This is a genomic window from Rhizobium sp. KNZ2-6A (assembly GCF_056755475.1).
Map to the genome: position 1 here is coordinate 55,163 of NZ_JBNDIC010000005.1, position 57,671 is coordinate 112,833.

At 60.2% G+C, this 57,671-nt stretch carries 46 protein-coding genes (2 of these 46 running past the window's edge); 25 read left to right on the forward strand and 21 right to left on the reverse strand.

Annotated elements, in window-relative coordinates; translation table 11 throughout:
• Positions 1-157, forward strand: the 3' portion of a protein-coding gene (locus ACPYOP_RS05480) for a DUF2934 domain-containing protein (RefSeq protein WP_481409380.1). The gene continues 59 nt to the left of window position 1, outside the view; the window shows 157 of its 216 coding nt (coding positions 60-216); its start codon lies beyond the left edge, outside the window; the stop codon is at positions 155-157.
• A 204-nt stretch (positions 158-361) separates the two neighbouring features.
• Positions 362-583, forward strand: a complete 222-nt coding sequence (locus tag ACPYOP_RS05485; protein WP_481409381.1) for a hypothetical protein — start codon at positions 362-364, stop codon at positions 581-583.
• Positions 584-606: 23 nt separating this feature from the next.
• On the opposite strand, the gene ACPYOP_RS05490 is transcribed toward ACPYOP_RS05485, so the two are convergent.
• On the reverse strand, positions 607-1,212 hold the full coding sequence (locus ACPYOP_RS05490) for a hypothetical protein (RefSeq protein ID WP_481409382.1): 606 nt from the start codon (positions 1,210-1,212) through the stop codon (positions 607-609).
• A 186-nt stretch (positions 1,213-1,398) separates the two neighbouring features.
• Between ACPYOP_RS05490 and ACPYOP_RS05495 the strand changes: the two genes are divergently transcribed.
• Complete coding sequence (locus ACPYOP_RS05495; RefSeq protein ID WP_481409383.1) at positions 1,399-1,728, forward strand: four-helix bundle copper-binding protein; 330 nt, start codon at positions 1,399-1,401, stop codon at positions 1,726-1,728.
• Between the two features lie 23 nt (positions 1,729-1,751).
• Here ACPYOP_RS05495 and ACPYOP_RS05500 read toward each other — a convergent pair whose 3' ends face one another.
• The gene (locus tag ACPYOP_RS05500; protein ID WP_481409384.1) at positions 1,752-2,897 is read right to left on the reverse strand and encodes a DNA topoisomerase IB; all 1,146 of its coding nucleotides are present in this window, start codon (positions 2,895-2,897) and stop codon (positions 1,752-1,754) included.
• 13 nt (positions 2,898-2,910) lie between these two features.
• Complete coding sequence (locus ACPYOP_RS05505) at positions 2,911-3,114, reverse strand: hypothetical protein (protein WP_481409385.1); 204 nt, start codon at positions 3,112-3,114, stop codon at positions 2,911-2,913.
• 360 nt (positions 3,115-3,474) lie between these two features.
• Between ACPYOP_RS05505 and ACPYOP_RS05510 the strand changes: the two genes are divergently transcribed.
• The gene (locus tag ACPYOP_RS05510; protein WP_481409386.1) at positions 3,475-3,657 is read left to right on the forward strand and encodes a hypothetical protein; all 183 of its coding nucleotides are present in this window, start codon (positions 3,475-3,477) and stop codon (positions 3,655-3,657) included.
• Between the two features lie 10 nt (positions 3,658-3,667).
• Positions 3,668-3,865: a hypothetical protein gene (locus ACPYOP_RS05515; RefSeq protein WP_481409387.1), complete on the forward strand. Its 198-nt coding sequence runs from the start codon at positions 3,668-3,670 to the stop codon at positions 3,863-3,865.
• Between the two features lie 277 nt (positions 3,866-4,142).
• On the opposite strand, the gene ACPYOP_RS05520 is transcribed toward ACPYOP_RS05515, so the two are convergent.
• Together ACPYOP_RS05520 and ACPYOP_RS05525 are read right to left on the reverse strand one after the other, a co-directional pair.
• A complete protein-coding gene (locus tag ACPYOP_RS05520; protein ID WP_481409388.1) occupies positions 4,143-4,580 on the reverse strand; it encodes a CBS domain-containing protein in 438 nt (145 codons plus the stop codon).
• Positions 4,581-4,751: 171 nt separating this feature from the next.
• Positions 4,752-5,024: a hypothetical protein gene (locus ACPYOP_RS05525; RefSeq protein WP_481409389.1), complete on the reverse strand. Its 273-nt coding sequence runs from the start codon at positions 5,022-5,024 to the stop codon at positions 4,752-4,754.
• A gap of 224 nt (positions 5,025-5,248) precedes the next feature.
• Between ACPYOP_RS05525 and ACPYOP_RS05530 the strand changes: the two genes are divergently transcribed.
• The 7 genes from ACPYOP_RS05530 to ACPYOP_RS05560 all read left to right on the forward strand — a co-directional run bounded on the left by ACPYOP_RS05530 (position 5,249) and on the right by ACPYOP_RS05560 (position 12,835).
• Positions 5,249-5,623 carry a hypothetical protein gene (locus tag ACPYOP_RS05530; RefSeq protein WP_481409390.1) on the forward strand — a complete coding sequence of 125 codons (375 nt, stop codon included), beginning with the start codon at positions 5,249-5,251 and terminating at the stop codon, positions 5,621-5,623.
• Between the two features lie 41 nt (positions 5,624-5,664).
• The gene (locus ACPYOP_RS05535; protein WP_481409391.1) at positions 5,665-5,880 is read left to right on the forward strand and encodes a hypothetical protein; all 216 of its coding nucleotides are present in this window, start codon (positions 5,665-5,667) and stop codon (positions 5,878-5,880) included.
• 247 nt (positions 5,881-6,127) lie between these two features.
• On the forward strand, positions 6,128-7,609 hold the full coding sequence (locus ACPYOP_RS05540) for a M81 family metallopeptidase (protein WP_481409392.1): 1,482 nt from the start codon (positions 6,128-6,130) through the stop codon (positions 7,607-7,609).
• Between the two features lie 83 nt (positions 7,610-7,692).
• Complete coding sequence (locus tag ACPYOP_RS05545; protein ID WP_481409393.1) at positions 7,693-9,210, forward strand: ABC transporter substrate-binding protein; 1,518 nt, start codon at positions 7,693-7,695, stop codon at positions 9,208-9,210.
• 21 nt (positions 9,211-9,231) lie between these two features.
• Complete coding sequence (locus ACPYOP_RS05550; protein WP_481409503.1) at positions 9,232-10,173, forward strand: ABC transporter permease; 942 nt, start codon at positions 9,232-9,234, stop codon at positions 10,171-10,173.
• Entirely contained in the window at positions 10,170-11,030 is an 861-nt protein-coding gene (locus ACPYOP_RS05555) for an ABC transporter permease (protein ID WP_481409394.1), read from the forward strand. Before ACPYOP_RS05550 ends, ACPYOP_RS05555 begins: the two co-directional genes overlap by 4 nt.
• Positions 11,031-11,041: 11 nt before the next feature.
• Positions 11,042-12,835, forward strand: a complete 1,794-nt coding sequence (locus ACPYOP_RS05560; protein ID WP_481409504.1) for an ABC transporter ATP-binding protein — start codon at positions 11,042-11,044, stop codon at positions 12,833-12,835.
• Positions 12,836-12,954: 119 nt separating this feature from the next.
• Here ACPYOP_RS05560 and ACPYOP_RS05565 read toward each other — a convergent pair whose 3' ends face one another.
• Positions 12,955-13,923, reverse strand: coding sequence for a GlxA family transcriptional regulator (locus tag ACPYOP_RS05565; RefSeq protein WP_481409395.1), 969 nt, complete (start codon positions 13,921-13,923; stop codon positions 12,955-12,957).
• A 136-nt stretch (positions 13,924-14,059) separates the two neighbouring features.
• Between ACPYOP_RS05565 and ACPYOP_RS05570 the strand changes: the two genes are divergently transcribed.
• From ACPYOP_RS05570 to ACPYOP_RS05580, 3 genes are all read left to right on the forward strand, one after another.
• Positions 14,060-14,473 (forward strand): organic hydroperoxide resistance protein, encoded by a 414-nt coding sequence (locus ACPYOP_RS05570; protein ID WP_481409396.1) that lies wholly within the window; start codon positions 14,060-14,062, stop codon positions 14,471-14,473.
• Between the two features lie 13 nt (positions 14,474-14,486).
• Entirely contained in the window at positions 14,487-15,776 is a 1,290-nt protein-coding gene (locus tag ACPYOP_RS05575; protein ID WP_481409397.1) for an epoxide hydrolase family protein, read from the forward strand.
• 579 nt (positions 15,777-16,355) lie between these two features.
• The gene (locus ACPYOP_RS05580; RefSeq protein ID WP_481409398.1) at positions 16,356-16,667 is read left to right on the forward strand and encodes a hypothetical protein; all 312 of its coding nucleotides are present in this window, start codon (positions 16,356-16,358) and stop codon (positions 16,665-16,667) included.
• 112 nt (positions 16,668-16,779) lie between these two features.
• Here the strand turns inward: ACPYOP_RS05580 and ACPYOP_RS05585 are convergent, their stop codons facing one another.
• Positions 16,780-17,661, reverse strand: a complete 882-nt coding sequence (locus tag ACPYOP_RS05585) for an NmrA family NAD(P)-binding protein (protein ID WP_481409399.1) — start codon at positions 17,659-17,661, stop codon at positions 16,780-16,782.
• Positions 17,662-17,876: 215 nt separating this feature from the next.
• Between ACPYOP_RS05585 and ACPYOP_RS05590 the strand changes: the two genes are divergently transcribed.
• The gene (locus ACPYOP_RS05590; RefSeq protein WP_481409400.1) at positions 17,877-18,779 is read left to right on the forward strand and encodes a LysR family transcriptional regulator; all 903 of its coding nucleotides are present in this window, start codon (positions 17,877-17,879) and stop codon (positions 18,777-18,779) included.
• A 77-nt stretch (positions 18,780-18,856) separates the two neighbouring features.
• Here the strand turns inward: ACPYOP_RS05590 and ACPYOP_RS05595 are convergent, their stop codons facing one another.
• From ACPYOP_RS05595 to ACPYOP_RS05620, 6 genes are all read right to left on the reverse strand, one after another.
• A complete protein-coding gene (locus ACPYOP_RS05595; protein WP_481409401.1) occupies positions 18,857-20,494 on the reverse strand; it encodes a GMC oxidoreductase in 1,638 nt (545 codons plus the stop codon).
• An 18-nt stretch (positions 20,495-20,512) separates the two neighbouring features.
• Positions 20,513-21,595: an ABC transporter ATP-binding protein gene (locus ACPYOP_RS05600; protein WP_481409402.1), complete on the reverse strand. Its 1,083-nt coding sequence runs from the start codon at positions 21,593-21,595 to the stop codon at positions 20,513-20,515.
• Positions 21,596-21,599: 4 nt separating this feature from the next.
• Positions 21,600-22,481, reverse strand: a complete 882-nt coding sequence (locus ACPYOP_RS05605; RefSeq protein WP_481409403.1) for a carbohydrate ABC transporter permease — start codon at positions 22,479-22,481, stop codon at positions 21,600-21,602.
• Entirely contained in the window at positions 22,481-23,368 is an 888-nt protein-coding gene (locus ACPYOP_RS05610) for a carbohydrate ABC transporter permease (RefSeq protein ID WP_481409404.1), read from the reverse strand. Before ACPYOP_RS05610 ends, ACPYOP_RS05605 begins: the two co-directional genes overlap by 1 nt.
• 70 nt (positions 23,369-23,438) lie before the next feature.
• A complete protein-coding gene (locus tag ACPYOP_RS05615) occupies positions 23,439-24,671 on the reverse strand; it encodes an ABC transporter substrate-binding protein (RefSeq protein ID WP_481409405.1) in 1,233 nt (410 codons plus the stop codon).
• Positions 24,672-24,730: 59 nt separating this feature from the next.
• Entirely contained in the window at positions 24,731-25,684 is a 954-nt protein-coding gene (locus tag ACPYOP_RS05620) for a sugar phosphate isomerase/epimerase family protein (protein WP_481409406.1), read from the reverse strand.
• A 221-nt stretch (positions 25,685-25,905) separates the two neighbouring features.
• On the opposite strand from ACPYOP_RS05620, the gene ACPYOP_RS05625 reads away from it, so the two are divergent.
• A complete protein-coding gene (locus tag ACPYOP_RS05625) occupies positions 25,906-26,976 on the forward strand; it encodes a LacI family DNA-binding transcriptional regulator (RefSeq protein ID WP_481409407.1) in 1,071 nt (356 codons plus the stop codon).
• A gap of 144 nt (positions 26,977-27,120) precedes the next feature.
• On the opposite strand, the gene ACPYOP_RS05630 is transcribed toward ACPYOP_RS05625, so the two are convergent.
• Together ACPYOP_RS05630 and ACPYOP_RS05635 are read right to left on the reverse strand one after the other, a co-directional pair.
• Entirely contained in the window at positions 27,121-27,249 is a 129-nt protein-coding gene (locus ACPYOP_RS05630; protein ID WP_481409408.1) for a hypothetical protein, read from the reverse strand.
• Positions 27,250-27,478: 229 nt separating this feature from the next.
• The gene (locus ACPYOP_RS05635) at positions 27,479-28,675 is read right to left on the reverse strand and encodes a glycosyltransferase (protein WP_481409409.1); all 1,197 of its coding nucleotides are present in this window, start codon (positions 28,673-28,675) and stop codon (positions 27,479-27,481) included.
• Between the two features lie 310 nt (positions 28,676-28,985).
• Between ACPYOP_RS05635 and ACPYOP_RS05640 the strand changes: the two genes are divergently transcribed.
• From ACPYOP_RS05640 to ACPYOP_RS05665, 6 genes are all read left to right on the forward strand, one after another.
• Positions 28,986-30,326 (forward strand): polysaccharide biosynthesis/export family protein, encoded by a 1,341-nt coding sequence (locus ACPYOP_RS05640; RefSeq protein WP_481409410.1) that lies wholly within the window; start codon positions 28,986-28,988, stop codon positions 30,324-30,326.
• Between the two features lie 28 nt (positions 30,327-30,354).
• Positions 30,355-33,609 carry a nucleotide-binding protein gene (locus tag ACPYOP_RS05645; protein WP_481409411.1) on the forward strand — a complete coding sequence of 1,085 codons (3,255 nt, stop codon included), beginning with the start codon at positions 30,355-30,357 and terminating at the stop codon, positions 33,607-33,609.
• Positions 33,610-33,613: 4 nt separating this feature from the next.
• Positions 33,614-34,921, forward strand: a complete 1,308-nt coding sequence (locus ACPYOP_RS05650) for a glycosyltransferase family 4 protein (RefSeq protein ID WP_481409412.1) — start codon at positions 33,614-33,616, stop codon at positions 34,919-34,921.
• 131 nt (positions 34,922-35,052) lie between these two features.
• The gene (locus ACPYOP_RS05655) at positions 35,053-35,745 is read left to right on the forward strand and encodes a sugar transferase (RefSeq protein WP_481409413.1); all 693 of its coding nucleotides are present in this window, start codon (positions 35,053-35,055) and stop codon (positions 35,743-35,745) included.
• Positions 35,746-36,178: 433 nt separating this feature from the next.
• Positions 36,179-37,696: an oligosaccharide flippase family protein gene (locus ACPYOP_RS05660; RefSeq protein ID WP_481409414.1), complete on the forward strand. Its 1,518-nt coding sequence runs from the start codon at positions 36,179-36,181 to the stop codon at positions 37,694-37,696.
• Positions 37,697-37,733: 37 nt separating this feature from the next.
• A complete protein-coding gene (locus tag ACPYOP_RS05665) occupies positions 37,734-38,570 on the forward strand; it encodes a methyltransferase, TIGR04325 family (RefSeq protein ID WP_481409415.1) in 837 nt (278 codons plus the stop codon).
• Here the strand turns inward: ACPYOP_RS05665 and ACPYOP_RS05670 are convergent.
• Positions 38,552-40,282: a GMC oxidoreductase gene (locus ACPYOP_RS05670; RefSeq protein WP_481409416.1), complete on the reverse strand. Its 1,731-nt coding sequence runs from the start codon at positions 40,280-40,282 to the stop codon at positions 38,552-38,554. The two genes, ACPYOP_RS05665 and ACPYOP_RS05670, sit on opposite strands and share 19 nt — an antisense overlap.
• A 213-nt stretch (positions 40,283-40,495) precedes the next feature.
• Here ACPYOP_RS05670 and ACPYOP_RS05675 point away from each other — a divergent pair, with 213 nt between their 5' ends.
• Together ACPYOP_RS05675 and ACPYOP_RS05680 are read left to right on the forward strand one after the other, a co-directional pair.
• A complete protein-coding gene (locus ACPYOP_RS05675) occupies positions 40,496-41,680 on the forward strand; it encodes a DegT/DnrJ/EryC1/StrS family aminotransferase (protein WP_481409417.1) in 1,185 nt (394 codons plus the stop codon).
• A gap of 1 nt (position 41,681) precedes the next feature.
• On the forward strand, positions 41,682-42,419 hold the full coding sequence (locus ACPYOP_RS05680; RefSeq protein WP_481409418.1) for a 4'-phosphopantetheinyl transferase family protein: 738 nt from the start codon (positions 41,682-41,684) through the stop codon (positions 42,417-42,419).
• On the opposite strand, the gene ACPYOP_RS05685 is transcribed toward ACPYOP_RS05680, so the two are convergent.
• The 5 genes from ACPYOP_RS05685 to ACPYOP_RS05705 form a co-directional block, all read right to left on the reverse strand.
• Complete coding sequence (locus ACPYOP_RS05685; RefSeq protein WP_481409419.1) at positions 42,389-43,990, reverse strand: glucosamine inositolphosphorylceramide transferase family protein; 1,602 nt, start codon at positions 43,988-43,990, stop codon at positions 42,389-42,391. The two genes, ACPYOP_RS05680 and ACPYOP_RS05685, sit on opposite strands and share 31 nt — an antisense overlap.
• Before the next feature lie 47 nt (positions 43,991-44,037).
• Positions 44,038-46,521, reverse strand: a complete 2,484-nt coding sequence (locus tag ACPYOP_RS05690; RefSeq protein ID WP_481409420.1) for a condensation domain-containing protein — start codon at positions 46,519-46,521, stop codon at positions 44,038-44,040.
• A complete protein-coding gene (locus ACPYOP_RS05695; RefSeq protein ID WP_481409421.1) occupies positions 46,518-54,596 on the reverse strand; it encodes an amino acid adenylation domain-containing protein in 8,079 nt (2,692 codons plus the stop codon). The genes ACPYOP_RS05690 and ACPYOP_RS05695 overlap by 4 nt, the downstream gene beginning before the upstream one ends.
• Positions 54,593-56,506: a non-ribosomal peptide synthetase gene (locus ACPYOP_RS05700; protein WP_481409422.1), complete on the reverse strand. Its 1,914-nt coding sequence runs from the start codon at positions 56,504-56,506 to the stop codon at positions 54,593-54,595. The genes ACPYOP_RS05695 and ACPYOP_RS05700 overlap by 4 nt, the downstream gene beginning before the upstream one ends.
• A gap of 330 nt (positions 56,507-56,836) precedes the next feature.
• Positions 56,837-57,671 carry the 3' portion of a glycoside hydrolase family 16 protein gene (locus tag ACPYOP_RS05705; protein ID WP_481409423.1) on the reverse strand. It continues 113 nt past the right edge of the window, so only the last 835 of its 948 coding nucleotides appear in the window; its start codon lies beyond the right edge, outside the window; its stop codon occupies positions 56,837-56,839.

A 57,671-nucleotide genomic window follows, 5' to 3' on the forward strand; every position in this document is an offset into this window, starting at 1 on the left:
CGAGGGCCAGCCGGATGGACAGGATCTTGTCCATTGGCATCGTGCAGCCCAAGAGATCCTTGGCGACGGGCAGCAACCGACTGACACGGATGAGACCGAGGCCGTGACGCAGGCCACGACGCCGCCGCAAGCGCCGCCGGTGCTTTCGGCCGAGTAGAGATCGCGCCCTTAGAGCATTTCTGGGAAAGTGCGTAGCGGTATTCCGTCCGCTCCAGGCATTCTCCCGGACGTGAATGTCTCGTCCCGCCAAGGCGAGCGAAAGATGGCGGGACTAAGCTCTCGCGCAGCCGACGTCAACGCCGGTCGCTTTTGACTGCGCTCCTGCGATGTCTCATTGGCTTTTTGATAGAAAGAGAACGCAATGATCGGAAAATCTCTGCAAAATCGAACCTATCCGTTGGCTCCGGCCGAACTCAAGCTTTGCCAGCGCGCCTTCGACGCCTTCCTTGTCGAGCGGGATGCCAGGCGCGACAGCGAGGAAGCGGAAGCTGCGGCGGCATTGATCATCGAGCTGTATCAAAAGGGCATCCGCGATGAGAAGCAGCTCCTGCTTCTGGCGAAGGCAGCTGACGTACGAGCCTGATCCCTTACTAGCTACGCCTGGCCTCATACGCGCGGCGGCGGCGCATAATGTATGGGATCACGATCCGGCGGATCATAAAGGCCGCGCTTCTCGTCAAATTGCTCCCAGCCGCTTTGAGCGTAGAATGCCCGGCGCGCCGCAATATCGATCCGCGGCACCCGGTCGAGAATTTCATTTGCAAGCGGAACCTGTGCCTGTCCGACACGGGCGATAACCAGCGCACCACCCCGGCGCACGCTTTCGGCGTAAACATTGGCATCGTCTTTTGAAATGCCTGAACCGGTCAATGCTCCTATGATACCTCCCGTCGCGCCGCCGAGAACGGCACCGCCCGCAGCGCCTATCAGCATTGCGATAAGCCAGCCTGCGGCGACGACGGGACCGATACCGGGAAGCACGATGACGCCGAGGCCAGCCAAAAGACCGCCTGCGGCACCCGCCACGGCTCCAACGCCGGAACCCGCGGTCGCATCCGCCGCCGTTTGATTTTCTCTTTCGTCTATCCTGCGGCCATCAAGCGTGCGCGAAATGATCGAGATGTCCTTCGGGGCAATCCCGGCATCTTCCAGCAGCTCGACGGCAAGCTTTGCCTCGCAATATTCATCGAAAAGTCCGGCGATCATCGGCATGAGCCACCTCCTTTCGTTGGCGGGAACGAGCATCTGTAGATTTAACTATCTGAAAGACCACATGTTCCGCACTCACGTCTACAATTGAAGGCTCATCGAGTTCCCGGCGGCCTCGAGGAACAATCGGCTCAGCCGCCGGTTTGGCGGCATTCCCGAGCGGCGAAGAAAAAATCGAGAAGAATGACGATGCAATCGGATCCCAGCGTACAGCAATGTGTCGAGGCTTGTCTGCGCTGTTACAGCCGCTGTCTTTCGACAGCCATGCTTCATTGCCTGGAGGCCGGCGGCAAGCACACGGAACCTGCCCACTTCCGCTTAATGATGTCCCGCGCGGAGATCTGTCAGGCCGCCGCATATTTTATGCTGATCGGCTCAAGCCATCATCCACACTTGTGCCACGAATGCGCGGAGATCTGCCTTGAATGCGCCGATGATTGCGAGCGCATCGGCGACATGGCGGATTGCGTCGATAGTTGCCGTCAATGTGCCGAGAGCTGCCGACAAATGGCGGGGTGAGAAATCCAAATCGCGGCGGCCGATCAACCTATTGCTTCCAGCCAGCGCAGCACAACCAATTCGTCTTCATCCATCCATTTGAGAATGGCGGCTCCTCTTCGCACGCGCATTTTGGCGATCGCGCCGAGGCGGCCGTTGTCGAAATCCTCGAATACGCGGGGATGGATATAGGAGCTGCGACAGACAGCGCGTGTGTTCACCAACTTCGCCGCGACGCCGTCGATGACGTCATTGATCTGTCTTGCTCTTCCTCTTGCGGTGTCCGCCGGCTCGAGTAGCGAAAGCGCTGTTGCTGCCATGCATGTGGCGCCCCATATGCGAAATTGGCGCGAGCTGAAGTCACAGCTCGTTGCTTCGCGAATATAGGCATTGACGTCCTGCGAGCGGATCGGATGGGTCAGTCCGTTTTCGTCGGCATATTGAAACAGATGCTGGCCGGGCAGTTCCTGAAGCATGCGAATGGCGCGGATGATCCGCCTGTCCGTGACGTTGAGGCGCCATTCCTTGCCGGACTTGCCCTTGAAGCGGAACTGCAGGCGTGATCCGATTGCTTTGACATGGCGGCCGCGCAGCGTCGTCAGGCCATAGGAGCCATTTTCCAGCGCATAGGCCTCGTTGCCGATACGGATAAAGAGATTGTCCATCAACGAAACCACGATTGCGAGCCCCTTCGCCAGGCCCGGCTTGCGTCGCCTGAGATCGGCATCGGCGCGCTTGCGGATGGCAGGCAGTGATCGTCCAAACTCCGCCAGTTGCGCAAATTTCTCGTTCTCGCGCATGGCGGTCCAGCTTGGATGGTAACGGTATTGCTTGCGCCCCCTGGCGTCACGGCCGACCGCCTGCAGGTGGCTGTTCGCATCCGGCGATATGATCACATCCGTATAGGCGGGGGGAATTGCCAGAGCGGAGAGCCGATCGAGTTCTCCCGGCTCAGTTATTTTTTGTCCTTGTCGATCAAAATAGGCAAAGCCTGCGCCGCTTCCTCTGCGGGTTATGCCTGTTTCAAGACCTGCAAGATAAACGATCTCTTCGTTTGCCGAGGCGGGCCGATCGCCAGTCTCCGTGCCTGATCGCCCTGCTTCCCCAAGGTCAACCGAATCCCGCACGAGACGGCTCTCGGCCGTCGATCCATCGCCGCGCTCATCGGGTATAGTGACCTCCGTTTTCACCTGCGCACCGCCGTTACTTGTCGCCCTTCTGTTTCAATGCGTCGGACACTCGGCGCTTGCGGGGATGGTCGATATTCTCGCCGTGCGCATCGCGCGCTTTCTCCCCGCCGTCCTTGGCGGGAAGATATCCGGCTGGTTTTGACCCCGCTGGCCCTTCCCATCGCGGTGATTGGTCCGTAGTCCCGGGTGCGCCGTCGCGTGGTTGCTGATGTTTCATTGCAGTCTCCTTCTGAACGTTCGATATGCCAGACCGTGGTGTCGTCTCGCTTTTGCCAATGAAACCGCCCGCACGCCGCATTGTTCCTTCGGCTTTGGCAAGGGCGGGCCGTTGGGCAATCGCACTGGGAGCGTTCAGGCGAGGGTGGAACTTTCAACCCCAGTTTTCGTTTGGCCTCATTGCCAGAGCGAATTCAGGGGAATTCGATGACGCAGGTTTTTACGACATCTGCCGATACGAGGCAGCGCGCGTCGCCGCCTCAAGTCCCTTGACACGAACCAGCGCTGCCAATGCTCCAGGCACACCAGCTTCGCGATTTCCCGCGGCAGGTTTCGACGAGAGCAGCGATAGGAGGACATGATGAGTAGCAGACCACCACCGGTTCCCTCAGCAAACCGAAGCGATAAGGGCGTCGGCGATCACGCCAGACCGTCCGTATCCGACCCCCGCAAGCCCGACATGTCGGTCGATCCCGAGAAGAAGGGCCAGCAGGGAAACAGCAGGATCAACACCAGCCATCAAGGTAATCTACAGGATCGATAGGGAGGTGCCAATGTCCACTTCGACCAAGACGCCGGCCAGCATCCGCCAGGGCGGTCCCGGCGCATCGCATGAAAATGCCAAGGCGCCATTGAATATTCCGAAGCCGCCCGCGGAGCCAGACCGGCGCGACCGCAGCAAGGTCTCCGGCGGCGGCGGAGAACGCGATCGTCATCATGGCCACGATCCCAAGCGGAAGGGCGGCAAGTAGAACAGCCTTTCAGGAATTTCCGCTGGCGGTCGACAACGCCGGCGGTCTTTTGATCGCCGACGATGTTGGCAATACGGTTTGGCGCGTTAGCGCCGCAGGGGTGTGATCCCTCGCATCTTTAGGAGAAGGGAATGTCTGAGAATACGAGGAGTGGGCATCCAATCTTGAATGCTGGCCTGTCTTTCCGGACGGCGATTTGCACTTCAGCAACAATCAGTCGCCCGTCTCGTTATCGGAGACGGGCGATCGACAAAGTCAGAAAATGCCGGCTTGTCTGCTAGACGCCGGTTTGCGTGTGCCTGCCGCCGGGTCTCGAAATGCCTGAAAGCGCTGATCCGGCCGCTCCATCGCGGGCCTTTACGGCGATATCCGCCAAAGACAGAATGCCGACGAGGCGCTTGTCACGGCTGACCACGGGAAGGCGGCGAAGTTGCTGGTCGCCGAGATTTTGCATGACCTGATCGATGTCTTCGTCCTCGAAGCAATATTTGATATCAGAACTCATCACATCGGCAATCTTGGCGTCCGGTCCCTTGCCTCGGGCAATGGCGCGGATGGCGATATCTCGATCCGTGATGACGCCGACGAGGCGATCATTATCGCCAATCGGAACCACGCCGGCATCGATATCCGCCATGATCAAAGCGGCATCCCGGATCGATTGGTCGGGACGGGCAATGCGCACGTCCCGTGTCATAGCTTCACTGACTTGCATGATGGACCTCCATTCTCCGTTAGCGCCATCGGACCCAACGTCCGATGGACACGAGCCGGTTCCCACATTTATTTATCCGTTCCGCCGGCCGGATCAGGATCGATCCGGCTTCAGGTGTGGCGTCGTTGAGTACGGAACCTGCTTTGGCATGTTTCGAGGGGCGCATTCGGCTTACTTGCTCGCCGCGCGGCTGACGAACTTATTGAAGCGGCTTTCCGCACCTGCTTCAGTCTTGTCCTGATAGAGAAATGCCAAGTCGTTTCGATCGAAGATCTTGAAAAACCGATCCCAGGAGATTTCTTCGAGAGTTTCTTCGGGCTTGCCGAAATCGATCCGCAACAATCCGCCGTCTCCAGTTTCCTTGACGCGAGACGGATGTCCATTGCGGGCTTCCGCCCAGCGGCGTATTTCCTCATGGTCCGTCGTTGTCTTCGATGCGGTCATGATGACGCTCCTCCATGAGTTTCAGCTGTGGCGTTGACACTTGTTTCCACGTGCACGCCGAACAAGCGCGGAATGCGAATGTTCCCGGTGTGATCGAATGCTCGAAAAATTTTGGCAGCTAAGGCGGCCACCGGTGCGCTGATCGTGGAAGACGACGCTGTCGCTACTTGTCTTTGTCAGCCAAGCTCTTAAGTGAATCTATAGCGTATCCAATGGAGGTTCCGGTGTTCAAACATCTGGTTTTGCTTACCCTTACGCTGATCCCGACGGCCGCATTCGCGCAATCGACCGATCTTGAGGCAACCTGCAAAACGGTGGCCAAGAATTTCTTCCTGTCCGATGGGCTCTCGATCGGCGCGATCCAATCCTTTCCCGAGCTGAAACCGCCGGGCGTGCGCATGGCTTATTCCACCCGGCAGGGAACGGCGCCCTCGGAGATGAGCGACACGTTCGAATGCGAGTTCGACAAGGCGGACAAGCCTCATAACCTTGCCAAATTCTGCGTATCGAGCACCTGTTATACGGCCAATGACCAGGATGCCGACCGGAAACGACGGTTCGAGGAAATGCGCATTCTTTTGCAGAGAGCCGAAAAGTAAGTGAAATCTTACTTATTAGCTGCGCGGCAGGTGCTTCGCCAATGGTTGAGGCGTGGCCAATTCATGCCCGTCGCCAGGGCGATGAATATTGCAAACGGCGATCAGCAGACTGTTTCGCCATGCATCTGCCGATGCACGAAGGTGCGCTTTTCATTCCGCAAAGCAGTCCCCCACACGACTATGAAAGCTCGGCGAGAGTTCTTGTCGGCGAAGAAAAAAAATTACAAATTTTCTTGAAAATATTCATGCGGCGTTGACTTTCCGCGTATTTGACGCATTATGATGAAAATAAATTACATAAGAAGCGATGAGCGGTGAACTTACGAACGGGAGCTAAATCTGTCGACGATGTCGATGGCGGCTGCGGTCGGCCTTTGATTTCACGGACGGTCATCCAATACGGCGGCTTTGGCAGTCCCGGGCATCGCTCGAACGCAATGGGCGAGGATGGTCCGGTGCTGGTCGGTTTCCGGCTCCGAAACTCTGTTTATTCGGGTAACGCATATGCGCATTTTCACCGCCTCATTGGCGACTGAAACCAACACATTTTCTCCCGTTCCGACCGATATGAACGCCTTCAAGGCCGCATTTTATGCCGGACCCGGCGAGCATCCGGAAACGCCGACCCTTTGCTCCTCGGTCGTGCCGATCCTGCGCCGCCGTGCCAAAGCGGAAGGGTTCGTCGCTATCGAGGGTACCTCCTGCTGGGCGGAACCGGCAGGGCTCATCCAGCGTCAGACCTATGAGACGCTTCGTGACCAAATCCTTGCCGAGCTGACCGCGGCGATGCCGGTCGATGCCGTCGTTCTCGGCCTCCATGGTGCGATGGCAGCTCAAGGATACGACGATCCCGAGGGTGATCTTCTGTCGCGGGTGCGCGATATTGTTGGCCCGAATGTGCTGGTCGCCGCGGAGTTCGATCCACATAGCCATCTGACCGCGCTGCGTGTCGCCAATCTCGATATCATGGCGACCTTTCTTGAGTTTCCGCATGTCGATTTCGAGGAGCGCGGCGAGCACGTCGTCGAGCTGGCACTTCGCACGCTCCGGGGCGACATCAAACCGGTCATCTCGTCGTTCGATTGCCGCATGATCACCATCTTTCCCACCAGCCAGGAGCCGATGAGATCTTTTGTCGACCGGCTGAAGGCGATGGAGGGTAAGGACGGCGTGCTTTCCATCTCCGTTATCCATGGCTTCATGGCTGGCGACCTGCCCGATATGGGCACGCGCATCGTCGTCTTGACCGACAATGACAAGGCCAGGGGCGATGCCTTGGCCGTTTCGCTCGGCCGCGAGCTCTACGGCCTGCGCAAGGAAGCAGCCATGCCGATGTTCGATACGGAGGCCGGCCTCGATCGGGCGATAGCAATCCGTGCCGCGCACCCGGGGATGCCGGTAACGATCGCCGACGTCTGGGACAATCCCGGCGGCGGCGTTGCGGGTGATGCCACGCATATTCTGCGGCGGATGATGCAGCGCGGCCTGGATGATTTCGCCGTTGCGACGATCTGGGATCCGATCGCGGTGACCTTTTGCCATGCGGCGGGCGAAGGGGCGGTGCTCAACCTGCGCGTCGGCGGCAAGTCGGGTCCGGAAGGCGGCGAGCCGCTTGATCTTCGGGTCACGGTGCAGCAGCTCTTCCATGCTGGGTGGCAGAGCTTCCGCAATAGCCGCGTCGTGCTTGGCAGCACCGCCGTCGTCCGTCCGGTCGGGACCAATATCGACATCGTGCTGATTACCAGCCGCACACAGACCTACGAGCCGGATATCTTCTCCAATCAAGGCATCGATTTTACGGAAAAGGCCTACCTACTGGTCAAATCGACCAATCACTTCCATGCTGGTTTCCTGCCGGTTTCCTCTGAAATCGTCTATGTCGCCGCGCCGACCTCCTATCCCACGGATCCAGCAACGACACCCTATCGCAAGGCGCGCCTCGATTTGTGGCCGCGCATCGCCGATCCGTTGGGATTGGACGCATGAACAGTCAGCCGGGAGGAGCCGGGCTGACCACCTCAAGAGAAACGAACTCGACCAAACGCTAACAAAAATAGAAGGGGAATGAGATGAAGAAGAGCGCATTCGTTTTGATCACGCTGGCCATGCTTGCCGGCACGAGCAGCTTGGCGGCCGCCCAATCCTCGGATGGCATCCTGACCGTCGCCACGATCGGTGAGCTGCCGACGCTCGATGCAATGCAGACGCCGACCGACATCGTGCTGACCGTCGATCAGCATATTTTCGAGACGCTTTATACCTACGATGCCCAGTGGAAATCCGTGCCGCTGCTGGCAGCCGCCATGCCGACGATTTCGGACGATGGCCTTACCTATCGCATCCCGCTGCGTGAAGGCGTCAAGTTCCATGATGGCAGCGACTTTGACTCCAAAGACGTCGTCGCCTCGCTGAAGCGCTGGATGAATGTCAATTCCAAGGGCAAGCAGGTCGCCGGCATCGTCGACAGCCTGGCGGCCGATGGCGATCATGCCGTCATCATCAAGCTGAAGTCGCGTTATGCGCCGCTGCTGGCAACGCTGTCGCAGTCTTCAATCATCCTTCCCTCGGAAAAGGTCAGTGATACGCTTGCCGATTTCATCGGTACCGGCCCCTATATGCTGAAGGAGCGCAAGCCGGACCAGTACACCCAGCTTGTCCGCTTCGATGGGTACAAGTCGCCGGAGGGCGAACCGAACAATTATGCCGGCAAACGCGAAGCTATCGCCAAGGAAATCCGCTTCGTGCCCGTGCCGGATGCCAATACCCGCGTCGAGGGTCTGATTTCCGGACAGTTCGATTTCGCCGACTCCCTGCCTGTCAGCGCCTATGAGCGCATAGAGAAGAGCGGCAACGCCAAGCCTGTGATCTTCGAAAATACCGGGTGGGTTTCGCTGAACATGAATATGAAGCAGGGTCTGCTGGCGAAGAAGCCCTTGCGCCAGGCCGTGCAGGCCGCGCTCAACTCCTCCGACATGATGCTTGCCGCCTTCAACGACCAGCGCTTCTTCAGCGTCGATGGCTCCATCTTCCCGAAGGGATCGTTCTGGCACACCGAGGCCGGCGTCGTTCGCTATGGTGAAGGCGATCCCGAAGCGGCGGCAAAGCTTCTGAAGGATGCCGGCTATGACGGTACGCCATTGCGCATTCTGACGAGCCGCCAATACGAATTCCACTACAAGATCGGCGAGGTCGCCAAGGCCTATCTGGAGGCCGCCGGCTTCAAGGTGGACATGCAGGTGGTCGATTGGGCGACGCTGACCACCCGCCGGGCCGACCCGAAGGAATGGGATATCTTCATCACCCATTCCAACTTCCCCGGCGATCCCACGACGATCAACACGATCACGGACAGCTATCCCGGCTGGTATGTGTCCGACCAGAAGGCCAAGGTCGTCTCGGCCTATATGGACGCCACCAGCGACGATGCCAAGCAGAAGGCCTGGGAAGGCATCCAGACCGTGATCTACGACGATGCGCCGCTTTACAAGGTCGGCAACTTCAATGCCCTTTCGGGGCTCTCCGCGTCGGTCACCGGTTATACGCCGACCTATTGGCCGCATTTCTGGAACGTCGCTCCTAAGAAATAAGGCTTGAAGTATATGGCAAAGATCGCCCAGGCGCTTTTGAGACGTCTCGGAGGCATGGTGATTGTGCTCGCGCTCGTCGTCACGGTCGTCTTCATCATCGTCCGGGTTACCCCGGGCGATCCGGCGGCCGTGATGCTGGGAGCCGACGCCACGCCGCAGGACATTGCGCAGCTGCGTGCCAAGATGGGGCTCGATGCGCCATTGCTGGTTCAATACGTCCAGTTCGTTCTGGGATTGTTGAAGGGAGACCTCGGACAGTCGATCTTTCTCAACCAGCCGGTCACGCAAGCACTCGCCGCCCGCGCCGAACCGACCTTTTTCCTGACACTGTTCTCTATTCTGATCGCCACGGCGATCGCGCTTCCCGTCGGAATCATCTCGGCGGTCAAGCGCGGAACGCTCTTCGATCAGATCGTCGTCGTGCTTACCATGGTGGCCGCGAGTGTGCCGAGTTTCTGGCTCGGCCTGATGCTGATCCAGATCCTGGCCGTCGGCCAGGGCTGGTTTCCGGCCTCCGGATATGGCGGCCCGGACACCAACTTCCTCGAACGCCTGCACCATCTGATCCTGCCGGCAATCACCCTGGGTATCGTCAACTCCGCCATGATCACGCGCTTCACACGGGCCGCAATGCTCGATGTACTCGGCGACGACTATGTGCGCACCGCCCGTGCCAAGGGCGCGAGCGAACGCCGCGTCATCCTGAAGCATGCGCTGAAGAATGCGCTGATCCCGATCATCACCGTCATCGGCCTCTCCGTCGCGATGCTCGTCGCCGGCGCCGTCGTCACGGAAACCGTCTTCGGATTGCCCGGCGTCGGCAATCTCGTCGTGTCCGCTGTCCTGCGGCGCGATTATCCGGTGATCCAAGGCGCGCTTCTGGTGGTCGCCGCCATCTACGTCCTCATCAATTTCATCGTCGACACGCTCTATATTTTCGTCGATCCGAGGGTGCGCCTATGACGGCCGCTTCTTTCACTCTGCCGTTCGCCACTGGCCTGCGACGCCTCTTCGGCAATCGCGCCATGCTGCTGGGCGCCATCATTCTGCTTGTCGTCGTCCTCGCCGCCATCCTGGCGCCGTGGATCGCCCCTTACGCGCCGAACAAGCTGTCGATCGTCAACAAGCTGAAAGGGCCATCGGGCGCTCATATCTTCGGTACCGACGAGTTTGGGCGTGACATCTTCTCGCGCGCGATCTTCGCAGGCCGCGTTTCACTGCTGGTTAGTCTCGGCGTGGTGTGTATTTCGACGCTGCTCGGTGTGTTTCTTGGCGTCATTGCGGGCTATTTCCGCAAACTCGACGCCCCGATCTCGCGCCTGCTCGATGCAATGATGTCGTTTCCCGATATTCTGCTCGCCATCGCCTTGGTCGCGGCGCTCGGGCCGTCGCTGGTGACCGTGATTCTGGCGCTTGGCATTACCTACGCGCCACGACTTGCCCGCATCGTCCGGGGCTCGACCTTGGTTTTGAGGGAGCTGCCCTATATCGAAGCGGCGATCGCCATGGGTCTGCCCACCTGGCAGATCCTGTGCCGCCATGTCCTGCTCAATCTGGCGTCACCCATTCTGGTGCAGGCGACCTTCGTCTTCGCCTCCGCCATGTTGGCCGAGGCAAGCCTTTCGTTCCTCGGCGTCGGCGTGTCCTCCGATACGCCGACCTGGGGCACCATGCTCGCCTCCGGCCGAGAATTCATGAACAACGCGCCCTGGCTCATGGTCTTTCCCGGCCTTGCCATCGTCTGCTCGGTCCTGTCGTTGCAATTGCTCGGCGATGGCCTGCGCGATCTGGTCGATCCGCGCCTTGTGAAGGAGAGCTGATCATGACGGACATGACCTCCGCTATTCAACCCGTCCTCGCCATCGAGAACCTGACGACATCGTTCAGGACGAGCGAGGGCTGGCGCGCCGTCATCCGCAATATCAATCTGCAGGTCAGTGCCGGGGAAACCGTTGCCATCGTCGGCGAATCCGGTTCCGGCAAGAGCGTGACGGCGCTCTCGACAATGCGTCTTCTGCCCCCCGACAGGGCGCGATGCGAAGGCAGGATCCTGCTTACGGGCAAGGATCTCCTCAAGGTTTCCGAAGCCGAGATGCGCTCGGTTCGCGGTGGCTCGATCGGCATGATCTTCCAGGAGCCGATGACATCGCTCAATCCGGTGTTCACGATCGGCAACCAGATCGCAGAGGCGCTTGTGCTGCACCAGAGCCTTTCCTGGCAGGCGGCCGAGGCCGAGGCTGTGCGGCTGATGGAGCGCGTGCGCATTCCCGCCGCCAAAACCCGGCTGAACGAATATCCGCACAAATTCTCAGGCGGCATGCGCCAGCGCGTGATGATCGCCATGGCGCTTGCCTGCCGGCCCAAGCTGCTGATCGCCGACGAGCCGACGACGGCGCTTGACGTTACGATCCAGGCGGAAATCCTTCATCTCATTCGTGAGTTGCAACGCGAAGAGAACATGGCTGTGCTCTTCATCACGCATGACATGGGCGTCGTCGCCGAAATCGCCGATCGCACAGTCGTCATGTTTCGCGGCGAGATGATCGAGACCGGCCCGACGCGCGAGATTTTCGCCGCGCCTAAGGCCATCTACACGAAATCGCTGCTTGCCTCCATTCCACGGCTCGGCACGATGGGCAATGCCGTGGCTCCCCGCCGCTTTCCGGAGGTCGATCCGGGGACCGGCGAGGCGTTGGACGGCCGCGAAATGCGCGGCGTTTCCGAGACGGTCGCACCAATTCTCAAGGTCAATGATCTTTCGGTCCGGTTCGACCTGCCAAATGGCCGCATCCATGCGGTTGAGGGAGTTTCCTTCGATCTGCGCCCCGGCGAAACCCTTTCACTGGTCGGCGAATCCGGCTGTGGTAAATCGACGACCGGGCGTGCGATCATCCGGCTGATCAATCCAACCGCCGGATCGGTCGTGATCGACGGTCGCGAGGTTACGGAGGCGAATACACGCGAATTGCGTGCGATGCGTCGCACGTCGCAGATGATTTTTCAGGATCCGTTCGCATCGCTCAATCCGCGCATCACCATCGGTTCGGCAATCGCGGAGCCGATGCTTGCCCACGGCGTGATAGGCAAGCGCGAAGCGAAGGGGCGGGTCAGCGAATTGCTCGAACAGGTCGGTCTGTCGGCGAAGATGGCCGACCGCCATCCGCACGAATTTTCCGGCGGACAGCGTCAACGTATCTCGATCGCCCGGGCGCTGGCGCTCGATCCGAAGTTTATCATTGCGGACGAGGCCGTCTCGGCGCTCGACGTCTCGGTCAAGGCGCAGGTTTCCAACCTATTGCTGGAGCTGCAGGAGGAACGCCAACTCGCCTACCTCTTCATCAGTCATGACATGGCGGTCGTGGAGCGGGTAAGCCATCGGGTCGCGGTCATGTTTCTTGGAGAAATCGTCGAAATAGGCCCGCGTGCGGCGATCTTCGATAACCCGCAGCATCCTTACACGCAGCGGCTGATCTCGGCTGTGCCGATCCCGGATCCGTCGCGCCGCGGTCAGCCGGTGCCGCAGCCTTCGGATGAGATCAAGAGTGCGATAAGGCCGCTCGATTACAAGCCGCCGAAACGGATCCACCGGGAGGTTTCTCCGGGGCATTTCGTACAGGAAGCATAGCGACCGGCTCGCGAGATGAATTGAAAAGGCGCTGCTGCCTGCGGCAATCGGCATTCCGAATGCGGTCCAACGCGGCCGCCAGCCGCTGATTATGGTCGGTGTCGGCGCTCCGGAGGCGTCTAAGCCTCGACAGCGCTCTCGGCGACATCGATGGGATCGCCTCTCCCGCTTCGTCTGATGGCTTGCGGCGGCTGTCCGAAGGCGCGCAGGAAGGCTCGCCGCATGCGATCCCGATCGGCGAAGCCTGTTTGGCGCGCGACAACATCGATCGGGTGGCGGCTCTGTTCCATCAATAGGCGTGCCGCCTCGACCCGCAGGCGCTCGACGACTTTGGCGGGCGGCTGTCCGGTCTCGGCTAGAAATGACCGGCTGAATTGGCGCGGACTGAGGCTTGCCACTTTGGCCAATTGGGTGACTGAGAGTTCCGTTTGAAGGTTGCGCCGCGCATAGGTCAGTGCGCGCTGAATACGATCGGACTTCGGCGTGAGGTCGAGAAGCTCGGAGAACTGCGACTGGCCTCCAGGTCTCCGGTGGTAGACGACCAGCTTGCGTGCAACCGCGCGTGCGATTTCCACGCCGTGATCCTGCTCCACCAGAGCGATCGCCAGATCGATCGCGGCGCTCGCGCCCGCAGATGTCCATATCGGGCCGTCCACAATGAAGATGCGGTCTTCCTCAACCTTGATCGCCGGAAAGCGAGCGGCCAGCTCGCGTGCATAGAGCCAGTGCGTCGTCGCCCGCTTACCATCGAGAAGCCCGGCCTCGGCAAGGACAAAAGCACCGGTGCAGGTCGAAACCACGCGGCGGTGGCGACTGGCCGCATCTCGCAGGTGCTCGATGAGTTCAGGCGGTGGCGGAACGATCGTCGGACCTCCAGCGATCATCAGCGTATCGAAGCGCTGCTCGCGCAGCTCGACCGTGTCGATGCCCACTCCGATTGAGCTTCGGACCAATCCACCGGTCATCGATACCGTTACGACCTCATAGGCCGGATCCGGCAACGTGCGATTGGCGAATTCGAACGCCGACAGGGCACCCAGAGAGAGCATGTGAAAGCTCGGATAGACCAGGAAGCCGATGGTTTGCATCGTTCTCACCATGAATGTCTTAAATCGCCGTATATATGACATTTGTGTCGTGACATCGCAACCCCACATCCTTTCTGCAAACGTGCAGGTCAATCGAAATCGAGCCGGCACGTCCTCGTAGGAAAGGATTAAAACCATGTCCATGAAGACCCTTTATACCGCTCAGGTTCACACCGTTGGCGGCCGCGAAGGCGCGGCACGCAGTTCGGACGGCCGGATCGACATCCAGCTCGCGACGCCAGGTTCCAAGCGCCCTGGCACCAATCCCGAGCAATTGTTTGCCGCCGGATGGTCGGCCTGCTTCGAAGGAGCACTCGCCCGCGCTGCGGGAGAGGCTGGCGTGGCCCTGCCAGTCGATACGGCCGTTGATGCTGAGGTCGATCTCAATATCGACGAGACCGAAGGTTTCTCGATCAGCGCCCGGCTCGCCGTCAGCCTGCCTGGGCTAGGGCGGGAAACTGCCCAGTCGCTGATCGATCGCGCACATGCGATCTGCCCCTATTCAAAGATGGTTCGCGGCGGCATCGAGGCCGCCGTCAACTTGGCCTGATCGGAGACAGACAATGTCCATTATCGAAACCAACATCGCTCGCCGCAACTTTCTTGCTTCGTCCCTGGTGGGCGCAGTCGCCTTCAGCGTCCCGTTCACCATGCGTGTGCAGCAGGGCATCGCGGCAGGCGACCCGAAAATTCGCCCCTTCATGTTCCGGACGTCGAAGGAGTCGCTTTCCGACCTGCGTTCGCGTATTCGTGCGACCAGATGGCCGGAGCGCGAGACCGTTCCAGACGCGACGCAAGGCGTGAATCTCGCCACGATGCAAAAGCTCGCCGACTATTGGGCCAATCATCACGACTGGCACAGGGTTGAGAAGGCAATCAATGCCCTGCCGAACTTCATTACCGAAATCGACGGGCTCGACATCCATTTCATCCATGTGAAGTCGAAACATCAGAGCGCTCTTCCGATCATCATCACTCACGGCTGGCCGGGCTCCATCATCGAGCAGCTCAAGATCATCGACCCGCTCACCAATCCGACCGCCCATGGCGGTACCGAGGCGGATGCGTTCGATGTCGTCATACCGTCGCTTCCCGGTTATGGCTTTTCCGGCAAGCCAACCGTGCCCGGCTGGGATCCGCAACATGTCGCGCGGGCATGGGTCGAACTGATGCGGCGCCTCGGCTATACCCGCTATGTCGCTCAGGGCGGCGATTGGGGAAATGCGGTCACCGAGCAGATGGCGCTCCTGAAGCCGGCAGGACTGATCGGCGTTCATACCAATATGCCGGCCACCATCCCGGATGAAATCGCCAAGTTTCTGCCCGATGGCCCTATGCCGGCGGGTCTCTCGACCGACGAACGCTACGCATGGGACCAGCTCGCGTTTTTCTACAAGCACGGGCTTGGCTATGCCCAGGAAATGGCAAATCGGCCGCAGACCCTTTATGCACTGGCGGATTCTCCCGTCGGACTGGCGGCCTGGATGCTCGACCATGATGATCGTAGCCGCGATCTGATCACGCGCGTCTTCGACGGCTCCCAAGAAGGGCTGACACGGGATGACGTCCTCGACAACATCACCCTTTACTGGCTGACCAATACCGCCGTCTCCTCGGCCCGCCTCTACTGGGAGAGCAAGCTCGCCTTCTTCCACCCAAAGGGCGTCGAGCTGCCGATGGGTGTCAGCGCATTTCCCGACGAGATCTACACCGCGCCGGAAAGCTGGACCCGCAAGGCCTATCCGAATCTCGTTCACTACAATCGCTTGCCAAAAGGCGGTCACTTTGCCGCCTGGGAGCAGCCACAGCTCCTCACCGCAGAGCTGCGTGCGACCTTTCAGTCGCTGCGCTGAACGGGAAACGATTCTTCCGGCTTCCAAGCCGACGCCATCTCACCCATCCAATTCGCCCTTCCGACTGATATCGGTAGCTGCTCACGCAGCTACCGACCATTTTAAGATAAAGAAGCACGAGCTCTCCGGCGGGTAGGTGGCGGGCGAATGCAGCAACCCATTCGGGTAGGTACGTCAAACTTACGCTTGATGCTAATATTCTAATTGTCGGCCCGGATGCCACCCGCGAGCCGAAGAGTGCAGCGTCCGGCGGCAATCAATATGCCCCTTTCATTGTCGTCGGACGCACACTGACTTGATCGAGCGGCTCGCTCCTCAGCACCATCAAAAGGCGTCCAAATGCCCATGCTGATGCTTGTTGTACCCGTCGCTCGTCAACAATGGACGTAGGAACCGGGTAGGGATCTGCCTAATGTCCCAAGCCATGAAGGCAGGGTGATCGCGATGTGAGAGTGGACCATCGGCAAGCGTCGATTGGAGGAAGGTGGCCCAAGGGCCTCCAAGCCAATAAGGCAAATTCCCTTCGAAGATGCAGCCGTTCGCGAAACGACATGGGCGATAGCGTTTGGAGAGTGCGTAATGGAGCGTTTTCGCCGTGTTATGAGTGGCCGTCTGTCGCCGAAGCAGACCGATACACTCCTAAAAGTATTGACCAGTATCACCAAACAGCCATGGTTCGATGACAGCGAGCGCTCTTGCGACATCTTAGCCGAGCGACTGACGATCTTGATCAAAATGGGAATAGAAAACGCCGCGCATCTGCAAACTATCGGCGTTTCCTGGGCGGTGAACGACTTCATTCGCAAGGGCGCAAAAATGGATCGGGTAAATCCGAGGTATAATGCGCCCGGGATCGAGCGGCTTTCGATTACAGCGCCGCGCGTCCTTTAAGACGCGTCAAGGACGCTGTAACGCTTTGAAATGCTAGCAGAAACCTCCGCCGGTGGCGGGAGTTTCGATGTTTGTAGAAAGACCAGATGCGCTCCGAAGCGTCTCGTTTATATTAGCTCTGCTCTTCGATGCGGCTCCCTCGAACGAGTTCACGGATAACGGTTTCGAATGGCGTTGTCCCCTTCATGGCCGATCGGCCCTCGTCGCGAAATTCGATCCAACCCTCGTTGAAACCATCCAGCATGCGGATACGCGGGAGGGGATTTCGCGCACCCTCAGCCCGAAAGATTTCTTCCCAGCTCTCACGTGAGACGATCTCGACACGAACAGGACGTCCGAGCGCTGTGGCGAAGGCGCGGGCCAGATCATTCGGCGATACCCGAACCGGTCCTTCGAGCTCGACAATCCGGGTGCCACTCCAGTTCTCAGTCAGCAGGGCCGCGGCACATTTTCCGACGTCCCGCGTCGCGACCATCGGAAATGCCTTGTCAGCGGGTTGAAGGAAGCTACTTAAAATGCCTTCGTCCCGCGCGGAGGGCACATCCCACAAGGCGTTTTCGACGAACCAGCCGGGCCGCAGGAAGGTGAGCGGAAGATCGAGATCGCTCAATGCCTGCTCCATCAATGTGCGCTGGCTTAGCAGATTTTCATATGGTGCATCCGCTCCGATGGTCGATAGACATACGACCTTGCCGGGGCGGGCCTGGGACAGCGCGGTGCTTATAGCTTCGATCATGCGCCTGGCCTCGGGAAAGCCCGGCTCGGGATCGAATTCCGACGGTGGCAGAATGAAAACGCCGTCGGCCCCACTGAAGGCCGCGGCGAGGCTCTTCTCGTCGTCCATCTCGGCCAGGGCGATGTCGCAGCCACGTTCCAGCCATTCCGCCGCCTTTGCTTCATTTCGAAGGATGGCGCGGACCGGCTGCTGATTGGCGATGAGTTCTCGCGCCAGCGCGCCGCCTACCTTTCCGGTGATTCCTGTAATTGCGTACATGATAGTTCTCCAAGGACTCGCTTTGGTCGACAGCGCGCAAGCTCAGACGGGCTTCGCAAGGAGCCGTGCTCGGGGGGAGGCCGGCTGCGCTGGATACGTCTCGCTTGTAAGCCTGAGAGAGCAGTGATTCACGCGCATTAATATCAATATTGGGATGACTGAAAATCACTATTTGGCTATGGGAGTGCTATGTCCCATGGCAACGGAGATCCAATATGTTCGATGCGCGTCTTTTGACCGGTGTTGGCGTCATGGCCGCTGTCATCGAAGCGGGAAACTTTGCCCGGGCGGCCGAAATGTTGGGGCTAACCCCGTCGGGTGTCAGCCGGGCGATAGCACGGTTGGAAGCACGGGTCGGCGTGCGGCTGTTTGACCGAAATCCTCGGCAAGTCAGCCTCACCGAGGAAGGTCGCCGGTTTCATTCGCAGGTAATTCCGCTCCTCACCGGCCTGGAAGAGGCGGCCGCCGAGGTCTCGGGGGCGGCGTCTGCCGTGCGGGGACGATTGCGCGTTTCGGTCGACCCATGGTTCGCGCGAACCGTTCTTGCCTCCGAGCTGCAGCAATTCCTGGCTCGTCATCCGCAGCTATCGCTCGATCTTTCCACCAGCAACTACCGTGAGGAGATGATGACCGGGATCGATGTGGCGGTGCGCTTCGGCCCTCCGGACGCGTCTTCCTTCATTGCCCGCAAGCTTTTGGAAAGCCGGGTGGTGACAGTCGCTGCCCCATCCTATCTCAAGCGATACGGCGAACCGCGCTCGCCACATGATCTTGCGCATCATGAAGCGCTTCTCTTTCGCGATCCCCAAAGCGGCTTGCCATTCCCATGGGAGTTTCAACGCCGGGGCGAGAGCATCGAGCTTAAAATCTCGAGCCGCCTTATGCTGGACGATCCGTCAGTCGCGATCTCCGCCTGCGTCGCGGGACAGGGAATCTTTCAGAGCCTGTCGATCGGCCTTGCGCCGTTCCTTGCGCGGGGCGAACTCGTGCCCATCCTTTCCGATTGGTCGGACGAGCACTATCCGCTCTACGCCTACCATCCTTCCCGCCATCTGCCGCCTGCGAAGGTCAGGGCCTTTCTCGCATTCGTCGAAGAGGTTGCGAAAGCAGCAATGTGAAAGGCTTTGCCCCGAGGTTCCGATCATCTGAGAGTGGTTCAAGTCAGCGCAAGGCGGTTGCGGCTCCCGTTATTTTCCTAGTGCTGGCCGATGAGATTTCGGCATGCGCGAATCGTCAAGGCCATGACGGTGAGGGTCGTGCCCGCGATGCCACTGCCGGGAAATGCACTGGCATCCGTGACGATGACGTTGGGTAGGTCCCAGAGCTGGTTATAGGGGTTGAGCACGGAATTGCTGGGGTCATCCCCCATCCGCGCGCCGCCCGTCTCGTGAATTGCCGCGCCCATGCACATGGTCTTGCGGAACCATTTGCGGAACATGAAGCGGCTGAACGGATCGGCGTCCGGGAAGGCGCCGCGCCCCATTTCCCTGAGGCCGGTGGGAGAGCCGATGAACTCCAGGTCTCCGCCGACGCCGCGCACCATCTCGATCAGTACCTCCTCCTGCCGGCGGAGAAGCGTGTGTTCCTCCTCGCCCATGACGCAGCGAATATGCGGCACGGGAATCCCCCAGGCGTCCTTTCGCCGCGCATTGAGGCTTATGCGGTTATCCGCATGGGGCAGCATGCGGCCGAAGCCGAAGAATGCCAGTCGCGCCGGTTCGTGATCCGGCGTGGGTGCCCGGCCGATGCTGCCCTGATAGTCGAAATCCCCGCGTCTGGCATCGCCGGTTCCAAAACGCGGCACGAAGATGCCGCCGGAGGGGTTATAGAACGGATCGATAGGCGCGGAATCGTCCACTGCCCATCCCTTCGCCTTGGAGAAGGAGCCGAAGGCAAGGCAGGGCAGCTGATCCATGAAATAACGCCCGAGCGCACCGGAACTGTTACCCAACCCCTCTGGATGCTTGGCAGATGCCGAATTCAGAAGCAGCCGCACGCTTTCGATCGGCGACGCCGACAGCACGACGAGGCTAGCGCGCGCGGTCTCGACCTTGCCGGTAACACGATCGATGAATTCTGCGCCCGTGGCGCGAACCCCTTGCTCGTCCGTTACGACGCGGCGGACAATGGCATCGTGACGGATGGTTAGCCGTCCGGTCGCAAGCGCCTCTCTGAGGGGTTTCGGCGTGCGTTCGGCGTCCGGTGCGATATAGCGCCAGGACACGACATGCCGCTCTGGCCAGCGGCCCTCCACTTCGTTCTTGAAGACCTGTTCGGCCGGCGTCAGCTTGGCCGGATGGGCATAGATGCCATCTGGCAGCGTCTCCACGCCATCGGGATTGCCGTAGAGGCCGAGAGAGGTTTCGACCTCCTCGTAGTAAGGCACGAGATCGTCATAGCCGACCGGCCAATCCACGCCCTTGCCGGTTCGCGACTGGATCTTGAAGTCGTCGTCCGTCCAGCGCAGCAGCACGCGGCCGAAACTATGCAGGCGGCCGCCGCCCTGCCGGCCGCGGATCCACAGGAATGGCGCATCCTTCGGGGTCGTGTAGGGATTTTTCCGGTCATTGACGAAGAAATGGCTGAAGCGCTCGGTAAAGAAGGCCGCACGCGCCTGAATGGGCTGTCCCTTCAGCGTCGCGCGTGCACGCTCCCAGATGTTGATGCTGCTGGTCGGCAGCCTCTTGCGCGCTGGATCGAAATCCCTCTGGCTGACAGCCGGACCGGCTTCGAGCAAAAGCACGGAAAGCCCCTGGGCGGTCAATTCCCTGGCGGCAAAGGAGCCGGCGGCGCCGGAGCCGATGACCAGCGCGTCATAAACAGTCTGAGACATAGATATTTTCCGTATATTTCAGAGACGGACGCCGTCGGCGTCGAAGAAGGAGGCCTTGGCGATATCGATGCTGGGTGCGATTGCCGCACCGGGCTGGAGCACCGCGTCGCCCATGATGCGATAGGAGAGGCTTTGTTCGGCCCAGTCGAACCAGACAATGGTGTCGGCGCCCATCGGCTCGACCACGGAGACGATGCCTGCGATGGTCGGGAGGGACCCCATTCCTCCTTCCGAAGCGATATGTTCCGGCCGGATGCCCAGTGTCACGGGACTCGGTTTGATGGGCGCCAAAAAGGGATAGTCAATCAGATCGATGGTCAGGCTGCCGCTCTCGAAGACCGGGGCAGCAGCCTTGATCGCGATCTCGCCCTTGATGAAGTTCATCGCCGGTGCGCCGATGAAGCCGGCGACGAAGAGATTGGCGGGCCGGTGATAGATTTCCGAGGGGCTTGCAAGCTGCTGGATCACGCCATCCCTCATGATGGCGATGCGGTCGGCAAGGGTCAGCGCCTCGACCTGATCATGGGTCACATAGATCATCGTATTGCCGAGGCTCTGATGCAGCTTCTTGATCTCGACGCGCAGCTCGTTGCGAAGCTTGGCATCGAGATTGGAGAGCGGTTCATCGAACAGGAAGACATCCACCTCGCGAACCAGCGCCCGGCCGATCGCGACGCGCTGGCGCTGTCCGCCAGACAATTCCGAGGGTCGGCGATCGAGCAGATTTTCCAGATGCAGCAGGGATGCTGTGCGGGCGATACGCGCCTCGATCTCCGGCTTGGGCAGGCCGGCGACGCGCAGGCCGAAGGACAGGTTTTTGCGCACCGTCATGCGGGGGTAAAGCGCATAGGATTGGAAAACCATGCCGATGCCGCGGTCTTTCGGCTCCTCCCAGGTCACGTTCTTTCCCGAGATCCATATCTCGCCGTCGCGGATGTCCTGCAATCCGGCGATGGCATTCAGAAGCGTCGATTTCCCACAGCCGGAGGGTCCGAGAAGCACGAGAAACTCGCGCGGGGCGATGTCGATGGAGAGTTTCTCGATGACGGTATGGTCGCCATAGGCGATCTTGAGGTCTTTGACCGATACGGCTGGCTGCATGGCATTACCCTTTGACGGCGCCGGCTGCGACACCGCGCAGGAACCAGCGGCCGGAGAAGAAATAGATGGCGAGCGGAACGACGGCGGTCAGGATAGTGGCGGCCATGTTCACATTGTAGGCGCGTTCGCCCATGGTGGTATTGACGATGTTGTTGAGCTGGACCGTCATCGGCAGGTTGTCGCGGCCGGCAAAGACCAGCCCAATCAGGAAATCGTTCCAGATGCCAGTGAACTGGAAGATGGAGGCGACGACTACCATCGGCACCGACATCGGCAGCATGATCTCGAGAAAGATGCGCCAGAAGCCGGCCCCGTCGACGCGGGCTGCCTTGCAGAGCTCTTCGGGAATGGCGACGAAATAGTTGCGGAACAGCAGCGTGACCAGCGGCAGGCCAAAGATGACGTGCACCAGGACGACGCCGGCGACCGAATTGTAGAGGCTCAGATTGGCGAGCAGCCGCACCAGCGGGTAGAGGAAGATCTGATAGGGGATCAGGCCGCCGGCCATCAGCAGCCCGAACAGAAGGTTCGAGCCCTTCGGTCGCCAGAGCGACAATGCATAGCCGTTGATCGCCCCGATGAAGACGGAAATGACGACGGCGGGCACGGTGATCTTGACCGAATTCCAGAAGCCGATCCGCACGCCGAGGCATTGCGTGCCCATGCAAGCTCCCGACCAGGCGGTCTTCCACGCGTCGAAATCGATGGTGGCGGGCAGGGCGAAGATATGGCCCTGGCGGATTTCCTCCATCGACTTCAGCGACGTTACTAGCATGGTGTAGAGAGGCAGCAGGAAGAACAGCGCCGACAGGATCAGGAAGGCGTAGAGCCCGATCTGGCCGCCGCTCAGCCTGGATGGCTTGGGCCCGCGAGGATGAGCGGTCATCAATGCGCTCCCCTTCTTCTGGCGCGCATGGCCAGCGCATAGCGGAACGGGGCGACGGCCATGACGACGGAGAGTACCAGCACGGTGGCGCCGGCGCTGGCGAGCCCGAGGTTCTGACGTTCGAACAGATTGTCCATGATGAATTTCGCCGGCACTTCGGTCGAATAGCCGGGGCCGCCGCCGGTCTGCGCCACGATCAGATCGTAGGTCTTGATCACGCCCATGGAGAGCAGCATGCCCGATGCTGCCAGCGCCGGCCCCAATTGCGGCAGGATGATCGAAAGGTAAATGCGCCAGACGGGTATGCCGTCGATCTGGGCTGCCTTCCATTGCTCCTCGCCGATGCCGCGCATGCCGGAGAGTACGATGACCATGACGAGACCGGCGCCCTGCCAGACGCCGGCGAAGACCACGGTGTAGATCGCCATGTCGCGATTGACGATCCAATCGAAGACGAAGCCCTGCCAGCCGAGCGCCCGTACGGTCGCCTGAATGCCGAGCGTCGGGTTCAGCATCCATTGCCAGATGAGGCCCGTGACCACGAAGGACATGGCATAGGGGTAGAGGAATATGGTGCGGAATACGCTTTCGAAGCGGACTTTGCGGTCAAGGGCCGCTGCCAGCACGAAGCCGAGAGCCAGGCATCCCGCGACATAGAGCACGCCGAAGATCAGCACATTCTCCAGCGATGCCAGCCAGCGCGAATTTTTAAACAGCCTGGTATATTGGGCAAAGCCGACATAATTCGACGACGGGAAGATCGTCGAATCCGTGAAGGACAGCCGGACCGACCAGATCATGGTGCCGATATAGACGAAAATTGCGGCGATCCATGTCGGCAGGAGTGCAAAGGTCGCAGCCAGGGAACGTCTGCGCTTGGCTTGCATGAGCAAACCCTCTCAAAGAACGGAATGAGCCGATCGACGATCACGCCGTCGACCGGCCGAAACGAAAGCGTTATTCGAAGATCGCGAAAAACTTCTCGGCACCCGAGGCGCTGTCTTCCGATGCGTTGCTCCAGAACTCGTCGACGAAGTCGTTGAGCGCGCCCGCCTGTTGCGGCGAGAGGATCAGCGCTTGATCCGGAACGATCTTGCCGGCGCTCATCAGCTCCAGGCCCTTCTGCGCGCACATATCGAGCTTCGACTTGTCGACATCGGTGCGCATCGGCACGGAGCCCTTCTTGAGCGAGAATTCGACCTGCACGGCCGGATCCATGGCGACTTCGGCGAGCAGCGCCTGTCCCTTTTGCGATGCCGCATCGGCGATCTTCGGGAAGGAGAAGGCGTCGGCGACATAGACCATGCCGGAGGATTGGGGAGCGAGCATGCAGCCGTAATCCTTGCCGAGCTTTTTGCCGGCCGCAACGAATTCGCCCTTGGCCCAGTCGCCCATGAACTGGGCGCCCGCCTTGCCGGTGATGACCATCGCGGTGGCATCGTTCCAGTTCCGCCCGGGCGCGCCTTCATCGACATAGCCGCGCAGCTTGCCGAGAATATCGAGCGTCTTCTTCACGCCCGCAACGGACGTATCGCCCTTGTCCTTGTCGACATAGATCTTGAGGAAGCCGTCGATACCGACCTGCGTCAGCAGGATCATGTTGAAGACCTTGGATTCCTGCCAGGACTGGCCGCCCCAGGCGACCGGCTGCACGCCGGCGGCCTTGAGCTTGTCGAGTGCCGCGAAGAATTCGTCCCAGCTTTTGGGCTCTTCGCTCACGCCGGCCTTTGCGAAGGTATCCTTGGAATAGAAGACCCAGCTCTCGCCATGGGCGCCCGTGGGAGAAAGATAGACCTGGCCATTATAGGTGATGAGGTCATGGATCGATTTCGGCAGCACGTCGGCCCATTTGCCGGCCTTCGCGATGTCGTCGATCGGGCTCATGAGCCCCTGAGCGACGAAATCCGCATTGGCAAGACCGATCACCGCCTGCTTGGCGGCCGGTGGATCGCCGGCGACCAGCCGGTTCTGGAATGCGGCGTCGGCAGCGCCGAAGCCGGCAATGGACGAATCCTTCCAGACGCCGCCGCGCTTTTCGAACTCCTGCTTGATGACATCGAGGGCGGCTGCTTCGCCGCCTGACGTCCAGGAGGTCATGACTTCGGCCTTTGCCTTGTCCTCGGCATGGGCAGGCGCGGAGGCAGCCGCAAGGGCTGCCCCCATCATGAGTAATCTCATCGTATTCTTCATTGTTCCACCTCTTCAAGAAGGCCCTCTTTGCGGAGCCATTGGTTTTTCAGGTTATGAAATCAGCGATAGATCGGTAGCAATGCCTGCCGCACAAGGGTCAGGCCGTTGGCGATGTCGCCGACGGGATCGGGCGCGGCATCCAGCTCGAGAATCGCCCAGCCTTGATAGCCGCGGTCGCGCAGCAGCCTGATCCAGCCCGGCCAGTCGACACGGCCGAGCCCGAAGCCGCAGAAATAGGGACGGTGACGATCATGAATATGCTTGTCGATCGGCGTATCGGCCGGCATCGGGCCGAGCGCATCCTTCCAATGGGCGATGATGACCCGCTCGTGGTGGCGGTCGACGACCTGGAGTGGGTCGGAACCGGCAACGATGATATGGGCCGTGTCCGGGCACATATGGACATAGGCGGGATCCGTCAGCAGCATTAATAGATCGACATCGCGCGAGGCGGCAAAGATCGAATGCGCCTCCGTGTGCAGCGCAAGGCGCACGCCCTTAGCGTAGAGGATGGCGCCGAGGCGATTGAGGAAGTCGGCAATCTTGCGGGCCTGCTCGAAATCGAAGAACCGGACAGGCTCGGCACCCGGTGTTTGGCGCAACGGCGCGCCGATGACCATGATGTCACTGCCGCAGGCCTTGAGAAACGCGGCGTATTTCTCCGCCTTGTCGATGATGGCCGCCTGTGCTGAGGCTTCGGTGAAATCGCCAGCCGCCTCGAGTTCGGCAAAGAAGCCGCTTGCCAGTGTCAGGCCGCGCCGAGAAAGCTCGGCCGCGAAGGCCTCGACCGAACCGTAGGTTTTCGTCGCATCCTGCCAGTTGAAAGGCGAGAAGGTCAGCTCGACACCGGTGACGCCGGATGCCTGAACGGCGTCGAGGATCTTGTCCCAGAAGGCGCGGGGTTCGCTGCGAGAAAGGGCAATGATGCCGTCGTAATCCTCGACGCCCCAGAAGCCGGGATGGAAGAAGGTGACGAGATCCACGCCAAAGCGAAGCCGTTCGGTCGAGCTCATGATGCTGTCCGTTCCCAAAGGTGGGGATCATCGCCTGTGGGACGCATCCCACACCGAATAATCCATAATGATTTCAATGCACTATATTTTGGCAATCGTTTGCCATTTATCGAGTGTAGACCAGTCATTTCCATATGCAAGCGATTTTTGGCAAACGTTTGCTAAACGGAGGGAATTGCCATAGCATCCGCCGCGTCAGGCACCGGGAAGGAAACAAAAAAGTGAAAGATAACAAGGATATGCCCGTTGAGGAGCATTCCGGACCGTTGATGGCCGATGTCGCGAGGCTCGCAGGGGTCGCCATCTCCACGGTCAGCCGTGCCCTTGCCAATCCCGGACGTGTCAATGAGAAAACGCGCGCCAAGATCGATGCGGCCGCCAAGCAGCTGGACTACACGCCGAACGCCATGGCTCGCGGCCTGAGGGTCGGCAAGTCCAACACCATCATGATCATCCTTCCAGGATCGCTCTATTACGGCGTCTCCCAGGTCATCCCGCAGGTCCTGCAAAGCATCAACAAGGCTCTGCTGCAGAGCGGCTACAACCTGATGATCGCCAATCTCGGCCGCGACCCGGAGTCGGAACGGCATATTCTCAATCTCGCCTTCGGCGGCACCATTCGCGGCGCCATCATCCTGTCGTCGAAGCTGCCGGAGATCGACGGCCGGTCTATGGCCAATGCCGGCCTGCCAATCGTCTCCATGCTGCTCGACATGAGCGATGCCGGCGTGCCGAGTGTCGTGACCAATGATCGCGAGGCGGTGCGGGACGCGGTGACGGAGCTGATCAGGATGGGTCACAGGCGCTTTTTCTACATCGCCGGTCCGCGGGACAATTATCACGATGTCGAGCGCTATGGCGGCGCCCTGGAAGCCCTGCGCGACGCCGGGATTTCGAAGGAAGCGCTGTCGCGGTCCGGAGGCAATCTCGATTACCAGAAGGGCTTCGAAATCGGCGTCCAGGCTGCCGCCGATTTCGTCCTGTTGAAGGATCGGCCGACGGCGGTGATCGCCACCAGCGATGATATGGCGATCTCCTTCATCAGCCGCATACGGCAGACGGGCTTGCGCATTCCCGACGATCTGTCGGTGCTCTCCTTCGACGGCGCGCCGGTCTGCGAATTCTGCTTCCCGCCGCTCTCGACGATCGAACAGCCGTTCGAGGAGATGGGCCAGGCCGCCGTCGCCCGTCTGCTTGACGCCATCGGACAGGCGGAGAAGGAGCAGGACTTGCGCGTCACAATCCGCAGCAGGCTGATCCTGCGGGAGAGCGTGACCCCGCCGAAAAATTGAAGCGGGACGCGACCTGCGTCCTTACGAAGCAATGCTTCGCGGCTCCACCATGATGGCTTCGATTCCCGCCGCTTCTTCATCGAAGAACGATCGCCGTGCTCCGCCGCGGCGATAGTCTCTCCATCTGTGCTCATGAAAGAAAAACTAGTTTTCTCCATCGCCGACATCGTAGCCAAGGTTGCCCCGCTTCAGGCAGCCAGGATATTCGCAGTAATGGCTCTCCAGGGCCTGCATTTCGAGGGAGAGCGTCATCTGGGCTGCATCGTCGGTCATCGTCGAATCCTTTTTGGCCTTGTCCCGTCCTGCCGAAGGCAGACATGGAATCAGTGCATTTTCGGAAGCCTCGGCGCGAACGGTAGGTTTTAGATGGTTAACCGACGGTTTCGCGCTTCGCACGATGAGTGCATTGAAGGTCACAGTGGGGAGGTGAGCAGGCGGAAAAACCGGCGCGCCGGGAACATGTCTGTCCCGGCGGCGATCATGGGTGATGGTTCTGCATGATCTATTGCAGGGTCGTGCTGTGCGGCTTTGCGGCAAGGGCCGGCAATTGTGCTTCAAGCCCGCGTTGAACGGCCGCGACGACCTGGGGATTGCGAAGCCTGACGGCCTTGCGGATCATCAGCTCCTCATTGATGATCGCCCGCATGCCTGTCGTGAACTTATGAAGGCTGAATTGTTCCGCATGTGCCCGCAGCGCTTCGGAGCGAAAGCGGTGCTCCGTCGCCTCGAAATCGATCACGGCCTCGATCAGCGCATCGACAGACTGCGTGTTGAATAGAACGCCGCTCACGCCCGGCACGACCGTCTCAAGCGCGCCGCCGCTTCCATAGGCGATGACCGGCCTACCGCTTGCCATGGCTTCGACCGGAACGATGCCGAAATCCTCCTCGCCGGGAAAGATCAGGGCGCGGCACCGCGCCAGCTTCTCCTTCAGCACCGCAAACGGGGTTCGGCCGAGGAACGTGATGGAGGGACCGGCAATGCGCTTCAATTCGTCCATCTGCTTGCCTTCGCCGATAACCACCAGCTTGCGGTTCATCCGGGTGAACGCCTGCACGGCGAGATCGATCCGCTTATAGGGGACCAGCTGGCCGGCGCAGAGATAGAAGTCCTCGATCGAGGTCGCCGGCGCGAAGTCATCGACATTGACCGGCGGATAGAGCACGGTCGCGGGGCGCCGATAATATTTGCTGATGCGATCGCAGACATGATGCGAGTTGGCGACGAAACGATCGACGCGCAGGCTGGTATTGACGTCCCAGGAGCGCAGAAGCGGCGCAAGCATCGGCAGCATCAGCCGTGATGCGAACCCCGCGTGAGATCGGTAGAAATGGTAGTGATCCCAGAGATAGCGCATGGGGGAATGACAATAGCAGACATGCGTTGCCTGCGGCGGCGGAATGATGCCCTTGGCCGGGCCTGATTCACTGGAGATGATCAGGTCGTATTCCGAGAGATCGAAACTCTCCAGCGCGAAGGGCATGAGCGGCAGAAACGATTGATAGCCCCTGACCGCCCCCGGGATCCGCTGCAGGAACGATGTGACGATCTTGTGTTTGCGGATCTTCTCCGAGACACGGCTTTCATCATAGACGAGAGTGAAGATGTCGGCGTCCGGATACATGTCGCAGAGCGCCTCGACGACTTTCTCTCCACCTCGCATCGACACGAGCCAGTAATGCACGATCGCTACCCGCATTGCTCTTCCCTCCATGGGTCGAAACAACATTGTCAGACGGCAACTTTTGCGACAGGGCCCACATCGGTTCACCACGGCATCCAAATGGTCGAAGGGAGTAACCAAAAGATTTAGCCGAGGATCGAAGCCTGCACACAAGGATATACCCGCCCGACTAAGAAACTGTAGGAACGTCTCCCTCCCTGTCAGAAATGATAAGCCCTGTTGCTTCGGTAGGGGATTTACACGCTATGCGTTCGACTGCTGATCTCGTTGCATGGCGCCCTCGTTGCTTGACGGCGCAAGCGACACGAAAGCGGGATTTCGGCTCATGTTTAGAGTTTCAGCTTTGCCTTACCATTCCATCTCCAGACCACCTCGGCTCATGGCGCCTTGGCTGCTGGCACTGATGCTTTCCGGCGCGGGCGTTTTCCATACCGCCGATATTGCCGCGGCAAGCGAGGTGTACCGCGTCGGACCCCAGGCCCGGATCAAGATCGCCATCGTTGAATGGATCGCCGGGACCGGCGAATATAAGGAATGGACGGCGCTGAACGGTGAATATGTCGTGTCGCAAGCGGGCTCGATCTCGATTCCGATGATCGGGCAGATGCAGGTCGGCGACAAGACGGTGGACGACATCAGCGCCGCTATCGGCGAAAGGCTGAAGCAGATCACCGGCTTGGCGGTGGCACCCACGGCTTCGGTCGAGATCGTCAAATATCCGATGGTTTACGTGTCCGGCGCGGTGGAGAAGCGGAGCGAGCTGGAATTCAGGCCGGGCCTGACCGTCAGGCAGGCGATTGCCATGGCCGGGGGGCGCGAGCGCCGCTCAAGCCAGACGGGGGATTACTCCGAGGCGCAGCAGATCAGCTATGCGGGGGAAATCAGCCGCATGGAGCTGCAGCTGAAACAGCTTGGAGCCCGGCGCGCGCGCCTGTTGGCGGAACTCAACGATCAGCCGGCAATCACATTTCCGCCGGAGATCAAGGCCGCGCCCCAAGGGTCGGCGGTCTGGCAGATCATGATGAGCGAGCTCGATCTGTTCAATGCCAAGGCCGAGGCACTGCGCCAGCAACTTGCCTCCGCCGCGGATCTGGAAGTGCTGTTGCGCAATGAAATCAACATTCTCGATGAGAAGATGTCGTCGCAGGACGAGCAGGTTAAGATCGCGCAGGATGAATTGAGCGATATCTCCAAGTTGGTCGACAACAAGATCCTGACGACGTCCCGTAAGACCTCGCTGGAACGGATCGTTGCCGAGATGCAGGCCGGCAAGCTGGACCTCGTCGTTGCATCGATGCAGGCAAAACAGAAGCTGAGCGAGACCGAGCGCGATGCACTCAATCTCAAAGGCCAGCGCAAGACGGAAGCCGGACAACAGCTCCAGATCGCCGAGACGGAAATGGAGGATACGAAACTCAAGCGAAACACGACCCTGCAGCTGTTGCAGATTTCCGGCGCCTCGCTCTCGCGCAGCCAGAGCATGAAGGCGCTCGATCTCCAGCCGCTTGAATACTGGATCACCCGAAACGGCAACGAGGCCGATGCCATCAAGGCATCGGAGGCGACCGAGCTGCAGCCGGGGGATGTTCTCGATGTCCGCTACAACATTTCCGGAAGCCTGGACGGCACGACGCTCTCGTCGGCCGATACCGGCCAATCCCAGTAAGAATAAGTGAGCCAAGGGGGCGATAGTCATGGCAGTTCACGAGATCGGTAAAGGCTTGCGCAGCACGCCGTCGGACAGCAAGAGCATGGGGGACGGCGAATATATTTCGTTTCGTGACGTCTGGCGTTTCGTACAGCGCCACTGGCTGCTTTTTGCCTTGTTCACCGCGGCCGGCCTTGGCATCGGCGTCCTCTACATGGTGACAACCAAGCCGGTCTATCTGGCGACCACGCGCCTCGTCATGGATCCGGAGCAGGGGCGCATCGCCTCGCAGGATGCATTCACCGGCACGGTCATCATTGAGGCCGCCGAAATCGCAAGCCAGGTCGAGATCGTCAAATCGGAGGCGACCGCGCGCGCCGTCGTCCAGAAACTCAACCTCACCGAAGACCCGGAAATCATAGGCGGCATGTCTTGGCAGGCGGCCCTGCGCGACAAGATGCGCGCAATCGTCAATTATTTCAGGCACGGTGACGACGGCGCAAAGACCGAGGCCAGCGACGACGACGTGATGCGGCGGACCATGGCATCGTTCCTTTCCCGGGTTTCCGTCAATCGCGTCGGCCAGTCCTATATTCTCGAGATCGGGTACAGCTCGGTCGACCCCAAAAAGGCGGCGCAGGCGGCAAATGCCATTGCGGAAGCCTATATCAGCACTGGCCTGTCCGAACGCGCTTCCGCCGCGCAGAGCGGCGCCAGATGGCTGGAGACACGCCTGATCGAAGTCGGCAGGCAAGCGCGCGAAGCGTCCATGAGCGTCGAGGAGTTTCGCGCCAAGAACGGCATCATGGAAATCAGCAACTCGTCATCGCTCGATCAGCAGCAGCTGTCCGAGATCAGCAGTCAGGCCGTAGCAGCCAGAGCGCAGACCGCGGCTGAATCGGCCAAGCTTGAAACCCTCAACCAGCTTATGGCGGGCAGCAAGATCGAGGGTGACGTCGACGAGACGATGAATAACTCGCGCATACAGAAGCTGCAGGAGGATCTCGGCGTCGCAACGACCAAGCTCAACAACCTGAAAAGCCGGTATGATGCCGACAATCCCGCCATCATTGCCGCCCAGCAGGAAATCGATCGGGTAAAAGGTGACATGCGTAAGGAGTTCGATCGCATCCAGGCGGTCTACAGGTCAAATCTGGATGTCGCCAAGACCCGTGAAAGGCTTCTGAGCAACGAGTTGACCTCACTGAAGGATGCCGGCACCGACAAGAATCTGGCGCGAGTGGAACTGTCGGAGATGGAAAGCCGGGCCACCACCTATCGCCGGATGTACGAAAGCATATTGCAGCAGCTGATCGGCGCGCTGCAGAAGGAATCCTTTCCGCTCGGCAATGTTCGTGTCGTGGCGGCCGCCGCCGTGCCGCTTTCCAAGTCCTGGCCGAAATCCTCCTTCGTGTTGCCCTTTACCGCCATGCTCGGTCTTGCGGCTGGCGTCATGGCGGCGCTTTTGCGGGACGGTCTGGACCGGCGCGTCAGTTCCAGCGAGAAACTGCGGCGCGAATTGGGGATCAGCTCCCTCGGCCATGTTCCCGTCTATGTGAGCCCGTCGTTCCTGCCCGGAAGCATGGTGGCGACCAATGCCACATGGCGACGAACGATGCTACCGCTGAGATCCGTGCTCGATACGCCCTATTCGCAATTTTCCGAGGCGCTACGCGGCGTCAAGCATTCGATCGACTCCGCCTTCCCGCAGAACGCGCCGATGGTGATTGGCATCACCTCGGTCGGCACCGGCGAAGGCAAGACCACGATCGCGACCAATCTCGCCCAACTCTACCAGCATGAGGGGGTATCCGTCGTGTTGGTCGATGCCGACTTCCTCAATGCAAGACTGAGCTGTGTCGTGGCCGAGTCCGGCGCGGAATTCGGCATGGAGGCGCTGAGCGTCAACGACGTGCCGCGCCGCTATGCTGTTGCCCAGGAGGGCGGCCTGCGTGTCGCGAAGGCCGATCATGAGCCCGAGACGGAAATCGCGCAGGGCCATTGCGGGGTTCCGGTCGTGACCGTCGACGAGACCGAAAAATCCGTCGCGGCCTTTCAGCGTTATGGACATCTGCCGGCGTTGAAGGCGGAGATCGATCTGCTGCGGCGACGATACAAGGTCGTCATCGTCGATATGTCGGCTTTCGAGGATTCCGCCGATACCCGCGTCATCTGCAGCTATCTCGAAGGTATCGTCGTGGTCGTCGGCCAGACGAATAAGATGACCGTCGAACGGTTGTCGGATGCGCTTGCAAGCTTTGGCACGTCGGCGATCAATATCCTCGGCATCATCGCCAACCGCAGCTATGAGAAGCGTCATCGCCAGCCGACACCCCTATGGCGCCGCAGGTTGGAGGGGCGTCAGGTGCGTGCGTCCGCAAGGCGCCTCACGGGTCACGCGACGAGCCGTCCCTTGAAGATCACTGTCGGCATTGCAAGCGCGGGTCGCCGCGATATCCTGTCGTCCATTCTCCCGCATATCGCCAATCAGACGCGCAAGCCGGATGAGATCGTCGTCTGCCTGTCCTCGCCGGAGGATATCGATCCAAGCTGCCTTCGAAACCTCGACATTCCGGTCCAGGTTCTGATTTCCGAACGCGGCCTCTGCCGTCAGCGCAACAAGATCCTCGACAATGTGCAGGATGCCGATGTCGTTCTCTTCCTCGACGATGATTTTCTGATGACCTCGACCTATGTCGAGGAGGCGGAACGGCTGTTCCAGCTCCAGCCTGATGTTGCCATGTGCAGCGGCAAGATCCTGGCGGACGGAATCACCGGGCCGGGCATCTCTGTTCGCGATGGCTTACGTTTAGTCGATGGCCAGCGGCGGCGGCGATCCGAGCCCGTCATGCAAATTCGGCCGATCTACAATGCCTATGGCTGCAACATGGCAATCCGCATGGCGATCGTCAGAGCCGCCGCGCTGCGTTTCGACGAGAACCTGCCTTTCTATGGCTGGCTTGAGGATGTCGATTTCAGCAGGCTGGTTGCCCATTATGGCCAGGTTGTCAGCGCCAGGCAGCTGGAAGGTGTTCATCTTGGCACGAAAGGTGGCCGCGCGGGCGGCGTCCGTCTCGGCTATTCGCAGATCGCCAACCCGCTTTATCTCATGCGCAAGCGGACCATGAGCGTGCCGCAGGCGGCAGCGCAGATCGGGCGCAATCTTGCCGCCAATCTCGTCAAGGTCTGGCGGCCGGAGCCCTGGGTCGATCGCAAGGGGCGGCTGAAGGGCAATGTCATCGCCTTCCACGATCTGCTCAAGGGCAGGCTGGCGCCACAGAATATCGAAGCATTGGAATAATCCGGTGGTACGTCCGTTCGATCTCGATCGCGTCGTCGTCATCAACGATCGCTCCGTCCGAGTGGGCGGAGCGTCCAATCTTGCGGTTCTTTCGGCCGATTTGCTGCAGCGTGCGGGGGTTGCGGTAACCTATTTTGCCGGCGATGCCGCCGGCTCCGATCCGCCGGCAGCGGAAACCATCAATCTGGCGGCGCAGCCGTTGATGCAGCAGACGCGTCTCAGCGCATTCGCCAGCGGTCTTTACAGCCGCCAAGCCCATGCCTCGCTGAACGATCTCATTTCGCGCATCGACACCGAAGGGACGATCTATCACCTCCATGGCTGGTCGAAGATCCTGTCGCCTTCGATCTTTCGCGCCCTATGGCCTGTCCGCGAGCGCGTCGTCCTGCACGCCCACGACTATTTTCTCTCCTGTCCGAATGGAGGCTTCGCCAATTACCGCAAAAACCAGGTCTGTCCTCTGGCGCCGATGTCGATCGCATGTCTGACGACAAACTGCGACAAGCGCGGCTATCACGAGAAGCTATGGCGATCCGCGCGCCATCTGGTGCGGGAGCATTATTATCCCGTCCGGCAGGTTGCCGCCAACATCGTGGTCGTCCATCAGCGCATGCGCGAGTATTTTGAGCGGGGGCAGGTGCAGACGAGCAACATAGAAACGATCCGCAATCCGGTCGAACCCTTCCTCAGGCGACCGACGGATCCATGGAAAAAGCGCGATTTCTTCTTTGTCGGCCGGCTTGAGCCGGAAAAGGGATTTGAAGACGCGGCGATCGCGGCACGGCTTGCCGACGTCAAACTGCATATCATAGGTGATGGCGCCGGCCGAGCGCGCCTGGAAAAGGATTTTCCGGAGGTCGTCATTCATGGCTGGAAATCCAAGGACGAGATGCGCGTCATTCTCGAGGAGGCGCGCGCGATCGTCGTTTCGTCGCGGGTGCCCGAACCCTTCGGCCTGGCGGCGCTCGAGGCGGTGACAAGCGGCATACCCGTGATTCTACCAGACGCCGCGCTTCTCGGCGAAGAACTTGCAACGCTTGGCTGCGGCCTCACTTTTCAGAGCGGCAAGGTGGAAACGCTCGCAAGCGGCATACGCAGGCTTGCCGGCGACGATATGCTACTCCGTTTGATGAGTGTGAATTGCATCCGCCGGTCAGGCGACCTGGCTCACACGCCGGCTTCGTGGCTCGAGGCTTTGCTGACGCTGTATGACGGCGTGCTGAAACGAGCAAATACAGTCAGGATGCGCCCGGAGATTGCCATGGACACTGATATTCCGGTCGCGGGTCGGCTGATCGATGAGACGAGCTGACGCTTGTGGTTAGATGTGCGTTCTCCCCCTACGCCAATGGGACTAGCCCAATGCCCGCAGGGTCAATTGTCAATGATGAGGGCAGCTGGCAGCCTCTGAAAGAAGCCTATGGGTGGTGAGGGGTCCGAGCCATGTTATCGACAGTTGACGGCGTTGCCCACGGTGAGAGAACTCGCCGCGACGTGAAGCGGGCGGAACGGCTGGGCCGCTCCAAACGCATTGCCGACATTCTTCTTTCGGGAGCAGGATTGCTGTTTCTGGCGCCGGCGCTGCTTTTGATCGCGATCATACTGCTTCTGGTCGACGGCCGTCCCATCATCTATCGCCACACACGCATCGGCCGCGACGGCCGGCCGTTCGAATGCCTGAAGTTCCGCACGATGCGCAAGGATGCCGACCGGCAGCTGGCAGAGCTCCTGGCCCGCGACGAGAAGCGAAGGCTGGAATGGCTGTCGACGCAGAAGCTGATGAATGATCCGCGCGTTCATTGGTTTGGAAAATATCTACGCATGAGCAGCGCCGACGAACTGCCTCAGTTGCTGAACGTTCAGCGCGGCGACATGAGCCTGGTCGGGCCTCGCCCCGTCGTCGCCTCGGAGCTCGAGCGCTACGGATCCGATCTCTATTGTTATCTGGGTCTGCGGCCCGGCATCACCGGCCTCTGGCAAGTCAATCGCCGCACCGACACCACCTACGAACAGCGCGTTCAATTCGACGTGGATTATTTCCACAGCCGTTCAATGCGTACCGACTTTGTCATTCTCGTCAAAACCGCCGGCGTCGTCCTGCTCGCGCGCAATGAAAAAGAACGTCTCACCAAATGAAGAACGCAGCTACAGCAACCCATACGACGAGGCAGAAGACTATCAGCATCCACCGAAGGAGGTATTTCTGTCTCGATCTGCCCGGCTGTCCTGGGGCGATGCGATCATGGTTATCGTCTTTCATAAGGGGCTCTGCGTGGTGTTTCATGATGTTTGCCGGCAAGCTCCTCTTCTATTGCCGAGAATTTCGATCCGACGCTGGGGGTCAGGGCAGAAGTCTTCGTGAAATAAAATCGTATAGTTCCGGCTTTCCCCGCTTACAGGCAGCGCTTCATCGCACGGAATCATGTCCTGAATGGGAACACTACACACTTTCTCTGGTGCAAAACTGGATGAGACTGTGCAACTTCTTGCTATATTTCGCGAAAATTTCTCCATTAACTGGCGAAAAAGCGAGTTTTACCCCGTGTCCGGTCGTAGAGATGGTGCGCTGATGGATAGTTTCTTGCCTCGCCGCAAGAGCGTTGGCTGGGCTGGCCTGCGGCACTGGCTCCGCTCCCGCTTGCCGTCGGTGGTCGGTGACGGAGCATCGACGCTCGTTTCGAAGATCGTCGCGCAAGTCGTTCAGCTCCTGATATTCCTCGTTGCCGCTCGCATGCTGGAATCGACCGAATTCGGCCTCTATGCCTTCAGCTCCGCCATCGTGATCATGCTGGTCGTGGTTGCGGAGGGCGGATGGGGCGAGTTCGTCATGAAGGCCGAGTGCAGTGCGCGGGAGCTCGACCAGGTCGGCACGATTTCGATCATTGCCGGCATGCTCGTAACGATCGTCGGCCTGGCGGCGGCGGCCGTTGCATGGCTCGTCTTTCGGGGGCCGCACGAAGCGCTGCTTCTGGCTCTCTTTAGCTGCTGGTTCCTACCGTCGTCGCTTTATGCCGTCTATGACGGGCTGCTGGTCGCCCGAGGTCTCCTGCGCCGGCAGGCCGTCATCCGGATGGCGAGCGAGATTGCCGGGCTTTGCTGCACCATGCTGGGACTATGGCTGGGGTGGAACGTGTTTTCGCTCGTGGCCGGCCGGCTCGTGTCGCAGCTGGTCTGCCTTGGCGCTTCCGTGGCCGTGCTCGGCTGGTTCCCCAGACTATATCTCACCTGGCCTCTTGCGCGCGAGGTTCTCGAATTCTCGCGCCACATCCTGTCGAACCGGCTGATCTTCTTTCTGCGCTCCTATTCCGGAACATTGGCGATCGGCAGCTTTCTCGGGCTTGCGGAGGCGGGCTACTACCGTGTGGCGGAGCGCATCATCGCGGCATTTTCCGAGCTCATCGGTGAGCCGGCGCGGATGCTTGCCTGGACGCTGTTTCGCCGGTCGGCAATGGTGATGAGTTCGGACGGAAGGCCTGTTCGTGACGCCGGCGCCGCGGCGACGGTTTTCATGATGGTTCTCATGGCAATTTCCACCCCGATCTATCTCGGCCTCTCGCTGATTTCGTCCAATCTGATCGAGATCGTGCTCGGCGACAAATGGGCGCCTGCCGCCGTTCTCGTGGCAATCCTCTCCATGAAGCAGGTTCTGCTGACGCCGGGCTATGTGACCGAGGCTCTCCTGTCCTTGTCGGGCAATATCAGGCGCATGCCCGCGACCTTGCTGCTCAACGCATTGGTTTCCGTCTCGCTGATCCTGCTTCTGGCGCCCTTCGGCGTCACGGCTGCGGCATGGGGCCAATGCGCCGCATCGCTGATCTCCTTTCTGACCTCGATGCATCTGCAGAAGACCTATGGCGGCCTTGGCTGGGGAAAGGTCTTGCGCAAGAGCGGCTATGTCGTGGTCGCGATCGCCCTGATGGCGACGGCGGTCTATGCGCTCGGTTATTTTGCCGAGACGCTCAGCATGCGGCGGATATTGACCGTGCTGCTGCAGGTGGCCGCGGGCAGCGCGATCTATGCCTGCACGCTGTTCGTTCTGGAAAAGATGTTCGGAGGCACGGCCTCTATTTTGTCGGTCAGGCGATAATGGCGGCGACCGGTTGGCACGGACAAGGAGGGGAATGATGGCGACGTCGTTGTGGTCTGGTTCATCGTGGTCTAACCATGCGCGTACGGTCTTCCGGGGAGCGAGGCAAACCGCCGCCCAGGGGCTTTCGCCCCTCAGGCTCGTCAAAGGACGGCTGAACTATCTTTCTCCCTTTCCTCGACGATTTACCGGCGCCTACGGCTCTTATGACGCCGCCATGGCCGCCGCCCGCAGGCGAAGATTGGCCGGTTATGATCACGAGGAGATCGCAACCGTTTCCTTTGCCAAAATGTGCCAGGTGACGCCCTGGGATTATCCGGTGCTGTTCTGGATTCGCAGCCTGCTGCCCGAGATCGGCGGTCTCGTCGATGCAGGCGGTCATATGGGAACGAAATATCGCGCCTTTCGCCCGTTGCTGCCGCTGAACGGCCCGTTTCGCTGGGTCGTCTATGATCTCCCCGCCATCGTTCATGCCGGACAGGATCTAGCTCAAAAGGAGGGCCTGACCGGTCTCGGCTTTGTCGAGCGGATCGAGGATGCAGGCGAGATGCCGCTGTTCCTCGGATCGGGGCTCATGCAATATCTCGATATGCCGCTCTCGGCTCTCCTGATGAAAATGCCTTCCCTACCAGATAACCTGATCCTCAATAAAGTCGCGCTCCGCAAAGACAGCACCGTCGTGACGCTTGAACGGATCGGCGGGTCATACGTCCCCTACCACATGCGCAACGAGGCCGAATTCATCGCGGACATTACAAGGCTCGGATACAGGCAGGTCGATCGCTGGTCCATTCCCTCCCTGTCGCATGCAATCGACACGCATCCCGAGTTCGGACGCAGCGAAAGCGCCGGTTTTTATTTTCGGCTTGGGTAGCCTTGAAGGAGGGAGAGATCCAGTTCGCTGACGCGCGGCTTGCGAGATTGCGCGTCAGCGTGCCGCTGCTTGAGATGGTCGGCGAGCCGGATCGCCAAGGCAAGCAGCATTAATGTCGGATTGGCGTGGCCGGGTGTCGGAAATACGGAACTGCCGGCAATGAACAAACCATCGATGCCATGAACCATGGCATCGGTGTCGACGACGCTTGTTCTGGGATCGGTTCCCATGCGGGTCGTGCAAGACGGATGAGCCATGTCCATGAACTGGGTGCCGGCATTGTCGCCGGCAATGATCCAATCCGGCAGCCGTGGTTTCGGCAGGCCGACGCGGGTGAATTCATCGGAGATTGTCAGTGCAAGCCGTTTGACGCTGTCGATCTCGCGCATGCCGATCTTCCAGTCGATGCGCGCCAGCGGCTGGCCGAACGGATCGCTCTGGTCCGCAAGCGTGATGCGGCTTTCGGAATCAAGCTGCTGTTCCACCATGACATCGAACCGCAATTCGGTCGAGCGATGCGGAAGTCCGCGCTTACGGATAAGGCGATTATAGAGCCCGGAGGCGATCATATCGGTCGATTTCGCAACCGTCAGCAGATCGCGCTTCAATGTCTTGCTCGCTCCCTTCGTCAAACGTTTAAGCGCTGCCCAGGGATCGTCGTCGGCGTGAACCTGGACGGGATAGGCCGCGCAATTGGTGAGACCTTCTCGCGCCTGCATTTCCGGGCTCAGGGACAGGCCCCTGAGATAGAAATGCGTCCGGCCGCCGTGGCCAAGGCCGTAGAAATTGAAGTGCCGAGCAATGGCGTCAATATCGCGCCCTGTGAAGCGACACAGCGACGTACGGGGATGATCGCAGAGATAGCGCCCGACGACGCCGTGAGCATTGCCTATGCCCGCAGGCTGGGCGGAGTTCGATGCAAGCAGGAGGCGTGCGTTCTCGATGCCGCCGCCGCAAAGAATGACCGTATCGGCGCGCACGCTTGCGCTCCGGCCGGTCGGACTTTTGAGATCCAGCGAGGTCACCCGCCGGCCCGGGCTGTCGAGATTGATCTGGACCACCGTGGCATGCATCAGAAAATCTATGTTCGTTGCTCTGATGTCGAGGGCAAGCCGATTGAACCGCATCGGCTCGGCGCGCGGATGGCGCATATGACTGAACTGCCAGAAGAAGGGCCGCAGCAGCTGTGTGTCCAGACCGAGATCGTCAGGGCGCGAGTGCAACAGGGCAAACAGGCTTTCATCATAAAGATTGGGCCCGAGATTGAGCAGTTCCCCGGCGCGGTCGACCGCCGACAGCAGTTCGCGATGCTCGATCGGCCAGCCGGAAAGCGGCAGCCAGGGCCGGCTGGTGAAGTCGATTTCATCGAAGGCGGCACATTTGCCGATCCAGGTATGGCTGCTGCCGCCAAGCATGCGATTTCGCAGCTCGAATGCCGGAATGTCGTTCAGCCACGCCAGGTTGCCGTTATAGCCTCGACCCTCGGGCGTGTCCTTCGCCGAACCGAAAGGCTGCCCAATGTTTTCGACGGCGTTCAACGCCTGCACTTCGGCCTCGTAATCGTGGCCGCCGCTTTCGATGACGAGGACACGGATCTGCGTATCGGCAAGTTCGCGTGCGATCGCAATACCGGCCGGCCCGCCGCCGATGATGGCGATATCCGCATATATTTCAATGCCATGCGGCACAGAGCTCAAGTCGCGGCTCATCATGGTCGTTTTCCATCCGCTTTTCCCATTTTTACCAGTATCGCGAGCGCTCGGATAACTGTTCGATTGGCATAGGCGGGGATGACATCTACCGATTTCGGATAGGTGTTTTGATCGGTTGCGATGTTCTTTTTCAGTCGGAAAGCCATGCTGAAAAGGCGGCGATCACACGCTAGGCTCTCCTGCAAATGCCGCGTTTCCTGGGGAGCGAAAACTATGGCTAAGGTTGGGTTACGGGAGTGGTTGGCGCTCGCGCCGGTGTTTGCTTCTGGAAAACTGGCACGATACAGCGACGAGACCGGTGGCCCACTGGGGCGTTTCGAAGCCGATTTCTGTACGAAGTTCGGCGTGCGGCACGCGCTGACGATGAGCAGCGGAACTGGGGCCCTGATTTCGGCCCTGGTGGCCGCCGGCGTCGGGCCCGGCGACGAAGTGCTGGTGCCGGCCTATACCTGGATCGCAACCGCTGCCGCGCCCCTGGCAGCCGGTGCCGTGCCCGTTCTGGTCGATGTCGACCATACGCTCACCATGGATCCGCAGGATATCCAGCGCAAGATCACGCCACGGACGAGGGCAATCATTCCTGTCCATATGTCGAACATGGTCTGCGACATGGACAGCATCATGCGCATCGCCCGCGAGAATAATCTCGTCGTGATTGAAGATGCCTGCCAGGCCGTCGGACTGCGCTACAAGACCAAGAGGGTCGGCGCGATCGGCGATTTCGGGGCGTTCAGCTTCAATCAATTCAAGAACATAAATTGCGGCGAGGGCGGTGCGGTCGTCACCAACGACGCACGGCTGTTTGCGCGCGCCCGCATGTATCACGACATCGGCTCCATGTTTCGCGGCCATCTGGACAATGCCAACGAGCCGCCCATGCTGGGCGTGAATTTCAAGGCAAGCCAGATCCAGGGGGCGATGCTGAACGTGCAGTTGAAGAAGCTCGATCCGATGATTGCCCGCATGCGCGAGCGTTATGACGTGATGAGCGAAATCTTTGCCAAGAACACGCGGCTGATGGTGGGGCCGCATAACGATGTCGGCAATGCGGCAGGGCTTCACGTCATCTTCGAAACCTCGGAAGAGGCAAAGAGGTTTGCCGAGGAAAACAAGCGCGGCGTCTACCGGCTCTTCGATTCCAGCCGCCATGTCTATACCAACTGGCAACCGATCCTGCAGCAGCGCACCGGCCATCCGGCGATGAACCCGTTTCACTGGACGGATCGGAAAATCGAGTACACGCCGGAGCTCTGTGCGCAGACGCTTGATATTCTGAAGCGCAGCTGCCGCATCAGTCTTGGGGAGAACTACCCCGTGGCGTTGGTCGCCCACATGGCCCGGCGAATGTCGCGACAGGCCAAATCCATCCCCACCAATCTCTTCTATGCAACGACCTAGCATGGAGAGTATCGGCCCTGACGTCATCGATGTCTGGAGCTGGAGGCTGGACGCGCCGCCGACCGATCTCGGCGTGTCCACGACGTTGCTGTCCCTCGACGAACGCGCCAGGGCAGATCGCTTCATTCATGACCAGCACAGGCTTCGCTTTGTTGCGGCCAAAAGCGGGATGCGGCTGATACTGGGGCGCTACCTCGGCCTTCCGCCGCAAGCGATCCGCTTCGACTATGGCGATCATGGAAAGCCTTCCGTTTCAACTCGCGGCACCCTCCCGATTCACTTCAATCTCAGTCACAGCGCCGATCTGGCCGTTCTTGCCGTGTCCGATCGCTACGAGCTCGGTATCGACATCGAGGAAATCCGTTTTTTGAAGGAGGACGTCGCAAAACGGTTCTTCTCGCGCAGGGAGTACGAGACGCTTCGATCTCTGCCGGCGGAGTGCTACCTGGATGGCTTCTATCGCTGCTGGACGCGCAAGGAGGCCTTCATCAAGGCCCATGGCGCCGGTCTGTCTTTACCGCTGGATAGTTTCGACGTCACCCTCGACAGGTCTGCCGAACCGCGATTGGAGCGACTGGAAGGGGAGCCCGACGCACCGGAAAACTGGGTCGTTCTGGAGCTTGCGACGCCGATCAACTTCGCCGGCGCGATTGTCGCCTCGACCGGAGGGCGCCGGCTTCGCTTGCGCTATCGCAATGAGGGCGCAGGTCAGATGGTCAGCCTGGCATCGAGAATGTAGCGGCCATCGGTCGCATCGAAATGGTGGCAGCCGTGCAGCCCTGCCTTGAAGCCGGGCGTTATGGTGCGGATGCGGCGCTCGCGATAGTCATCAAGCGTAAGCGTCTCGATCTCCATGATGTTGAGCCCGTAACCATAGATGCCGTGCGCATTGTGCTGTGAGGGCCGCAGAAGCCTGCCGTCATGTTCGAAGATGCGTCCGGCGCCGCGCGCCTCCGTACTGCCGATGACGACGGGATTTCGCTTGTGCGGCTTGATGCCCGTGAGCGCCGGCCCATCGACCTCGAACAGATAAAGCTCGCTGCAATGATCTTCGTAAGCATGAAAATCCGACAGGTTGGTGAATAGCCACCATTTGCCGCCGTGACGGATGAGAATGCTGTCGGCCGGTGATTGACCTTCGAAGGCCGTGGCATGCAGCTCCCATTTCAACGGAAACTGGCTGCATCGCCAGATCTCCAGGCGCCGCGCCTGATGCGTTTCCGGTATCATGAAGATCTGATCGCCGTCGCGGAATATGAACGGATAGGAAAGATGGTAGGGGCGTTCCAGCGCGACCCCGACCTGCGTGAGCGCGTCGCCGTCAAAGCGGCCGACTGCGATATGCGCCTTGCGGTCGCCGCGGGCATAGGCCTCGTAGAACAGGTAGCATTTGCCCTCGTGCTGGAAGAGAAACGGATCGGCCTTGATGCTGTTGTCGGAAGGAGGGATCTCGACCGCCTCGCTCGGATCGAAGTCATCGATCTGCCCGTGCCCCGTATAGAGGGTCCATACGGCGGAATCGACATGGAGCTTCGCCTTGATCGATTTGTATGCCTTGGCCGAGACGGAGCCCGCGACGATGCAACCGTAACGAAGAAGGTCGCCGTGCGATGGCGCATGCGTATCAGTCGTCTCGAGGAAGGCTGGAGGATCGAACTGCCCGGTGTCCGCGAGCCGTGCCAGCTCGCGCATCAGAAGCGTCACGCCTCGCTCCCGCACGAAGGCGCTCAATCTCGCCGCGCTGGGCTTGATGTTGAAGGCCGCCCTTGCAATCTCCCGCTTGTCGGCCTTGTCGCCGCATCTTGCATAAAGAGCGATTTCCGCGGTCGGAGCATGTGCCAGAACCTCGGCATATCCGAACCAATCTGCTTCGGCAGATCGCTGGTCGGAGAAATTGAAAGCCCATTCTCCGAACGGCAAGGCGGCGATCGCATCGTCCGCCATACCTTTCGGGGTCGTGCGGATGACAAGGTCAAGCTTCAGACGGTGCAGCATCGCCGCGGTGATGGTGTCGGCGGCGCACCTCTTGTCACCGTCGGCATCGTAGCAGTCGATAAAATGGCGGTGGCTATGGAAATATTTTGGCGCGTAGGCCGGCTGTCGCGCAAGGGTGCCGGCCTCCAGTCGTGCGCTCCAGGATAACAGCTTCGACGTCGTGCCGTCCTCGAACGGATTGGGATGGGGGAAGACCGCCGCGAGCTCCAGAGAGGGTTCCGCAAGGATTCGATCCAGGATCATCAGCTCCCAATTCTCGAGCGCACGTCCGCGCGCGACAAGGATGCCGATCCTCAATGGCTTGGTCTCGTTCATCGCTGCTTCCTTTTATGGCTCGGCTCCTTACAGACCATTAGGCGGCTCTAGCTGCCGGCGAGTTTTCCGGAGAGTGTCGACGCCAGGTCGCGGATGCCGTTGCTGGTGAGCGAATCCTCGTGCCAGCCATCGATATCGACCACCGGGCAGTCGTCCCCGATCGCATCGCCCCATCCGAACCGCAATTTGCGTGCCCGAGGATTGGTCGCGCTGCTTCGCAGCAGCACGATGCTGGGATCCTTCGTCTGCGGCGGCTTGTAGTGGCGTGCTGCCGCCACGAGCAACTTGGTCACGGCCTCGTTCGCTTCCTCTTCAGGCGAATACTGGCCAGCCTTGACGCCGAATATCCTCAAAAGCGACAGTGAGACTTCGAACTCCTTGAGATAATCGATCAGCCGGATTCGGCCCGACAGCAGTTTTCGGGTGAAATAGGCAAGCCGCTTGCGCCGCCGTTCGCGGTTCCAGCGTGCCTGCTCCCGTTTCGGCAGGGATACGAAAAAGCCCGGAGCCCATGCGTCGATGATTGCCGTGGTGCCGACATCGATGCCTCGTTCCTGCAATTGTCGTCCGACCTCCAGCGCCAGGATTCCATTGACGCAGAGCCCGACGATGGCCACGCGGCCCACGGCCTTGTCGATCTGCATGGCGTCTATGGCGCGGCTGGCAATGTCCTCGATGCTCAGGCGATCCAGGCCATTTGCCAGATCCGCATGGAACATGTTGACATTATGCACCGAGACGCTGTCCGGCAGCTCGTTGGCGAGGCGATAATACAGGAAAGGATGGTTGAGCGTATAAACCGTGCCAGTCCCCGCGCCATGCTTGCAGGTGATCAGTTCCCATGGGTTTACCGATTTTTCCTGTGTTGCCGGCGCCGCATCGACATGGAAGATCGCCGCTGCAAAGCCTGCAAACGTCGGCTGCTTGAATAGAAGCTGCAATGTCGGTGTTGCTTCGAATCTTGCGCGTATTTCCGATAGGAGCCGTAACGCGAGGAGCGAGTGGCCGCCGAGTGCGAAGAAATCATCATCCGGACGTATTTGCGGAACCTGTAGGACTTCTTTCCAAAGCTCAGCAAGCGTTTCCATTCGCGTATCCGCCAGCGATTTGCTTGTGACGGCGCCATCCATCGGCGCAGCCTCGGCGGAAGCTGCCACGTGTCGTTCCGGCGCAGCGAGCGAAGAAAGCGGCGCCTCAGGGTGGTCGAGAGCAATTTCATAAGCGTTCCTCCATAGTTGCAGGAGGCTTTCGATCGTGCCGGCTTCGAAAAGATCGGCATTGTATTCGATCGACATGCGCCAGCCCGTCGGTCGGCCGATCATGATGAAGCTCAGATCGTAGATGACGCCGGGAGATTGCGAGGGCGAGCTGATCAGCTCGAAACCGCCATAGCGCCGATCCTCGAGAAACGCTTTCTGCAGGTTGAAGTTGACGGAGATCAGCGGATTGCGCGCCGGATCGCGCACCGGATTGACGAGTTCCACCAGCTTGTTGAACGGCATGCGCTGATGGTTCAGTGCGCCTTCGATGGTCGCGCTGACGGAACGGATATGCTCGGCAAAGCTGGCATCGGAGCCGAAATCGAAACGCAGAACCAGATTGTTGATGAAGACGCCGATCAGGTCTTCCAGATCGCTTTGTTCGCGACCGGCAATCTGCGAGCCGAACAGGACTGTGGGGGCCTGTGTCAGGCGATGGAGGGCCGCGCTCAGAACCGCGGCCCCGAAGCTGTATTGCGAAACGCAATGCGCGCGCGCCGCCGCATCCATGCGATCGGTGAAGGCGGGCGGTTGGGCGATGGAAAGGATATCGCCGCGATTGGTCTTGACCTGACCGCGCGGCCGGTCGGAGGCGACTTCGAAATAGGGAGCGCCCTGCATCGTCTCCCGCCAGAAGGCCTTCTCCGTCTCGAAGCCGTAGCTCTGCAGGTATTCCTGCTGCCAAAGGGCATAGTCGCCATATTGCAGCGGCAGCTCCGGCAGGACCGGGGCGCGTCCCGCATCGATCGCTGCGGCGATCTCGCCGACCTCGCGCCCAAGGACGCGGATGGACCAGCCATCGAAGCAGCTTTGATGCGCGGTGATCAGCAGAAAGCCGCGCTCGTTTTCGGCCATCAGCAGGGTAACACGAAAGAGGCCCGGAATGCTCAGATCGAAGGGCGCTTGCGCAGTCTCCTCGCCGATCGACAGGATTCTTGCCTGGCGCTGCTCCGGCGGCATGCCGCGCAGATCGATCACCGACATCTTGAAATTGACGTCGCTGACGGCCTGCTGGAATGGCTGACCGCCTTTTTCGATGAAGCGGGTTCTCAGTATTTCATGACGCTGGATGATTTTTCGAAAGGCCGCTTCGAGGGTCGCGACCTTGAACGAACCCCGGATTTCCCACCGGACCGCGACATTGAGCGCCGGATTGCCGGGATTGAGCTGATCGAGAATCCAGCAGCGCAGCTGCGTCTGCGTACAGGGAAATTCGCCGATGATCTGCGGTTCGGTAACCGAACCGCTTGGACTATTGTCGACTGTACTCATAGAGATGCCCCCAGGCCACGGCGTGCGCCGTTGCGAAAATCTCGCAGTGATGGAACGTGAAGCTGAACGGGATCGGACGGCGCCTCCGCCTGGCTGTCGGCGAAGGCAGCCAATGCGGCAATCGTCGGATGACGCAGCAGATGCTTTGCTTCCAGCAGCAAGCCGTCGTCGCGCATGCGGGCGGCGATGCGGAAGATGGCAAGCGAATCCGCGCCGAGCGCGTAGAGATTGTCATCGATGCCGATATCGCTAAGGCTAAGAACATCCTGCCAGATCGCCAGCAGCCGCTGTTCCATCTCGGTTTTTGGCTGGACCTTGGCCGGAGCGGCTCCCCGCTGCGGCACGCCGCGCTGCTGCAGGGTCTTGCGGTCGAGCTTGCCGTTGGCGGTGTGCGGCAGCTCGCTTTCCATCACCCAGAAGCTCGGAACCATATGTCCGGGCAGATGGGCCTTGGCGTGCATCGCGATATCGGCCGTCAATGCGTCGTTGCCGCTAGTTTCAGGCACGATATAGCAAACCAGCGAGCGATCGCCCTTGGCGTTTTCGGCGACGACGGTGGCACATTGGCGCACACCCTCTGCCTTGGAGATGACTGCCTCTATGTCGCCGAGTTCGATACGGAAGCCGCGCAGCTTGACCTGCTGGTCACGCCGACCGAGCAATTGCAGCGAACCATCGGCCAGCCGCCGCCCGACATCACCGGTCTTGTAAAGCCGCATCGGCCTGCCGATGGCGAAGCAATGCGGGACGAAGGCCTTCTCGGTGAGATCGAGGCGATCGAAATAACCTTCCGCCAAGCCGTCGCCACCGATATGCAGCTCGCCGACGACGCCGACCGGCGCGATATTCTCGCTCTGGTCGAGAATGAAGAGCTGGGTATTGGCGATGGGATGACCGATGGTGATCGGCTGATCGGCATCCGTGATGCGTTGCAGCGACGACCAGATCGTCGTTTCCGTCGGGCCGTACATGTTCCAGAGTTCGCCGCCGATGCCGAGCAGCGAGCGTGCCAGCTCCTTGGGTAGGGGTTCGCCGCCGCAGAGCATTTTCAGCGTCCGCCGCTCCTTCAGTCCGGCCTCGACCAGCATCTGCCAAAGCGTTGGCGTGGCCTGCAGCACCGTGGCCTCATGCTCGTCGATAAGCTTCACCAGCGCAAAGCCGTCCTGGACCTGGCTGCGGCTGGCAATGACGACTTTTCCGCCCGAGATCAGCGGCAGGTAGAGTTCCAGACCGGCTATGTCGAACGAGATGGTCGTGACTGCGACAAGCGTGTCATCCGCGCCGAAGCCGGGTTCCCTCGCCATGGAGAGCAGGAAGTTTGTCAGGGCTCGATGCGAAACCTCGACCCCCTTCGGCATGCCGGTCGAGCCGGAGGTGAAGATGATATAGGCGGATGCTGTGGTATCGACGGGCAGGGTCTTCAGTGCATGGCCGGTCATCGAGCCGATCGCCTTGGCATCCTGGTCGAGCCGGATGACGGGAATATCCTTGGACGCAAGCCGGGCCATGTCGTCGCTGTCGCAAATCAGGCCGCCGATGCGGGCGATATCCAGCGTTTGCAGCAGGCGCGGTTCCGGGTGAGCGGGATCCATCGGGACATAGATATGTCCTGCTTTCATGACCGCGAGCAGGGCGACGATCATGTTCAGCGAACGCTCGACCAATATGGCAATCCGCTGGCCGGGATCGGGAAGCGCCATCTGCAGGTAGAGAGCAAGCTGGTTCGAGCGGGTTTCCAGCTCGCCATAGGTGAGTGTCTGGCCGTCATGTTGCGCAGCGACGGCGTGTGGCTGTTCGGCTGCCCGTTTGGAAAAGAGCGAGAAGACGAACTGATCGTGGTCGTAAGGCACAGCCGTCCGATTGAGATCGTCGACCAGCCAGGATTTCTCCTCCGCCGACAGCAGCGACAGTTCACCGACCTTGTGATCCATGTCCTTGGCCAAGGTGGCTGCGAGTATCGAGAAGTGACCGATCCATCGTTCCACGGTTGAACGGTCGAAGACATCGGCATTGTAGTCGACGTCGATGCGGATGTGGTCGCCTGCCTCGATCATGTTGAAGAACAGGTCGAAGTTGGAAAAGGCCTTTGCGTTCGGCTCCATCGTCGGCTTGAGATCACCGAAGGATGATCCGCCGGCCATGCGTTCGAGGTTGAACTGTATTTCGGTGAGCGGCAGGCGGCGCGGATCGCGCTTGGTATCCAGTTTGCGCACCAGCGTGCCGTAGGTGTAATCCTGATGTTCGAAGGCCTGGAAGACGAGCTGCTGTGTTGCCTTCAGGTGATCCGCAAACGGCTCCGCCGGTGATACCGCCTGACGCAGCGGCAGCAGGTTGACGCAATGACCAACGAGGATCTGGCCGTCGAGCAGGCTTTGACCGGCCGATGGAATGGCAATGACGATATCATCCTGGCCCGACAACCTCGATATCATCACCTGGAGGGTCGCGAGCAGCGTCGAGAACAAGGTAGCGCCCGATTTGGCGCCCTTCTTCTTCAGCGCCTTATAGACGTCGGCATCGATATAGCCGGTGCAACTGCCGCCCGCGAAGCTGCGATATTCCGGACGCGGCCGATCGAGCGGCAGGTCGGGAAGGTCCGGAACCGTCTTGAACTGATCGAGCCAGAACTGTTCGGTCGCCTGGGATTTCTCCGGCCTGGGGGAAAGATCCGTTGAATAGGTGGCAAAGGAGAGGGCCGGCTGGAATTCCGGACGATTGCCCGTCCTGTATGCCTCGTAGGCGGTGGTAAGCTCTTCGACGAAGGTGTTGATCGACCAGCCATCGCAGATGATGTGATGAGCGGTGAAGACCAGCACGTGCTTGTCGGGTGCCAGCTTGACGATGCTTGCGCGAACCAGCGGGCCGTTGATGAGGTCGAAAGGCGTATGAGCGTCATCATCTATGAGAATGGCAAGGCCCTGGTCGTCGATGTCTTCAAGGATCGGCAGGTCGAGCTTGAAATCCGGAATGAAGCGGAAATACTCACCGCCGCGGTCAAAGCGAATATGAAATGCGTCATGACGCGCAATGACCGTGTCGAAAGCCTTCCGCATGGCTGTTTCGTCGAGTGTGCCTTCCAGCGTCAGCGAAAAAGACTCGTTGAATGAGCAGGAGGCCTCGTCACCCGCCTGGGCTGCGAGCCATATTTCCGTCTGCGCCTCCGTCAGCGGCGCGGAGTCCGGCTTTGCGACGGATGCCTGCATCGGCTTTGCCGATACGGATGGCCCTTCCTTTGCCGTGAATATTCCGACGCCCTGCATGACGTCGAGACTATCGCGGAAGGCTTTCGCGATCGTGCGGAAGTCGTCTTCGCTGTGGGCTGTCGTCAGGAAGCAGGGATAGCCATCCTGTATGTGGACGCCATTCAGCCGCATCTGGGCATAGAACAGCGCGCCGAGCGGATCCTGGCTGGAGAAGTCGGTGGCGAACCAGCTCTTGTAGCCGTGAACCACATCGGCAATGCCGCGCCTGGCGAGATCGGCCTTGATCTCCGCGACCAGTGCTTCGGTTCGCTCGGCGACACGGCTGTAGAGGGCGGATCCCTCTCCCTTGATGTGGTGCAGCACGGCGTCGGCGGCTGCGAGCGTCAGCGGGTGGCGCACGAAGGTGCCGGCAAAGAATGTCGGCGCCGTCATGGGCACGGAGCTGTCGCCATAATCCCAATAGCCGCCATCGAGCGCATCCATGAAGCGCGGGCTGCCGACAAGCACGCCGATCGGCATTCCGCCGCCGACAACCTTGCCATAGGTTGCCATATCGCCCTTGATGCCCCAGATCGCCTGCATGCCGCCGGGATCGACGCGGAAGCCGGTGACGACCTCATCGAAAACCAGGGCGAATTCGGACTTGGTGGCGATGTCACGCAGTTCCAGGACGAATTCACGCGGCTGCAATTCGGGATGACGGCTCTGGATCGGCTCGATGATGACGGCCGCTATATCGGCGGCGTTGGCGCGGATGAAGTCGAGGCTTTCCGGAGCGCCGTAGCGCAGCACGGTCATATTCGACACCGAGGCCATCGGGATGCCGGAAGCGATGGGCAGGGCGATCGGTCTGTCGGCGCGATTGCGGCCCTTGACCAGAACTTCGTCGAACTGGCCGTGATAATCATTGGCAAAGACCACGACCCGATCACGGCCGGTGACGGCGCGCGCAAGCCGCATCGCGGCCATGACCGCTTCCGAACCGGTATTGCAGAAGGTCACGCGCTCGTGGCCGGTCACTTCGGCGATCATCTTTGCGACGTCGCCGGCAAGCGGCGTCTGCGGACCGATGGCAAATCCCCGGTCGGCCTGAGCCTTGACGGCGTCGATGACGAAATCCGGCGCATGGCCGAAAGCCGTCTGCCCGAAGCCGTTGACCAGATCGACATACTGATTGCCGTCGACATCCCAGATATAGGCACCCTTGGAATGGTCGCAGACGATCGGGAATACCATCTCCTTCCAATCCGCCCGGAAGCCCGAGGCGGAACGGGGATCGGCCAGATGTCCGCGGTGACCCTGGGTGAAGCTTTTCGATCTGGCGTTCTTGGTTTCGTAGGCCTTGGTGAGGCTGGTGATGAAATCCTGCTTGGCCGCGGTAATCTCCGGCGCCAGGCTCTTGGCATTCGGGCGATAGAGCTTGATGCGTTCGGTGCCGAAATCGCTTTCAGCGGCAGCGGGGGCTGGGGGCGCACTTATGCTCGGTTGCGGCGCTGGCACAACCGCTGCCACGGGCATCGCGCTCGGCGTTAAGGGGGCCTGGGCGCCACCCTGCATGGCCTGCAGCATCAGCAGCTGTTGAGAGAACAGGGTCTGCGCCATCTGGATCTGGGATTGCAGCACCGTGGCGAGGTCTGATGTCGCAGCCGGCATTGCCGCAGCTTGCGGAGCGGCAGGCATGATCGGCGCTGACACGCTTGGTGCTGGCATGGCCGGCATGGGCACGGCCGTAACGGCGGCGGCGGATGCCGCGGGTTCAGCCGCCTTCATCGCCTCGGGCGGCATTTGCTGATCGAGGTAGACGGCCAGATCGGCGACGGAAGGAATATCGCTCAGCAACTCCCGGAAGGAGATTTTGACCTTGAAGTCTTTTTCGATGCGTTGCGCAAACTGACCGACGAAGAGCGAATCGAAGCCGAGTTCCAGGAATGTCACTGCCCGTTCGTCGGGCCCTAGCGTTTCACCTGACATGTCGCTCAATAGTGTCAGAAGAGCCGTTTCCAATTGCGGCAGGCGGCTGGAGATGGAAATTGATGCTGCAACATTCATCGCTCGTTTCTCCTCGGTGAGGTTGACGTCAGAGGCGGAGGGTTCGCTTTCAGGAGCGCTCTCCGGGTTGGTAAGGGCGCCCCGGCTCGATGCGCGACGCGCGGACGGGGGCGCATCGATCCAATGGCGCTGGCGTTGGAACGGATAGGTGGGCAGGGACAGACGCTGCCGTGCGGCCGACGGGAGAGCCGGCCAGTTGAGCCGGCAGCCTGCCATCCACAGCTTGCCATGCGCTTCCGCGAGCGTTTCGGCGGCGGCGGAGGCCCGGTCATGTTCCGGCAGGGATTGCACCACGGCGGCAAGACTGTCACGGGCGATCGTCTGCGCGGCAAACACCGAAAGCGTCCGCCCCGGCCCGACTTCGAGAAGAAGCGGCTTGCGGTCGCGGCAAAGTGTGACCAGGCCATCGGCAAAGCGGACGGCATCGCGGCAATGCATGGCCCAATAGTTGGGAGACGTCATCAGCTCGGCGGTTTGCCAGTCGCCGGTGACACCCGAGATGAAGGGGATCGTCGCGGTGCCGTAGGTCACCTTTTCCGTCTCCTGGCGCAGCGCAAGAGCCGCGTCCTTCATCATGACCGAATGAAAGGCGTGGGATGTGTGCAGGCGACTGAAGGCTATCTCGGCGGCCTCAAGCGCTGTGCACACCTTGTCGATGTCGCCGAACGGGCCGGAGATGACGCAAAGCTTCGGTGCGTTGATCGCGGCGATCTCGACATCGCCCTGCAGATAGGAAGCCGTCGTGGTGGCGTCGGCGCGAACGGATACCATCGCGCCCTGCGGCTGATGCTGCATCAGCCGTCCGCGATTGGCCACGAGCCGCAGTCCGTCTTCGAAGGAAATGACGTTGGCGAGCGTAGCGGCAACAAACTCGCCAACGCTATGACCGATCATGGCATACGGCTTGACGCCGCGGCTGAGCCACAATCGGGCAAGCGCATATTCGACAAGATAGAGACAGGGTTGAGCGATGCGGGTTTCGCGCTGTTCATCGGCGATCGCCTGCGTCACGGAGCCGGTGTGGCAGATATAGTCGCGCAGATCGAGCCCGAGCGTCATTTTCAGAAGCTCGGAGCCGCGATCGATCCAGCGGGCGAATTCCGGCTCGGAGCTGTAGAGGCCGGCGCCCATGCCGACATATTGCGCACCCTGGCCGGGAAACATGAACGCGACCGGTGGCTGATCCACGGCAACCAGGGAATGATAGCTGTCCGTCGTCAGCTTGATGATCGCTTCCTCGACACTTCCGGCGGCAACCGCCAACCGATGGCCGAACTCGCGCCGTCCCGTTTGCAGCGTGCAGGCGAGCTGCGCGATCGAAAGCTTCGGGTTGTCGGCCAGATGATTACTCAAATTGGTGCGTATCTGCGCAAGCGCCGGTTTATTGCGTGCCGAAAGGGGTAGGATGTAATGCCCCTCTACCTCTTTGGACTTAGTCGATGATTGAGGAGGTTCCTCTAAAACGACATGGACATTCGTACCGCCGACGCCGAAGGCGCTCACCCCGGCTCTGCGTGGCGCCTGGCCCTGCGGCCAGTCGATCACCGTGGTCGGAACGTAGAAGGGGCTTCCTTCGAGATTGATGCGTGGATTGGGCTGACGATAATTCGGCATCGGCGGGATTTTGGCGCTCTGAAGCGCCAGCGCCGTCTTGATGAGCCCGGTCACGCCGGCTGCGGCATCCGTATGGCCGATGGTGCCCTTGACCGATCCAAGTGCGCAGCTGGCAGCTCCCGGCGCGCCATCGGCGAAGGCTCTCGTCAGGCCATTGAACTCGATGGGATCGCCGAGCGGCGTCGCGGTGCCGTGGCATTCGATATAGCCGATCGTCGAGGGATCGACGCCCGCATTGGCGATTGCGGTGGCGATCGCCTCTGCCTGCCCCTCCACGCTCGGTGCCGTGAAGCCGATCTTGTCGCTGCCGTCATTGTTGATGCCGTAGCCGCGAATGAGCGCATAGATGTGATCGCCATCCTGAAGCGCATCCTCGTAGCGTTTCAGAAGGACGACGCCGGCGCCGCTGGCAAAGACCGTTCCGGCAGCGTCGGCGTCGAAAGGCCGGCAGGTGCCGTCGGGAGAGGCCATGCCGCCGTCCTGATAGATGTAGCCCCTTTTTTGCGGAATGGTGACCGAGATGCCGCCGGCAAGAGCCATGTCGCAGCCATAGGTAAGCAGATTCTGACAGGCCTGTGAAACGGCGAGAAGCGAGGTCGAACATGCCGACTGCAGCGTGAAGGCGGGGCCGCGCAGATTGAACTTGTAGGCGACGCGGGTTGCCAGCGTATCGTTGAGCGCGCCGACAAGCTCATGGAAGGAGCCGATCTGGTAGTTCGATGTGAACTCTTCCGCCTTAGCGCGATCATGCAGAACATTGTTGATCAGATAGGTCGGCATCGAGGAGCCGGCAAAGACGCCGATCGGGCCGGCGTAGCGCTGCGGATCGTATCCCCCGTCCTCGAGCGCTTCCCAGCATATTTCCAGAAAGATGCGGTGCTGCGGATCGGTGACGGCAGCCTCGCGTGGAAACATGCCGAAGAATTCGGCGTCGAACATATCGGCATTGTCGAGATGAGGTCTTGCGGCGACATAATTCGGCTGCGCCCGCTCTTCGTCTGTGAACGCGTCTTCGATTTCATCCGGCGAAAAGCGGGAAAAGGCGTTCTTTCCTTCGAGCACGAGCTTCCAGAGTTCATCGACCGAAGGGGCGCCCGGGAAACGACCGGACATGCCGATGATGGCGATGTGCCCGGAAATTTGCCCGTTCAGATCCTCATTCTCTTCGAAATCACGCTGATCGCCCTTCTCCGGGTGACTTCGTTTCATAAGGAGCTCCTGCGGATGTGAGAGATTGCCTTCTTCTGCAGAGCCGCGCGCTGGGCCGCCGCGGCGATCCGCGTCGGGCCGGACGTCCGTCCGTCCAGGTAGAGGGCCAGTTCCCGGATGGTCGGATAGCGCAGCAAAGCGACCACATCGATCGAACGACCGAGCCCTTCCTCGAGACCGGCATGAATTTCCATCAGTTGCAGAGAGGTGCCGCCAAGGTCGAAGAAGTTTCGGTCGACATCGACGCCGGCAAGGCCCAATGCATCCTGCCACAGCGCCGTCAGCAGCTCTTCCGTCCCGCTCCTGGTATCCACGGGCTTCGCCTGCATTTCGACCGGCGGCGGCAAGAGTTTGGAGCGGTCGACCTTGCCGGCTGCCGTGAGCGGCAGGGTATCGACGATGACGGCGGCGCTCGGGATCATATAGGCCGGAAGCGCCATGCGCAGCGTCGCCATGACACCTTGCACAAGGTCGGCGCCTGCGCCCACATGGCTTTCCTTGGGGCATAGATAGGCAACGATGCGTTTCAGGTTCTCGCCCTGGATGTGGCAAAGGACGATGCCGTCGGCAAGGCGCGGATCACGCCTGAGCGCGGCTTCGATCTCATCGAGCTCTATGCGCTTGCCATTGATCTTGACCTGCCGGTCGCGCCGCCCCTTGAAGGTAACGGTGCCGTCGGGCTTCATGCAAGCCACGTCACCGGTCAGGTAGAAGCGCGTCGCGCCGTCCTTCGTGGTAATGGTCACGAATTTCTGCTCTGTCAGTTCCGGGCGCTTGAAATAGGCGATGGCCAGGCCATCGCCCGATATTGCCAGCTGGCCTTCGATCCCCGGCGGAACGACGCGCAGCTCCTCGTCCAGTATGGCGACGCCTGTATGCGCGATCGCCTTGCCGATCGGCAGCTCTCCGCCTGAAAAACTAGGCAGGACCGGGAACGCGGTGGCAAAGACCGTCGTCTCGGTCGGGCCGTAGATATTGGTGAGCCTGCAGCCGGGATGGTGCTCGATAAAGCGTCGGGCATGAACGACCGAGGCAACATCGCCGCCGAAAAGAATATGGCGAAGCTTCGGCAGGGGTGCGCGGGCATAATCGGCAAAAAGATTGAATAGCCCCGTCGTGAGGAAGGAGATGCTGACATCAGTCGCTCGCATGAAGTCGGACAGGCGCGAGATGGAAAAATCGCCATCGGGCATGATTGCCAGCGTGCAACCATTGAGAAGCGCGCCCCAGATTTCGAAAGTCGACGCGTCGAAGGAAATGGTGGCCGCGTGAAGAATGACGTCGTCCCGGCGAAAATCGGCATAATTCTGGTCGAGAGCCACCCGCGCGATGCTGCGATGGCAGATCATCGTTCCCTTGGGACGCCCGGTCGAGCCGGAGGTGTACATGATGTAGGCAAGATCGGCGCCGGTGATCGCCGTCGCCGGCGGAGCAACCCGCGGTTGGCTTGCCATCTCGGCGATAATGGCATTTGCCTCGATGACCTTGGCATTCATGCTCGGCACATTGCAAAGCTTATCGCCAAAATCCGAATCGACGAAGATGACCTTCGGCAGGCATTCGCCGATGACGAAATCGAGATGGTCGACGGGAAGGGCGGGATCAAGCGGGAGATAGGCGCCGCCAGCCTTCAGGATCGCTATCTTGCATATGACGGCGTTGGCGCTGCGAGGCAGGAAGAGACCGATAATATCGGCCCTGTGGACGCCGATCCTGACCAGATGCAACGCAAGCGCGTCGGATATACGGTCGAGATCACGGTAGCTGAGCCTGGCGTCGCCAAAGGCAAGCGCGGTTGCTTCCGGTGTCGCCCGAGCCTGCATGCGCAGCATTTCGTGAAGGCATAGGTTGCGATCGTAGTGCAGGCTTGCTGCGCCACCTGTTTCTGCTTGGGCCTCGCGGTCAATCATCATCATCCTCCGGGTCACCCTGCGACTGACGACGGCATGACATGCAATGCCTGATCGTCCACCGCAGAATTTCACGCTGGGGCAAAAGCACCAGTTGATCATTGGGATGATCGGGCTTACCACCGAAAGTCGTAAGTCCTGGGAGTGCGTAGCCAATTCGTCGGAAACATCCGATAAGGCGGCAGCAACTCGGCCAAAAGCATTACGCATGGCGGCAATGGCAACAGGCTCCGTCGCCATGTGCCATGCACCATGCACCATGCACAGGATGCTCTCGATCACGCAGTCCGAGCTGATAATGAATTGGAGTTGGCGTTGATGATGAGGCAGCTACCTGAACTGGTAGGCCCTGACATAATCTACAAACATGAAGGATGGATCCGCTGCGGCCATCTTCGTTATGCCTTCGACGATACCAAGGTCGACGAGCATGTACATCGGCTGGCGATGTTCCGATAAAGCCTTGGTTTTCCAAACGAGCTTTCCATCGAAATACATTCGTATGAAATCGGAATCGACCTTCACGCCATAGGTGTGCAAATCGCCGGGACTTGCAGAACCGAATGCATCGATGCGGGCATAGTCGGAATCGTGGCGTCCATCCCGGTGCCAGACATGCACCGTCGAGGAATAGGCTCCCGGCTTATCACCGTAATACTCGATGACGTCTATCTCCGCTGTCGATTTCGAGCGATCCTTGCCGATCAGCCAGAAGGCCGGCCAGATACCGGGGCCATCGGGTAGACGCGCCCGCATTTCGAAATAGCCATATTGCTGAGAAAAGCCATCCCCATTTCGATCGACGGAAGCAATCAGGCCGGAGCGCCACGCACCTTTGTCATCACGCGCGGCGGTAATGCGCAGCATGCCATCCTGTATTGCAAAGGGAAAATCGCTACCCGGATTGGAGAAGCGGGCACCTCCGAAATCACCGTTCCAGGGAGTGTGGGAAATCCAGCGGGTGCCAGGTCCCCAGGCGGAGATACTCATATCATCGAAAGGATCTTCGAATGTCAGTGTCATGCCGCTGATATCAAGCGTATCCCCAGTATCGCCAGCACGTGCAACATCGATGTCTACGATCATAACGAGTGCAGCCGCAACGGATGCGTGAAGGAATCCGCGGCGGTTGTACATGCATCGAGAGCGACATGTTTTTGAGAGA

What these genes read in the sequence shown, in the direction of transcription:
- ACPYOP_RS05485 (WP_481409381.1), top strand. Translation starts at nt 362, where the DNA reads ATGATCGGAAAATCTCTGCAAAATCGAACCTATCCGTTGGCTCCGGCC.
- ACPYOP_RS05490 (WP_481409382.1), bottom strand. Translation starts at nt 1,212, where the DNA reads ATGCCGATGATCGCCGGACTTTTCGATGAATATTGCGAGGCAAAGCTT.
- ACPYOP_RS05495 (WP_481409383.1), top strand. Translation starts at nt 1,399, where the DNA reads ATGCAATCGGATCCCAGCGTACAGCAATGTGTCGAGGCTTGTCTGCGC.
- ACPYOP_RS05505 (WP_481409385.1), bottom strand. Translation starts at nt 3,114, where the DNA reads ATGAAACATCAGCAACCACGCGACGGCGCACCCGGGACTACGGACCAA.
- ACPYOP_RS05510 (WP_481409386.1), top strand. Translation starts at nt 3,475, where the DNA reads ATGAGTAGCAGACCACCACCGGTTCCCTCAGCAAACCGAAGCGATAAG.
- ACPYOP_RS05515 (WP_481409387.1), top strand. Translation starts at nt 3,668, where the DNA reads ATGTCCACTTCGACCAAGACGCCGGCCAGCATCCGCCAGGGCGGTCCC.
- ACPYOP_RS05520 (WP_481409388.1), bottom strand. Translation starts at nt 4,580, where the DNA reads ATGCAAGTCAGTGAAGCTATGACACGGGACGTGCGCATTGCCCGTCCC.
- ACPYOP_RS05525 (WP_481409389.1), bottom strand. Translation starts at nt 5,024, where the DNA reads ATGACCGCATCGAAGACAACGACGGACCATGAGGAAATACGCCGCTGG.
- ACPYOP_RS05535 (WP_481409391.1), top strand. Translation starts at nt 5,665, where the DNA reads ATGGTTGAGGCGTGGCCAATTCATGCCCGTCGCCAGGGCGATGAATAT.
- ACPYOP_RS05540 (WP_481409392.1), top strand. Translation starts at nt 6,128, where the DNA reads ATGCGCATTTTCACCGCCTCATTGGCGACTGAAACCAACACATTTTCT.
- ACPYOP_RS05545 (WP_481409393.1), top strand. Translation starts at nt 7,693, where the DNA reads ATGAAGAAGAGCGCATTCGTTTTGATCACGCTGGCCATGCTTGCCGGC.
- ACPYOP_RS05555 (WP_481409394.1), top strand. Translation starts at nt 10,170, where the DNA reads ATGACGGCCGCTTCTTTCACTCTGCCGTTCGCCACTGGCCTGCGACGC.
- ACPYOP_RS05560 (WP_481409504.1), top strand. Translation starts at nt 11,042, where the DNA reads ATGACCTCCGCTATTCAACCCGTCCTCGCCATCGAGAACCTGACGACA.
- ACPYOP_RS05565 (WP_481409395.1), bottom strand. Translation starts at nt 13,923, where the DNA reads ATGCAAACCATCGGCTTCCTGGTCTATCCGAGCTTTCACATGCTCTCT.
- ACPYOP_RS05570 (WP_481409396.1), top strand. Translation starts at nt 14,060, where the DNA reads ATGTCCATGAAGACCCTTTATACCGCTCAGGTTCACACCGTTGGCGGC.
- ACPYOP_RS05575 (WP_481409397.1), top strand. Translation starts at nt 14,487, where the DNA reads ATGTCCATTATCGAAACCAACATCGCTCGCCGCAACTTTCTTGCTTCG.
- ACPYOP_RS05580 (WP_481409398.1), top strand. Translation starts at nt 16,356, where the DNA reads ATGGAGCGTTTTCGCCGTGTTATGAGTGGCCGTCTGTCGCCGAAGCAG.
- ACPYOP_RS05585 (WP_481409399.1), bottom strand. Translation starts at nt 17,661, where the DNA reads ATGTACGCAATTACAGGAATCACCGGAAAGGTAGGCGGCGCGCTGGCG.
- ACPYOP_RS05590 (WP_481409400.1), top strand. Translation starts at nt 17,877, where the DNA reads ATGTTCGATGCGCGTCTTTTGACCGGTGTTGGCGTCATGGCCGCTGTC.
- ACPYOP_RS05595 (WP_481409401.1), bottom strand. Translation starts at nt 20,494, where the DNA reads ATGTCTCAGACTGTTTATGACGCGCTGGTCATCGGCTCCGGCGCCGCC.
- ACPYOP_RS05600 (WP_481409402.1), bottom strand. Translation starts at nt 21,595, where the DNA reads ATGCAGCCAGCCGTATCGGTCAAAGACCTCAAGATCGCCTATGGCGAC.
- ACPYOP_RS05605 (WP_481409403.1), bottom strand. Translation starts at nt 22,481, where the DNA reads ATGACCGCTCATCCTCGCGGGCCCAAGCCATCCAGGCTGAGCGGCGGC.
- ACPYOP_RS05610 (WP_481409404.1), bottom strand. Translation starts at nt 23,368, where the DNA reads ATGCAAGCCAAGCGCAGACGTTCCCTGGCTGCGACCTTTGCACTCCTG.
- ACPYOP_RS05615 (WP_481409405.1), bottom strand. Translation starts at nt 24,671, where the DNA reads ATGAAGAATACGATGAGATTACTCATGATGGGGGCAGCCCTTGCGGCT.
- ACPYOP_RS05620 (WP_481409406.1), bottom strand. Translation starts at nt 25,684, where the DNA reads ATGAGCTCGACCGAACGGCTTCGCTTTGGCGTGGATCTCGTCACCTTC.
- ACPYOP_RS05630 (WP_481409408.1), bottom strand. Translation starts at nt 27,249, where the DNA reads ATGACCGACGATGCAGCCCAGATGACGCTCTCCCTCGAAATGCAGGCC.
- ACPYOP_RS05635 (WP_481409409.1), bottom strand. Translation starts at nt 28,675, where the DNA reads ATGCGGGTAGCGATCGTGCATTACTGGCTCGTGTCGATGCGAGGTGGA.
- ACPYOP_RS05640 (WP_481409410.1), top strand. Translation starts at nt 28,986, where the DNA reads ATGTTTAGAGTTTCAGCTTTGCCTTACCATTCCATCTCCAGACCACCT.
- ACPYOP_RS05645 (WP_481409411.1), top strand. Translation starts at nt 30,355, where the DNA reads ATGGCAGTTCACGAGATCGGTAAAGGCTTGCGCAGCACGCCGTCGGAC.
- ACPYOP_RS05655 (WP_481409413.1), top strand. Translation starts at nt 35,053, where the DNA reads ATGTTATCGACAGTTGACGGCGTTGCCCACGGTGAGAGAACTCGCCGC.
- ACPYOP_RS05660 (WP_481409414.1), top strand. Translation starts at nt 36,179, where the DNA reads ATGGATAGTTTCTTGCCTCGCCGCAAGAGCGTTGGCTGGGCTGGCCTG.
- ACPYOP_RS05665 (WP_481409415.1), top strand. Translation starts at nt 37,734, where the DNA reads ATGGCGACGTCGTTGTGGTCTGGTTCATCGTGGTCTAACCATGCGCGT.
- ACPYOP_RS05670 (WP_481409416.1), bottom strand. Translation starts at nt 40,282, where the DNA reads ATGATGAGCCGCGACTTGAGCTCTGTGCCGCATGGCATTGAAATATAT.
- ACPYOP_RS05675 (WP_481409417.1), top strand. Translation starts at nt 40,496, where the DNA reads ATGGCTAAGGTTGGGTTACGGGAGTGGTTGGCGCTCGCGCCGGTGTTT.
- ACPYOP_RS05680 (WP_481409418.1), top strand. Translation starts at nt 41,682, where the DNA reads ATGGAGAGTATCGGCCCTGACGTCATCGATGTCTGGAGCTGGAGGCTG.
- ACPYOP_RS05685 (WP_481409419.1), bottom strand. Translation starts at nt 43,990, where the DNA reads ATGAACGAGACCAAGCCATTGAGGATCGGCATCCTTGTCGCGCGCGGA.
- ACPYOP_RS05690 (WP_481409420.1), bottom strand. Translation starts at nt 46,521, where the DNA reads ATGAGTACAGTCGACAATAGTCCAAGCGGTTCGGTTACCGAACCGCAG.
- ACPYOP_RS05695 (WP_481409421.1), bottom strand. Translation starts at nt 54,596, where the DNA reads ATGAAACGAAGTCACCCGGAGAAGGGCGATCAGCGTGATTTCGAAGAG.
- ACPYOP_RS05700 (WP_481409422.1), bottom strand. Translation starts at nt 56,506, where the DNA reads ATGATTGACCGCGAGGCCCAAGCAGAAACAGGTGGCGCAGCAAGCCTG.